Raw genomic sequence first — 57,671 nt, forward strand, 5'->3', positions numbered from 1 at the left:
AATTCTATTTCATGCATAATAAGACCACCTATAACATTTTACTATATATGTTAGGCGGCTCGTTTTTGTTGCGATTTAACGAAATTTAGCCATTATGAGTAATTATTAAATACTTTAAAAGCAACCTTTTTTAAAATTAACAAGGCTGCTTTTTTATTATTTAATTTACTTTTTTTGTGATTCAATAATTTTATTTTAATTGTTGCAATAATTCATCTGTTAGTGCCAATTGTGTATAAAGTTCTTTGATTTTTACCTTTCAATATTCTTTTGTCTGTGAATCCGTTATTTTTTCTAGGAGCTCAGTTAGTTTTTTATATAATTCTTCCTGCTTTGCAAGGTTCTTAGTTCATGTTTCTTCTGCTTTGGCTCTTGCTTTTTGTGAAAATTCTTCAATTAACTTATCACCTTTTTCTTTGGAAAATTCCGTTATAAGTTCTTTTATTTTTTTAAGAAGTTCTTCATCAACATCTTTATGCATATTTTTTTCTTCTTCAAGTTTCGAAAATCTGCTATTAATTTTTTCATCAATTTCATGACCCAAAATATCAAGGAAGGAAATTTCTAAGTTATTTTGAATTACTTTTTCTCTAGTTAGTAGATATATTCTTTCAGGTCTAGTTATTCAATAATAATATAAAGATCTAATCTTTTCAAGTTTTTCTTGTCTCATTTCATAATAATAGGTACGTAACTCTTCAAATTTTTTTATAATGGCATTTTTATCATTTGATATATTATCATCTTCTTTCTTTCCTTCACCGAGCTTTTGGGGATTCACTATTGGAGTAGTAGTATTATTTCCTTGATCTGGTGTCTCATGTTTATCGGGTTGTTTTTCTTTTGGCTTATTTTCAGGGTTGCCTTGATCGCCAGGCTTGTCGGGGCCTGGTTCTTCAATATGTTCTGGTTTTTTGGGACCAGGGTTAGATGGGTTTGAACATGATAGAGCTATAACTGGTGTTGCCAAAACAGGCAAAAATCCTAAAAAAAGTAAATTGCTTTTTTTCATTTTTTTCCTTTCAATTTAGTATTTTTTTAATTATATAACCAAAAAAAAAAAAAAAAATAGCGCTTTTTTCATTAATTATGTGGATTCTCAATTATTTTGCTACATTGCAATTCTCAATTATTTTGCAACATCCTATAGTTTAAAATAATTATAGGAGGTAATGTGAAATATAAAAAAATAGAAATCCAGAATTTAACAGATTTTGAGAAAAAAAGAAAAGGTATTTATATCGATATGACTAATGAAAAAATAAAAATAAACCAAATCGCTATAGAACACGAAGTTAGCCGTTTTACAGTTTCTAAAATTAAAAAATCTATAAATTTTAGTGGAACATTTAATGTCTCACACAAAAATAAAGGAAATAAAAATAGACAAAAGTTTAGTGATGATCTTGTGGATTCTAAAATTAAAAAAATCAGAGATTTTAGTTCTTTTATTTTTGATCAACCTACTGATAGAACTAGAAATGTTACTATGGCAATTTATTATAGAACAAAGGGTTCAATAATGTCTTTAAAAACCCTTTACAGACGCACTTTTTAAAAAAAGGAACTATGCAATAGAGCACTCACATAAAGCAACTAGAAAAGAAGCTAAAAGAAACGTTAAAAAATATTTTAAATAACACGCCCCCCAGAAACAATATTTTATTATGCAATAAATAGTAGTGTTGAAAAGCCTTTTAAAACTGCTCAATTAAATTATCCCATATGCTTCTTAAAATAAAGAATATAAAACATTGAACAGAAATTAGTAAAATTGAAGACCAATTAATATATTACTTTAATTCTATATCTCCGAAATTAAAAAGAAATAGCGATAAAAATTATTTTAGAAAAATAACTGAAGGCGATCCTGGTTGGTATGTTGATTATCATTTTAAAAACAAAACTCATTCAGGCACAGACGAATATTATGCCCCAGTTGATACTAACGGCAATAGAGTTAATTTTTCAAAGAAAATAAAAGTTTTATTTTGTATGAACTCAAGTTGTGAATATTTTTTAAAAACTCCAGAAAACCGTTACAAAGCAAGCAATGATTTATCTAATTTTAACTCACAAAGGATTTTAATTAGGTAAAAATCTTGACATTTGAGACGATTTGGCTTATAAATTGAGTTTGATAGTCGTAACGCATAAGTCAGTAGTTTTGACATTTACGGACAAGTTTAATTACTTGATTAGAAATTTAGAAAAATTTAAATTAAATACATCAGGTTCAAAAGAAGAAACGAGTCACTTAAAAACAATGTTTAAAAACACAATTAAACAAGTGGATAATGACCTATTTGAATACTTTAAGTAGATTTTTAATTTTATTTTATTGTCCGCAAAAGTGGGTTTGAAAAAAATGGTTCGCCAACCAATCCAAATATAAATAAAGCTTAAAAAATAAATTTGATATCATAAGTTTAATAAACATTTTTAAACTATAAAAATGTTGCAATTTGATTAAGAATTAACAGCAATTTATAGAACTTAAAATTATGATACTTTATGGTTTTAAATTATTCGTAATTTATTAATTCTCTAATGAAAAAATTACACCAGTTAAACCAATGTAATTTTTTGACCATACTATCAAACATTATTGTTTTGTCTTCTTAATTCATCATCTACTATTTTTTCGATAACTTTTAATTCTTGCTTCATTTTTGTTTCATTAAATATATTAGACCCATAAGATTTTCCTGCATCGGCTTCTAGTTTTTTTCTTAAAGATTCATCTTTTATTAATCTAATTTTTTCTTGTAACGGTTTTAATTTTTCTTTCGCTAATTTGGTGCGATTTTTGGCTGATAAATATATCGCAAAAACAAAAATACCAAAGAAAGCTATAAGCAATAGAAATAATATTGATAAAAAAGGTGTGGTGAATACAAATATTTTTGAGAGAATATATTTGTTTTTTATCTTCATCGAATCAATTTTCTTTAATTCTAATGTTAATAAAATAGCCAAGATAAATGATCCAATATTAAACAAAATTGCAAATAGTAATATTGTTATTCCTGCTCCGTCTGGATATACTTTTGGTATCAATATTGATAAAAAAGAAAAATCTACATCTTTTACCACATAATAATATCCAGTCGAAACCAAGTACAATATATATGCTAATATGGCAAAAGGTAATGATAAACCAAAATAAAGTTTTATTTTATTATTCATATTTCTCCTATTAATTATGTTTATTTTTCAATGTATTTTTCTATATTTTGTAATGTTCTTTTATAAATATCATCATTCATATTAATCCTTTGTTATTTCTTTAAATTTTTTAACTAATTCGTCATTTCTTTTCTTGATATCATTTATTGTTCAATAATCATTTTCAAGTTGTGAGATTTGTATTGCAGATCTAAATTTTGTCGCCTTTTTATATATCTCTTTTTTAGACTTAAATCAATCATCAGAAGCTCTAATATTACGCCTTTTGTCTAAAGGAATTATGTTTCCAATTTGTTCATATAATTCTTTATTTTCTTTATCGAATTGTGCATGAGATTTAGGTAAAATATGTTCTATTTCTCATTTGGCTGGCAATATATCCATCTCTTCTTGATCGTTTTGTGAATATTCAAACATTTTTATAATCATGCTTATGATTTTTACATTTGGACTTTTGATTTTTTCCATCACATCATCTGAATCTTTTTTTTCTAATTTAGAAAAATCAAACTCATGGCCTTTTATTATGCTTTTATTTAGTAACAAAATGCCGTGTTTAATATCGTTTATTGAAGGAATTAATAAATATCTTGTGACAATTCTATTTCTTAATTTTATTAATAACTCAAGATATTCACTTGTATCATCATTATCAATTTTGTCTTTATTTTTTAAATAATATATTAAAGCTGGGTATTTACCAAAATCATTAGAGAAAGAAAAAATAATATCTAGTTGTTGTTTAATCTTCGAGTTTAAGTCTTTTTCTTCATTTAAGTTATTCACCATTTTTAGAAATGAAATAATATTTTTAATAGTTTCTATCATTTTGTTAAAAATATCATCAATGTTATTTTGTTCTAGATATTTTAATATGTATTTTCTTATTCCTGGGGTGGTACTGTCGATATCTCCTTCTTCTGCCCTTAAATAGAACATATAGTATGAAAAAATATCATTTAATGTCTTATTCATTGAAACACAATCAGATTCTAATTCTTTTCATTGTTCTATGAATTTATCTTTTTCATTTTTATCTTTTAATAGGTTATATATCTTAGCTTTAAAAATATCGGCATCAGAAAGAGGAACCCCTCTATTATTAAGAGTTTCAAAAACCGTCATAGCAGATTGTTGAGATTGCGAAGATACAGTTAAGATAAGGGTTTTTTCTAATATGGTATTAAAAAAGTTAAATATCCCCTCAATTTCATTTTTTGCTTTTTCTTCAATCAACTCTATTAATTTTGCATAGTTTTTCGAATAATTACTTTTACTTTTTTTGTTATATTCACCACTTTTGATGATATTCTTAAAATCTTCTAAATTACTTTGCATTACTGAAACATTTTGAATGGACATTGAATTTCTATCAATTATTTTTTTATAATCATTTGAAATATGTCAAATACATTCTTCAATTTCTTTTGCTAAATTTTTAGTATTTTCACTATTAGTGTTCTCACATTTTTTAAGAATTGCTCTTAAAAGTAGAAAAATGGTCGTTATACGTTGTTGTCCGTCGATAATTTCTCATTTTCCATCTTCGTTTTCAAAGAAAACAATTGAACCTAAAAAATACTGTTCTTTTGAATTTGGCTCTTTAAGTATAATTTTGTAAAATTCTCATAAATCACTGAATAATTTTTCGGTTTGTTCTTCTCCTCATGAATATGGTCTTTGATATTCAGGTATTAAAAAATTATGTTCTTTAGAAGCATTTTGAAATAAATTTCTAATTGTTATACTATCTATATTTATTTTGTTTTGTGTCATATATTTGCCTTCTCCATGAAAATACGCAAAAATACACCTAATAGTTAGGTGTTAATTTATTGTTAAATTATTTATTAAGAGTCTGCTCTCTCTCTCTCTCTCTCTCTCAATCTTATTAAAAGAGGCTTAGGGAAAGAAAATGCATTTAAAGTTCTCTTTGCATTATTCATGGTAATATAATTATAATAAATTTCTTTAGATATTGACATATCGAAAACGCGTTTTGATCATGTAAATTCTCAATTATTTTGCAACATTCTATAGTTTAAAATCACTATAGGAGGTAACGGGAAATATAAAAAAATAGAAATCCGGAATTTAACAGATTTTGAGAAAAAAAGAAAAGGTATTTATATCGATATAACTAATGAAAAAAATAAAAATAAACTAAATTGCCATAAAACACGAAGTTAGCCGTTTTACAGTTTCTAAAATTAAAAATCTATAAATTTTGACGGGACATTTAATGTCTAAAACAAAAATAAAGGAAATAAAAATAGACAAAAGTTTAGCGATGATCTTGTAGATTATGAAATTGAAAAAATTAGAGATTTTAGTTCTTTTATTTTTGATCAACCTAGAGATAGAACTAGAAATGTTACTATGGCAATTTATTATAGAACAAAAGGTTCAATAATGTCTTTAAAAACGCTTTACAGACGCACCTTAAAAAAGGGGTTATGAAACAGAGCGCTCGCACAAAAGGGCTAGAAAAGAAGGTAAAAGAAACGTTAAAAAATATTTTAAATAACACGGTTTTAGAAACAATATTTTATTATGCAATAAATAGCAGTGTTGAAAGGTCTTTTAAAACTGCTCAATTAAGTTATCTCATATGCTTTAAAATAAAGAATATAAAACATTGAACAGAAATTAGTAAAATTGAAGACCAATTAATAGATTACTTTAATTTTATATCTCCAAAATTAAAAAGAAATAGCAATAAAAACTGTTTTAGAAAAATAACTGAAGGCGATCCTGGTTGGTATGTTGATTATCATTTTAAAAACAAAACTCATTTTGGTGCAGTTAAGTACCTAAACGAATATTATGCTCCAGTTGATACTAACGGCAATAGAGTTAATTTTTCAAAGAAAATAAGAGTTTTATTTCGTATGAACTCAAGTGGTGAATATTTTTTTCAAAACTCCAGAAAACCGTTACAAAGCAAGCAGTGATTTATCTAACTTTTAACTCACAAGAGATTTTTTAATAGGTAAAAATCTTGACGTTTGAGACGATTTGGCTTGCAAATTGAGTTTGATAGTCGTAGCGCATAAGTCGGTCGTTTCAACATTTACGAACAAGTTTAATTACTTGATTAGAAATTTAGAAAAATTTAAATTAAATACATCAGGTTTAAAAGAAGAAATGAACCATTTAAAATCGATGTTTAAAAGTACAATTAACCAATCCAAATATGAATAAAGCTTAAAAAATAAATTTAAAAAATAAGGGCCGTAAGGTTAATTTAAAAATAGTTACTCAACTAAAATTTAAAAATATATTACTATTTAATTTTTTTCAAAATATATAGATTGACAAAAAAATAATAGCAAAGTGTCACACTTTGCTAATTTTCCTGATTACTGTTTTAAATTTTTAGGTCTTAAAAAATAAATTTGATATCATAAGTTTAATAAGGATTTTTAACTATAAAAATGTTGCAATTTGATTAAGAATTAACACTTATATTACTTTTATAAATTTAATTAGAACTTCTTTAGCAATGATTGACCTGTCATTTCCTTTGGTTTCTGAATATTTAAATATTCAAGAATTGTGGGTGCAACATCACAAAGCGCCCCATTTTTTAATTCAATATTTTTATCAGTTGAAACAAATAAAACCGGACTTGTTGTATGTTTTGTTGCAGGTTTATTATTTTCATCCTCAGTTATTTCGGCATTTCCATGATCGGCAGTTATGAATCATGTTACTTTATCACGATTAGCTATCACGAATTTAAGAATTCGTTCAAATTGTTCATCTAGAAACTCAATTGCTTTTATTGTTGCTTGTAAATTTCCAGTATGACCCACCATATCTGGATTAGCATAATTCATGATAACAAAGTCATAATCATTAATTTTTTCAAGCAATTCGTCAGTTATTTCTTTAGCTGACATATGAGGATAATCAGCAAAGCTTGCAGCTTTGATACTATTTACTAAAATTCTATCTTCATTTTTATAAATAACTTCTTTTCCACCATCCATAAAGAAGGTCACATGCGCATATTTTTGAGTCTCTGCTAATCTTAATTGTTTTAGATTATTGGTGGCTAACACTTCTCCAAGCGGGTTATCTACTTGCATTTCTTTAAATGCGACTAAGGAATTAATACCCTCGTATTTCATTAAAGAAGCAAAGAGATTTGGTTTTGTTTTGTTTTTAGGTTTATATTCATATAGTTTGCTATCTAAAATTAGATGACTAAGTTGTCTAGCACGATCTGGTCGAAAATTAAAGAAAAAAACATTATCATTTTCTTTTAAAAATAAGCCATTTTGGTTTTGTGCAGGGTAGAAAAACTCGTCATAAATTCCTTGATTATATTGTTCGTTTATATACTTATTAATATCTTTATACTTGATGGGCGATTTACCAAGAATCGCTTCAAGTGCCAATTCATTTCTTTCGAATATTTGGTCACGGTCCATAGCATAAAAGCGCCCTGAAATGCTTGAAATCGGATAATTGAAATCTTCCGATAATTTTTTAAGTATTATCAATGAATCATTAATTGATTGTGGCTTGACATCTCGACCATCACCAAAAATATGAATTGAAACTTTTTTAAGTCCCTTGTGGTTGGCAAGTTTTATAATTTCAAATAAATGGTTATCTAATGAATGTACACCGCCATTACTTAGCAAGCCCATTAAATGCAAAGTGGTATTGTTTGCTATTGAATTATCAATTAATTTATTTATTACTTCGTTTTTTTTAAAATCACCAGTCTCTATTGCTCTATTAATCAATGATAAACCAGTATATACAATTCTTCCTGCCCCGATGTTTAGATGGCCGACTTCTGAATTCCCAATTTGACCCTTCGGAAGGCCTACATATTCTCCGGATGCTTGCAAAACAGAATTAGGACACATTGCAAACAAATAATCAAATATTGGATGATAAGCCTGTGCAAAAGCATTTCCTTGTCTTTCATTTCTAAGGCCCAAACCATCAATTACTGTTAATATTACTTTTTTTTGATTTTCCATACATTACCTCTATAATAAAAAAATATATTTTTACTTATATAAATTTTATAATAAAACAAATGATGCTAAATCATTTCGATTGATTGAGGTGTTAAATTATAAAATATCTTAAAAAGATTGAGATTTGACTTTTTTTGGTCCATTTTTTCCTCTAATTATGTAAACTAAAGGCAAATGTAATATAATAAAAAATGTGTATCTATTGTGGACACACAAATCTTTATTTTTTAAACTTTTATCAAAAGGTAAAAAATTTTATTAAATGATAAATTAATAAACTAAATTAAGGATAAGTATATATATGACTCCAAAAACAAAAAAAGCCCTAATTATTAGTGGTATTGTAGGCGGTATTGTTTTAGTACCTACAGTAGTTACAATAATTCCATATGGCGCTCAAATTTCATGATTTAAAAGAGAAACTCAAAAGAATCAAAGATATGAGAAAGAATATGTAGAAGCTAAGAAAGCAGCTGTTGAAGATGAAGCAAATAAGGCTTTAAAAGCTAAAATCGATGCTAAGGATGCTCAAATTGCAGACTTAACACAAAAAAGCCAAAATGCTGATGAAGCAACTAAAGCAAAATTAGAACAAGAAATTAGAAATGCTGAAGCAGAACGTGCTCAACTTGACGATCAATATCAAGAAAATATTGAATCTAAAATTTTACCTATATTAGCAAAAATTGCTGAAGAAGGTGATTTGAGATACTATGAAGGTACCTTAAAAAATACAGCCGAATATGTAGTATTGTCATACAAAAAATTTCAAAGAGATTTAGCAAAACTTGCTTCTAGAGATGATTTAGATATAAATTATCCAAGCAAGGAAAATGCTCAAGAAATTATTAAGTTCTATCAAGATTGAATTAATACATTTTCGAAAATTAATTCAAGAAACCTAAATACTGCCTCAACAGCATGAGTAAGCGGATTAAAATATGAATGAGAAATAGCTAAAACAGTTTATGCATCAGAAAGCCGTTTACTTGGTGTTTGATTAGAATGAGGTCTATCTTCAGCATATCCTATCAATGCTTTTTATGACACAATTAGTTCAATTGATGAAGAGAGAGCTCCAAAGGTTCAAAAGAATCTTAAAGAAGGAATTGAATCTGATGTTGTTTTATCAAAAGTGGTTATCAAAAATAATGTAAGATCAATTTTATCTAATTTTTACCAAGGTCAATTGAAAGAATTTTTAGATGGATCTGCTAATGAAATAAAAGTTACTGACCTTATTGCACAAAATACAGAATTAGCTAAATCAAGCCCAAGATTAGTGGAATTCCACAAATTCTATGCTGATGAATATTACAAGGCTTCTAAATCAGGTTTGGGTGAAAATCTAGCTGAATTAAAACTATATAAAACAAATAAAATCGGTGAAAAAGAAAATCACGTTGAAGTATTTGTTGGCAATGATGTTAAAACAGTTTATGGTGTTGGTTTAACTGAAAAAGACCTAAATGCTAAGAATGTTGGTTTAAATTCTATCGTAGGGAAACCAGGTGTAACAAATGGAGATAAGGTTTATAGTGGTATCTTAAAATTCTCTACTACTACAGATGATACAGCCCAAGATGTGTTTAATTCAGGTTATGAAACAACGACAACAGCTGCTAAAAATATGAAATTGACAGCCGCTGCAGTTGCTAAATTAATTACTGGAAAAGACAAAGGTGTATGAGCTCCAACAATTAAGTATGATGCTGATGGTCTTGGACCAAATCCAGTTGAAGAAGTTAAATTAAACATTAGAGATGCTAATGGTGAAATCAATATTTCTGATTTCTACAAGTGATTAAACCAAGAACAATTCTTCTTTGGTCGTGAAGATGCTTCATATTACACAGAAGCTAAAAAACAAGATTTAGCAAAAGATCCTAAATTAGAGGATGCAAGACAAAATCTAAAAAGATTAGGATATGAGTTCTTAAAGACAAATAACACCAAATATGGTTCAATTACAAATGAACAATTCTACTATGGAGCACTAGAAGCATTCAAGGGTTACCATGAATTTAGAGATACTACAATTGATCATGGATATTCATATTTCCCTAAGAGTGTTCCAAGATATGGAATCACTTCATATGAATATAGAAGACGTGCCGAAGAGGGTGTTGGTGCATATAATGGTAATGCACAAGTTGAAAAAGATGGATTTGGTGCATTTACATTTAATGTTGATCCATACTACAGCTTACCAAAATGATCAGTAACTTCTTTTGCTAACCACGAAAGTGTTATGGGACACCACAACCAAATCTATTACGCTAAAAAGTTTTTAAAAACTATTGATGGATTAACTGTTGGAAATATCTTTGATTACACTTCATATGCAGAAGGTTGAGCTTTATTTATGGAATGATTCGGAATTGAATCAGGACTATACGGAACTCCTGACTTTGACAGCGAAGACTATTACGCTTTCCCAGTAAGTTTTAAACATTCAAATGGAATTACAAGCTTTGTTTCTTCAGCAATATCGCAAGATGAATCAGCTGTAACTGCTGCAGAAATTAAAGGAATGAAGGAATTACATGGTGGTGTATATTGAAGTTTAGTTGCATCAGAAGGCAAAAATAACTCAAGCGATGAAGAACACACTCTAAGAGCTGTTGAATTAGCTAATATGTTGCAATATTTTGGTGCTTTAAATGAAGCTCAATTACGTAACATGAGACGTGCTGTTGATCCTGCATACCATGGAAGAATTGAAGGAAAAGAAGATTTACCTGCCGGTGCATCAATTCAAGATGTTAGAAACTTCCTACATGCTAACTCAGCATTAGGAATTGGTGATATTACATCAGAATCAAAACGTTATCTAAACCTACCCGGACAAGCAACATCATATAATGCTGGTAAAGAAGCTATGTTGAAGCTATATGATAGAGTACGTCAATCAAAGGGACTTTCAAGAAAAGATTTTGTTACTGTCGAAGATAAGGCAAACATTAAAGAACTATTAAATCTAATGTTAGAAACAGGTGGATTGCCTCTTGAAACTTTAAAGGAAATTGTAGAATTACATTACAAACTATAAGAGATTTAATTATTCTTTTTTTAAAAAACATCTAGCTAGTCTAGATGTTTTTAATTTTCCTTTCTTGTAATGAAACTAAAACTCTGTATAGTATCAAAGATAAATATTTTTATGCTTTTTCATTTAAAATTAAGGTACCTGCAATTTTTGGCAGGAACTACTAAACATTGGATTTATATTTTTAAATTAGACATATAATAAAAGGATTTTAAATAATATATATGACTCAAAAAAACAAAAAAGCATTAATAATAACTTCGGTTGTTGGTACCTTAGTTGCAGCTCCTGTGATTTTTACTGTAATCCCTTTTGCTGCTCAAAATGCTTTATTTAGAAAAACAATTAATGAAAACAAGAAACTAGAAAGCGAATTAACAAATGCTGAGGCAAAGGCAGTTGAGGCAAATGTTGATACAAAAAATAATATTGAGGAAAAGAATACCAAACTAAAAGATTTAAACACAAAGTATAATGAATTGGATGATAAAAAGGGTGAACAAGCCACAAAAATTGCTAAAGAAATCAAAACCCTTGCTAGCGAAATTAGAAATCTTGAGTTAGAATACAAAGTAAACATTGATAATGCAATATTGCCTTATTTAGCTAAAATCGCCCAACATGGTGATGCTAAGTATTATGATAATAATTACAAACATACAGCTAGATATATTGTTCTTTCATATGATAAGTTTCAGAGAGAATTAGATGATTTGGCGGCAAATATTGATATATTCTATCCTGAAAAAGAAGATGTTGATAAGATTGTTAAATACTATCAAAAATGAATTGATTCATTTTCAAAAATTAACTCTAATAATCTCAATGTAACTACAACAGCCTGAGCAAGTGGATTGAAATATGATTGGGAAATCGCACAAACCGTCTATGCTTCACAAGGGCGACTAGCAGGTGCATTTTATGAAGGTGGACCAACATCAGCTTACCCAGTTAATTCATTTTATAAAACTATTTTAAGAATAACTGGCGATAGAGCCGAAAAGATGCAAAGAAACTTAAACGAAGGAATGCAAGCTAATATTGTTTTATCAAAAGTTGTTATTAAAAACAATGTTAATATCATTTTATCAAGACATTATTCAAAAGAATTGCTAGAATTTGCAAAAGGAACACAAGAATCAAAATCTGTTATTGAGATAATTGATTCTAATAAAACTCTTGATGAAAAAACTAAGGCATTCCATAAATTTTATGCAACTGAATATTACAAAGCATCAACTACTGGCTTAGGCGAAAATTTAGAAGAGCTTAAGGTGTTTAAATCAAATGTAGTTAACGAATTAGAAAATACTATTGAAATTTTTGATAATTCAAGTAAAAAAGTTGTTTCAATTTACGGGCTTGGTTTAACTGAAAAAGATCTTGATGCTAAAAATGTTGGTTTATCAAGTATTCCTGGTGATGAGAAAAATACAACTGGTAAAAAGATATATGATGGTATTTTAAAATTTGCTACAACTTCAAATGATTCTGCACAGGACGTATTTAATTCGGGTTATGAAACAACAAAGACGGCTGTTAAGAACATGGAATTAACTGCAAAAGCAGTCGCCAGATTAATTACCGGAAATGAGAACGAGCCATGAACCCCAACTATTAAGTATGATTCTGATGGTGTTGGCCCACAAGAGGTTAAGGATGTTGTACTTGAAATAAGAGATGCAAATGGAAATATTAATTTGCCCGAGTTTTATAAATGATTAAACCAAGAACAGTTCTTTTTTGGTCGCGAAAATTCCTCATATTACACGCAAGAAAAGAAGAATGAATTAGAAAAAGACCCAAAATTACAAGATGCTATTAAAAATTTAAAGAATTTAGGTTATGAATTCTTAAAAGGTCAAAATTCTAAATATGGTTCAATTACAAATGACCAGTTTTATTACGGAGCTTTAGAAGCTTTTAAAGGTTATAATCAATTTAGAGACACCACTATTAACGAAGGATATTCTTATTTCCCTAAACAAGTGCCGAGATATGGAATTACTACATATGAATATTCAACTCGTTTAAGTTCAGGTGTCGGTGCATATAACGGAAGAGCTAAGGTTGAAAAAGACGGATTTGGTGCATTTACATTTAATGCGGACCCTTATTTTGGCTTGCCAAAATGGTCAGTAACTTCATTTGCTAATCACGAAAGCGTTATGGGACATCACAATCAAATATACTATGCGCAAAAATTTCTAAAAACTGTTGATGGGCTAACGATAGGAGACATTTTTAACTATACTTCATACAAGGAAGGTTGAGCTTTATTTATGGAATGATTTGGAATCGAGGCAGGTTTATATGGAACGCCTGACTTTGAAAATGAAGATTATTACGCTCTACCTGTTAGCTTCAAATCAGCAAAAGGAATTACAAGTTTTGTTAAAGCGACAAGACCACAATATGTAACTAACGAAGAAATTAAAGGAATGAAGGAACTACATGGTGGCGTGTATTGAAATTTAGTTGTTTCAAAAAACAAAATTGATGATGATAAATTGCATACTTTGAAAGCCGTTGAATTAGCTAATATGTTGCAATATTTTGGCGCTTTAAATGAAGCTCAATTGCGTAACATGAGACGTGCTGTTGATACTGCATATCATGGAGATATTAAAGGTACTGATGATTTACCAGCTGGCGCTTCAATTAATGACATAAGAAAATTCCTACATGCTAACTCAGCATTAGGAATTGGTGATATTACATCAGAATCAAAACGTTATTTAAATCTACCCGGACAAGCAACATCGTATAATTCAGGTAAAGAAGCAATGTTGAAACTATATGACAGAGTTCGTAAGTCAAAAGGCCTTTCAAGGGAAGAATTTGTATCAAATAAGGAAAACATTAAGGAATTTTTGAATTTATTATTAGAGACCGGTGCATTACCTCTTGAAACCTTGAAAGAAATTGTCGAATTACATTACAATTTATAATTTTATCTGCAAAATTAAAACTAGCCTTTTTGGCTGGTTTTTTCTTATTAATTCTCAATCAAATCGCAACACTTTTATAGTTTAAAAATGTTTATTAAACCTATGATATCAAATTTATTTTTAAGACTTAAAAATTAAACCAGTAATCAGGAAAAACTGGTGATGTAGTAAATTTTGTGTAAATTTATCTCCTACTTACTTTTTGAGTAAGAGATTTGAGAATTGCAATATAGTATAAAATGATTGAGAATTTACATAATGGATATTTTTTTAAAAAAAATGAATATAAAAAAAATTAGTATATAATTATATCCATAGCAACCATAACGAAGGGGACCACCTGATTCCATTCCGAACTCAGCAGTTAAGACCTTCCGTGCCGAAAATACCATAAGGGAAGATAGGTCGTTGCTTTTTTTTATTTGCTTTTTTACTTTAAGCATTGTAGGTAACTAAAAACTGATATTTATAAATTTATGAAATAATAATCTTCATGTTTTAAAAAAAATATAAAAAAGTTATAACTAATTACTTTGGTAATTTCATTCTATTTACTATATAATATAGTTAATGATTGATTATATAAAATGTTATTTCCACATTTTAATGTAATAAAAAAGTCCTTAAAATAAGATAGATTTGAATATTTGCAATACAAATCAATCAGTTAACATGTAAATTTTAATTTAATTCGAGACTAATTTTAATTCTTAAAATAATAAATTTTTTTATAAAAAAGTTAATATTTTCAAATTTTGGAATTAGTTATTTTTAAATAAATTTAAACATAAAATAAATGAGGTGTTTTTATGAGGTTATTTAATTTATTGTTGAATGTGTTTTCGAGCGTTTTAATTCCAACAACCCCTGCCGTAATTAGTCGCCAGAGTGAGGACGTTCAAAATAAACAAGAGATTTTAGAAGCAAAAGATAGGACCACTGATATTCTTGATGATTCAATAATTCATAAGCCAACATCTGATGAAATCGAGAATTTGGCCGATTTAAATATTTTTTATTCTGCAATGACTTTAAAAACACAATATAACTTGTTGCATGCCTATAAAGTTTTGAAGAAATTGCTCAAAATTAATGATTCTGATGAAATTGATGAATTACCATATAAGAAATATAATGATGAATTAAATCTCGTTCCAGATAATGAACTTAAGAATGAAACATCACAATATCACCCTGCATATTTAGCGTTTTATTGAAAAATATTTATTCCATTATTTAAACAGATATCATTTGATTATGAGGAATTTTTAAACAAACAAATAAAAAATAAAAATATTAATAGTGATGAGGCGGCAAGGAATGAGCCAAAATTATTATCTATTTTTGATGAAATAGACCCTAAATATGATGATGTTTATTTTGTTAGAGTTGTTGCTCTTGAATTTGAAGCATTCGAGTTGTTGAATAAACATAAACATAATAAAAAACTTGAAGAGCAAATAGACAAATTATTAAAAGTGGAAGAAGGAACAAATCCATCTTCTCAGCAGTATGTCAATACCTTGAAAAAAATTATTCCAATTATTACCGAAATAAGAAACATCGCTGGAGAAAGTATAGCTAATAAGCTTTCAAAAGAAGTGGATAAGGAATTAATTAATGACAAGATTAGACTTGAAGCGTTAACAGCTGCCGTTAGAGCAAAAGGCTCAGATGAATATGAAAAAGATATTAAACAGCGAGCATTAAATGTTACAAAAAATACCCCAATGGAAGAATTAATTAAACTTAGAGATGATGCTGAAAAAGTGTATGATACATTAAAAAGTAAAGCAGAAGAATCATTCCAAAAACTAAAAGAAAAAATGAGATTTCGCGGGCAAATAGATAATGCATGAAACGTTAAAGTTTTACAAAAAGTATATGGCGAGATTGTTAAACAGCAAATTAGTGAGTTTAGAAAAGACACAGAAGCAGTTGTAAAAAAAACTATTGGTTCAGATATGCATGACGATTTTGAAAAGCGTTTATCAAATCAAAATTTAACTTTGGAACAATTGACTGTTATTTTTGAAGAAGCCAATAATGAATTTATTAATGAAAAAGAAAATGCTACTAAAATAGTAAATTCTATTCTTGATGAAAAAGCCAGAAGAGAAAATATTGAAAAAATAGAAAAATCAAACAATATTGCAGAATTGAAAAAAATTGCAGAGGAAGCTAAGGAAATTAGGGCAAACGAGGATTTGCTAAACGCAAGAAAAAATGCTAAAGAGGCAGTTGATAAAACAGTTGGTTCATCAAAGCATGATGAATATCAAATGAGATTAGAAACATCACAAGAGGAAATAGATAAACTTTTAGAATTAATAAAAGAAGCAAATCTTGAATATACTACTAAAAAAACAGAAGTTAACAAGATTTTAGAAAGCCTTGATGATAAAAAAGATTTTGTTGAAAAATTTAATAATGCTAACAATATAGAAAAGTTAGACAAATTGCAAAAGATTTTATTGGTCGAAAAGCAAGAACAAGATTTAGTTAATTTAACTAAAAGAGCACAAAAAGCAGTTGACCAACTTGAAGGTTCTAGTCAATATGATGAATTTAAAAAAATGCTCGCTAATGCTATAGGCGATATGGCCAAACTTCTTAGTGTTGCTGAGAAAGCAGAAGCCATTTATAATGCTGAAAAGCAAAAAGTATTAGATATATATAATAAATTATTGGATAAAAAGGATTACCAAGCAAGAATTGACAGCGCAAAAAACATTGGGGCACTAAAGCTTTTATTAAAAGAAATAACCCAAGAAAAAAAGTCGCAGGATAATGCTAAGATAAAAAAAGATGCTGTGGATGCTGTTAATAAGTTAGAAGGTTCTGATATAAAATCTCAATTTGATAAAGAATTAAAAGAAGGCCTTGATGATCCTGGAAAATTAAGTAATATCATTGAAAGAGCTAATAAAGAATTTAGCAAAGAGTTTGAAACAATTAATAAAGAATTAGACAAATTAAGTGACTCAAATGTAAAGAAGAAAGAGCTAGAAAAATTAGCTAAAAAAGCTAAAAATGTAAAAGAATTAAGAAGCATAAAATTACAAATTCAAAAGGCCATTCTTGAGCAAGAAAACAACAAGAAGGATGATCCAAAAAAAGATAATTCTAAAATGAATCAACCAAAAGAAGAAGAGAAAAATCCTAGTATTCCTAAAAAACCTGATATTTCTAAAAAAGATAGTAAATCTAAGGTTAATGTAGCTGCAATTGCAACCCCACTTGTGGTAATACCAACGTTGGCAGGCGCAAGCGTTGGCACTTGATATATGGTTAAACGCCATAGAAAGAATAAAAAAATGTAATTTTTAATATATATTAAAATATAGCAAGCATACTTAAATAAAAAGATAAAACTAGCTATACGGCTGGTTTTTAATATTATTTTGTTTTTAGCAAGTAGAGAAGAGTTTTGAATAATTAGATAAAGTTACGATATTATGCAAAGCTTTAAAAAACTAGAATAATATTAATTAAGCTAATTGTTAAAATAATGAAACATAGTTAGAACAAGAAACTTGCGGATTTTCATAAATAAGATATTTGGTTATTTATGAAATACAATTAAAAATATTATAGATATATTTTTTAATATTCTTTATTGACTATCTTGTTAAAACAATAGCAGAAAAATAGAAATATTTTGTATTCAAACCCTTATGCTTTAAAAATTATGCAAGATGATTTGATATATTGATTGGGAATATAAATTAAGTTACTTTTTTGCGGTAATAAACCTTTATAAGTAAAAAGCATATCTAGATATAATGAATTTTATTTTACATTAAAATTAATTTTTATTATAAAATAATGTGCAAACTTGTTTTGCAATTTCTAATTCAAAAAGCAAGTTTATCGATATAAAAATAACAATTTTAAAAAAATATTAAAAAATATTATAAAAAAATTTTTTTAATATATAATTATATTTACAGCAACCATAACGAAGGGGCCCACCTGATTCCATTCCGAACTCAGCAGTTAAGACCTTCCGTGCCGAAAATACCATAAGGGAAGATAGGTCGTTGCTTTTTTTATTTTATTTTTTTAAAAAATAGAAAGTAAAATTATATTATATGGTTAATAGAGAATTCGAGACCGAGGGAATAGTTCTAGAAATAATAAATCATGGTGATAACGATGCTATCATCCAAGCTTTGACACAATCGGGTGTTTGTTATTTTTTTGCCAAAGGAATACAAAATGTCGAATCCAAAAATAGAAGAAATTTATTATTATTAGGATTGTCAAATTTTGAATTAATAAGATCGAAATTTATTGGTAACATGCCTAGACTAAAAAGAGCAACACTAGTTTCGTTTTTTCCATTGCAAGAAACCTTGCAAGATATATTTAATAAAGTTCATTACTTTTTAAAGCGAGCAGGTAAGCAAAACAATAATTTTTTATATGCTAGATATAGGGTTTTTTTAGAAAATGTTGAAAAAAAACCAAACCATAGTTTTATTTATATCTTATTAGCTTTTTTAGATATGTTTGGTTATAGGCAAAATTTAAGCTCATGTGTAGAGTGTGGAGATAAAGAACATATTGTAGATTTTGAATTTTATAAGGGAGGTTTTTTATGCCGAGACCACTCACAAAAAAGTAAGGATATAAATTTATTAAGAGGTTTGTATTGGATTGAAGCTGATTTTGAATATTTTAAGAGTAATATTGATGAAATTGATGTTATACAAATAATAAATATGGTTATTTTTTTTATGAAAACGATGATATAAAAACCCCTATTCTTCAAGGGTTTTTTCAACTTTTTTAGGTTTTTCTTTTTTAATTTGTTTATTTTTTTTATTTGCTGAGTTTTTTCTTATTATTTTTTTTGGTTTTGAATTTTTATTTTCAGTTTCAACTTGATTTGATTTTTTAGTATTATTTTCTTTCTGCATCTTTTGTTTATTAATTTCAACTTGATCAACAAGAAGAATAGTAGGAATAATAACAACATTTCTTCTTTTACTTTTATAAAAGAAAGGGTCAAGTCTATCGATAATTAATTGTTTAATTCTAGGTATCGTTCAATCTTTTTCGTTTTTAATTGTGTATAAAACCGCCCCGTGTACAAGTCTTTTTGCGTCTTCTACTAATTGCAATGAGTTTTTAACAAAAAATGCTCCTCTTGATACGATTCTTGGCTTTCCAAGAATTATATTTTTTTCTTTATTAATAGCCATTATTACATGGACAAAACCATTTTGTCCCAATTCCATTCTTTCTTTCATGATTTGTGAATTTGTTTTTGATAGAATGTTTCCATCTATAAATACAGGACCAAAATATACTTTTTCATTTGATAAAGAAATCATATGGTTTTGTAAATAATAAACGTCCCCCAACTTAGCAATAATAATGTTATTTGGTTTGATTCCTGATTCAATTGCTGTATAGCCATGAACCACACTCATTCTAAATTCACCATGATATGGCATGAAATATTTTGGTTTTGTTAATTCAAATATCTTTCGATGTTCATCACGGTAGGCATGCCCTGAAGTGTGTAAGTAGCCATCAACACCATTTTCTCTTATAATTGCTCCTAGTTTATATAATCTATTAACTAATAACTCACATTTAGATCTATTTCCTGGTATTGGACTAGATGAAAAAATTATTGTGTCCTTAGGTTTGATTGATATATTTGGGTGTTTATCATATGACATCTTGGCTAGTCCCGCCATTTCTTCACCTTGGGAACCGGTTGTCAAAATTAGTAATTCATTGTCATTATATTTTGAAAGACTTTTTTTATCTATAAAGACTTCATCAGGCGCATTTATATAACCTAATCTTCTACCGATATCAATGTTATCGATCATTGATCTACCAAAAGCAATAACTTTTTTGCCTAATGAAGCACCAAGCTCAATGATTGCTTTTATTCTTGTAAGATTTGATGCAAATGCCGTAATGATGATTTTCTTTTCAGCTTCTAACATATATTTTTTTATGTCTTTTAATATATCGCTTTCTGATGGAGAATGGTTAGGGCGCATGGCGTTAGTTGAATCCGAAAATAAGACATCTAGCCCTTCTTCGCCAATCTTTTTTAGTTTTGAGAAATCGGTTAAATTGCCAATAGGTCGATAATCGAATCTAAAATCACCAGTCATCATTAATGATCCATTTGGAGTTTTGATTCTAACACCAAATGCGTCAGGAATTGAATGTTGAGCAGTTCATCAATCAACACTACAATCACCAAAATCAACCACAAGATCTCGGTTTATTTCAATAAACTGGATATTTACCTTAATTTTCATATCAGAAAACTTAAGTTTTAGATATTGAATAGCAATTCTTGGGGCATAAATTCTTTTTACATTTACTTGTTGAACTAAATATGGAACACCACCGATATGGTCTTCATGCCCGTGTGTTATGAAAAGCCCTTCAATTCTATCCTGGTTTTCAGCTAAATAAGTAAAATCTGGAATTGAACCGTTAATCCCGGTAACAAAACTATCGCAAAACTTAATTCCGGTATCAATAATAAAAATATGTTGGTCATATTCAATTATTAGTGTGCTTTTTCCAATTTCTTGCATTCCGCCTAAACCAAATATTTTTGTTGGTTTCATATTTTAACCCTCCAGATGAAATTATCTTGTGTACTTTATAAAAAAAGGAATTATTAAATAATACTTTATATAATTATATACATTATTAATATTTTTTAAAAATGGAGTAGAAAAAATGAAAAGTGAAGCAAAAATAAGTATAAGTTCATTTATTTTTAAGATTTTTGTTTTTATAGGTCTTATTATTTCTGGATACTTTATTTACACATCAGTGTCTAATTTTCTTGGTTCTGTTAATAACAAATTTGAGAGTTCGGATGTTAACCAGGCCTATAAAGGAATAAATGATTTTCTCAATGATATTATTAATCTACTCAAAGAAAATTTAAAATGATTTATTATTCTAGGTTTTTCCTTATTGGGTGCTATCTTAACTTGAATATTAGATGTTATTGTTCTTTCATTTGCTCCATGAAAAACTAATAAATTTGGGAAGACTATTTTGTTTTTATCAACAATTTTTCCTCTTTTTCCTATTTTTTGAATTATATCAATTATAGGGAATTTAGCAATTATGGCCAATAAGAATTCATATAAAAAGAGAGTAAAACAAAATGAATAAAAAAGAATTTGAAGAAAAAAAGAAATATGTAAAAAATGCATTCAAAGATGCTAAGAATGTTGTTAAGCGGGGAAATATGATAATGCTAGCCATAGGGTTATTATTAGGTACCTCGTTTGGCGCTGTAATATCTTCGCTAGCTAAGGATGTTATTCTTGCAGCTATTACCTCTGTTTTTAATGTTAACGAGGTAAAGGACATTAAAATCGGCAATATTCTTATTGGTCAATTTCTTGCGGCACTTATTCAGTTTCTTATTGTTACAGTGGTTATATTTGTAAGCTTATTTTTAGTATATTTGATTAGGAATATCATTCAGTATCACAAGGCAAAAAAATTACCAATAGTTGAAGAAGTTGAGGAGCCAAAACCATTAACTACAGAGGAACTAATTTTAGAAGAACTTAAAAAGATTAATGTTGAACTTGCAAAAAATAAGAAGAGTGATGAAGAGAAATTAGCGCAAGAATAAAACCTAAGAATTGAATTGCGATTTACTGATTTATAAAGTATAAGCTTAATAGCTTATATTTTTTGTTCTTTTTAAATTTCATTTATTTTTTACTTTAGGCTAAATAAAGCTATAACTATTTAAAAAAATAAAAAAATTGCTATAATTTTAGCGTGTTTTATATAACCAAAAAACACTTAAAAACTATAAAAAGTCTATCTAAAAATATTAAATATATAACCAAATAAACATAGGAGATTTTCATAATATGCCAATGAATTTAAAAGGTCGTAGTTTAGATACAGCTCTAAACTTCACAACCGATGAAATCAATTACCTTTTAGATCTTTCTTGAGAATTAAAGAAAGCTAAAATGCAAGGGCTACATACTAACAATCGTCCTTTAACAGGAAAAAACATTGTTATTATGTTCCAAAAAGACTCAACAAGAACACGTTGTGCATTCGAAGTTGCTGCCGCTGATTTAGGGGCAAGCTGTACATACATTGGACCTACAGGATCTAATTTTGGTAAAAAAGAATCAGTTGAAGATACAGCTATGGTTTTAGGCCAAATGTATGATGGTATTGAATTCCGTGGTTTTAAACAAACAGATGTTGAAGCACTTGCTAAATATTCAGGTGTTCCAGTTTGAAATGGTTTAACCGATGCTGAACACCCAACACAAATGTTAGCTGACTACTTAACATTTAAGGAATTCGTAGGTGATCTAAGAGGAAAGAAAATTGTTTTCGCAGGTGACATTAAAAACAATGTTGCTCGTTCATTAATGATTGGTGCTGCATTCTTTGGTGTTCATATTGTTTTATGTGGTCCTAAATCACAATGAGAAATTGTTAAAAGCGGGCCAAACCATAAAGATGTTTATGAAGCTGTTCAAAAACTTTTTGAACGTAACGGCGGATCAGTTTCATTTTCAGATAACAAGATTGAAGCTGCTATGAATGCTGATGCTATTTATACAGACGTTTGAGTATCATTAGGTGAACCATTTGAACTATTTGAATCACGTATTCAAGAACTTGGTGCATTTCAAGTTGATATGGCTATGATGAAAGCAGCAAAAGAAAGTGTTATTTTCTTGCACTGTTTACCTGCATTCCATGATGATAAAACTTTATTCTCATCAGAAATCAAAGAAAAACTTGGACAAAAATACCCAGTTGTTGCAACCGGAGCTATGGAAGTTACTGACGAAGTATTCCAATCAAAATACAATAAATCAATTCAACAAGCTGGAAACCGTATGCACACAATTAAGGCTGTTATTCTAGCTACAATAGGATATTAATTATGAGTAGAATCGTTATTGCCTTAGGTGGGAATGCGTTAGGAAATAATCCTGCAGAACAAAAAGAATTAGTTAAAATTCCTGCGAAAAAAATTGCTGAATTAGTTAAGGCCGGCCATGAAGTTATTGTTGGCCACGGAAATGGGCCACAAGTTGGTATGATTTTCAATGGTTTTGTTAGTGCTGCATCAGTTAATCCTAAATCACCATTAGTTCCTTTACCAGAAGCTGGCGCTATGTCACAAGGATACATTGGATACCATATGGTTAATGCAATTACCAATGCATTTAAGGAAGAAGGATTAGAAGAAAAAGAAGTATTATATCTATTGACTCAAACTTTAGTAGATCCAATGGATCCTGCATTCAAAAATCCTACAAAACCTATTGGTCCTTTCTTTATGACAAGAGAAGAAGCAGAAATGGCTAATCCTAATAGTGTTATTGTTGAAGATGCTGGACGTGGTTTTAGAAAGGTTGTCGCTTCGCCAAAACCAATTAACTTTGTTGGTATTAACCAAATGAAGAACGCTATTGAAGCTGGAGCTACTGTTATCGTTGGTGGTGGTGGTGGTATCCCTACTGTTAAGGATGAAAATGGTTTTATCAATGGAGTTGATGGAGTTATTGACAAGGATTTTGCTTTAGCAAAAATGGCTGCCTTAACAAATGCAGATTACTTTATTGTTTTAACTGCAGTTGACTACGTTAAAGTAAACTACGGAAAACCAGAACAAAAAGATCTAAAACACGCAACAAAAGCTGATCTTGAAAAATACATCGAAGAAAAACAATTTGCTCCTGGAAGTATGTTACCAAAGGTGCAAGCTGCTATTAAGTTTGTTGAAGAAGGCGGAAAGGCTGCATTCATCGGAGATTTAAAAGATTTAGAAGACATTATTGCCGAAAAAATTGGTACAAAAGTTACTTTAAATTAATTTTAAATTTATATATAAAAAAGTTGGGACGCAATCCCAACTATTTTATTTTGTTATTTTTTGATTGTACAATTCATACAAACAAATGGCGGTAGCAGCAGAAACATTTAATGACTGAACAGAATCAAAATCTTGTTGTATATAAATCACTTCATCTGCATGTTTTAGTAATGTTTTTGATACTCCGCTTTCTTCATTACCCATAATTAGGGCAACAGGAAAGCTAAAACTTGTATTTGATATTGTTTTGGCTTTTTTATCTAGTGCTGTTGCATATATTCAAAAACCATTATTTTTTAGGTTTTCAATAGCTTCAAACAAGCTAGCCACCTTGATGATTTTGATATTTTTAAATCCACCGGACGAGGTTTTTAAAACAGCCGGAGTTATGTCTACACTTCTGTTTTTAGGTATGATAATATGTCTTATTCCAAAAACATTAGCTGAACGAATTATTGCTCCGAAGTTTTGTGGATCTTGTATATGATCTAAAATTAAAATTGTCTTAGCCTTATCCTTATAAATTGAACCAAGATCATGATAATTAAAACTTTCAATTTCTGCAATGTAACCTTGATGATTACCATTGACTATCTTATTCATTTCACTTGCTGGTAGATAGGTTATATTTTTGGCTTTAATTTTATTATTTTGTAATCCCTTTAATAGAAATATCTTTTTAATAGGAAAATCATTTTCGATAGCCTCAAGGACTGAATTTTTTCCATATATAAAGTTCTTCATTATATTAATTTCTTATCCTTTAATATTTTTCTTAGATTATCGGCCTGTATATATTTTTTTTCATCTAATAATTTTTGTCATTGATTATAAAGAGCGAGGTCTTTGCTACTGATTTTTTTATTTGTAAAACTAAAACCAAGAATTTTCATTATTTCTAGGAATGTATTAAAGTTTTCTTCTATTTTTGAAAGTTGTATTATTTCCTTATTTGCTTGCGCAAAATTCAATTTTGCACACAATTTAATTATTTCATCAACTTTATTTTTATTAATTTTATAAGTATTGTTTTTTAATTGGACAGTATTATTAATGACAATAAACTTATTTATAAGTTTCTGCAATGAATCAAATAATTCATCGCTAACATTTATCGGCTTAGCATAATTGGTACTTAATATCATTAGCTTATAAGTATCCGGATGGTATTTTTTTAAAAAATCATGGGGAAAAATAAGATTTCCTATTGACTTAGACATTTTTTGATTCTTATAGTTTAGTGTTCCAAAATGAATTCAGTTGTGTGAAAGAGGCTTATTGTATATCGAATAATGTTGAATATTTTCGTTTTCATGGTGCGGAAAAATTAGATCAATACCTCCACCATGGATATCAATAGTTTCGCCTTTGAAATATTTTGATATGAAACAACTACATTCAGTATGTCAACCAGGACGTCCCGGGCCAAAAGGGCTTTCAAATTTTATGCCAATATTAGTTTCCTTTCATAAAGCAAAGTCTTGCTTATTTTTTTTATTTAATTCATTATTATCATCATCTGATATTAAATTTTCAATTTTTTGTTTGCTAACAGAACCATAGAATTCCTTAAATTTTAAGACATCAAAAAAAACGTTGCCGCCTACTTTATATGCTGCTTTTTTATCTATCATTTTTTGTATATATTCATACATATCATTTAATGAATCAGTAACTCTAACTATTTTATTTGGCATTTCAAGATTAAACAATTTGAATAAATCAAGATAATATTCTTCATATTTTTTTGCTATTTCTAGTTCACTTTTGTTTTCATCTATAGCCTTTTTAATAATTTTGTCATCTATATCAGTTATATTATTAAGATAAAATATTTCTTCTCCTAGAAATCTTTGGGCTCTTATAAGGATATCAAATGTAACACATGGTCTTATATTTCCAATATGAGGATAGTTATAAACTGTTGGACCACATAAATAATATTTTTTCATGAAAACATTATATATGATATATCCTTAAAATAAACAATTTATTATATAATAATAAATTATGGAAATTATGGAATCGGCAAAAGAAATTATTATATGTTCAATTAAAGAAGCATTGAACAAATTAAAGATAAATAAACCTGTAGTATTAACGGAGGCTAAAAACTACGGAGATTATTCTACCAATATTGCACTAACATTGCAAAAAGAATTAGGCAAAAAGGCAATTGAAATTGCCCAAGAGATTGTTAAAAATATTGATTTAAATAAATTTAGTCAAATTAGTGAAATTAAAATAGCAGAGCCTGGATTTATTAATTTTTGAGTATCTAATTCAGTTTTTGCAGATACAGTTAATTTAATCAATAAACTTGGAAAAAATTTTGGAAGTCTTTCTAAGGAAGGAAAAGGAAAGATTAATGTAGAATTTGTATCTGCAAACCCTACTGGCTATCTACATATTGGTCATGCTAGAAATGCCGCAATTGGGGCTACACTATGCAACATTTTAGAAAAAGCCGGACACCAAGTTATTAGGGAATATTTGGTAAATGATTATGGTAACCAAATGAATAAATTAGCAGTATCAATTTATTCAAGATATCAACAAATATTTAATCCTTCATATGAACTACCAGAAGATGCTTATCGTGGTGGTGATGTTATAGAATTTGCACAAGCATTTTATGAAATGCATAACGAAGAATATAAGGGTGTAGAATATACACCTGAAATTGAATTATTATTTAGAGATTTTGGTAGAACATTTGCTCTAAAAAATATTGAAGAAGATCTAAAGAAATTTGGTGTGTGATTTGATATATATACTTCAGAAAAAGCGCAATATGAAAATGATTTGGTTTGACCTGCTATAAGAAGATTAAAAACCACCTACGTAAAAGATGGGGCAACATGATTAAAAACCACAAGTGGTGGCAAAGATGATAAGGATAGAGTTATTATTAAAAGAAACGGTGATTCAACCTATCTTTGTGCAGATATTGCTTATCATGAACAAAAATTTAGACAACTTGAAGACTCAGAAAAAGGAATTATTATTGATGTTTGAGGAGCAGATCACTCTGGTTATGTTGAACGTGTCAAGTTTGCGTTTGAAGATCTAGGATACCGTAGAGATCAATTAGAAATTATCTTATTCCAACTAATAAGAGTTATGAAAGACGGCAAGGAAATTAAAATGTCTAAACGTCTGGGAACGTCTTTGACATTAAGAGAATTAATGAATGAAGTTGGCAAGGATGCAATTAGATTTTTCTTGATTGAAAGATCATACAATTCAAAAATTGATTTTGATATTAAAAAAGTTACAAGTACAGATGAATCCAATTCGATGTATATTATTAAATATGCTCATGCTCGTTGTGCTCAATTATTGCAAAAATTTAATTATGTGAACCCTATAGCAACAAATCTAACTGATGAATTTTCACAAAAATTAGTAGCTCAATTGAAGGAATATCCAGACTTAATTAGTACAATGGCTAAAACATACAAGGTTAATTTATTGCCACCATATTTACTAAAATTGGCTAGAGCATTTAATTCATTTTATTCAAATGTTAAGGTTATTGGATCTCAAAACGAGGAAAGCTATGTGGCTTTAGTTAAAGCTATTAAAATAGTTTTATTTGATGCGATGAAGTTAATGGATTTAGAAACTCCTGAAAAAATGTAGCTTTTGTTCTAAAATATAATTATTTAACACCACTTGATTGGTGTTTTTATTGCTTCTAGAGGTCAAAAGAATAAATAAAAAATGGCGGGTAAGAGAGGATTTGAACCTCCGCGGGTGCTTTATACACCCCTACAGTCTTAGCAGGACCGCCTCTTCGACCACTTGAGTACTTACCCATACCTATTTTAAGCATTGTTAATTATATACTAATATAAGTTAATTTATGTGAAATAATAAGGAAGACAAGTAAATATTTATTATTTTATTCTTTTTGGAGGATAAATTTCCTTAATATTATCTGACCATATTCCTAATTTTTGGTTTCTTGCTTCCTTTTCATTATTCTTTAATCAAAAATAAAAGTTTTCATTTTTTGTGTAATATTTGCTTCTTTTATCAAGAGATATATAAGAAACTTTGCTAAAGCCGTTTTTTATGAGTTCTTTATTGATGCAAATTATTGAACCGTCGTTTTTATAAACTAAAATTATTGCGACAATTCGACCATAAGCATCAAAGAATTTCTTATTTTCATCCTTATTTTGGTCACTAATTGTTGTTTGGGGAATTACTCAAATTTTTTTTGCTTCAAGAAGATTTCTTGTTGTAAAGTTTTTTGCAATCTTACCATATTTAAATTGTAACCCAACTGTTGGTTCAAATTTTTGTCCTACTTTTTTCCATGTTTCTGGTGTATCGATACCAGAAAACCTGAATCTAAAAGTTTTATTATTTTTTATGTTTTTTAATTCAGCAGTATCACCATCATTTATCTTAAAAGCAGATACTTCGGTGGCATTGTTTTCTCTAAGATCATTAGATAGAAGGTATTCTTTGTTATTAACATAAATAGATTTACTAGTTAGGTATATTTCTTTGTCTTTACTATTTTCTGCACTTATATCTTTTTTATCTTGGCTATTCTCGTTGCTATCTATTTTGGAATCGTTATTAAAAATTTCATCAAGGTCACCATTATTTATTTTATTATCATTAATTTGGAAATCTTTAAATAAGAATTTTAATAACGATATTTCTTGTTCGCTTCATTGTGAAAGTTTTTTTGTATAAGTTTTTCTTATTTTTTTAGCTAAAATAATGAATTTTTTAATTATTGAGTCAAAGACTTCTGTATCAATAACCTTCTTAAAGGAAAGCAAAGATCTAATTTTTAAAAACGTTGTAGTTATTTGACTGTGTTCTTTCTTATTTAATAGGCTATGCTTATTGAAGATAGAAATTCAAATTTCATTTATTACTTTTAATTTATTTGCTAATTTATCAATATTTATTGGTAATGCTTGATTATTTATGGGGAATTTTTTTATGTCTTCTAGAATAATTATTAGTTGCTTTAAAAAGGTTTGATCTTTTTTTCTTGAATAGCTTTTTGAATCCTCGTTTGTAATGTCTGCAATCTCATTACATAACTTTAAATCTATGACATTTTTACTAATTGTATTTTTATATTCGGTTATTTTTCTTAATAGTTTCTGTGTATCGTTATTTTTTTCTATTGTGCATTGAACTAGCATATAGCTAGCTATCGGAAGGCTAGGAGCTATTAGACTTGATAATAAAAATCTTTTTATATTTTTTTTCATTAGTATTTGGTTAATATCTCCAATGCTTTATTGTAAATAGCCATATTACTATTTTTATAAAGTTTTCTCGGATTATAGTTTTTGTTTTCCATTATATTATTGTTTTTAAGAAAGTGTTCAAGTGCCTTTGCATTCTCTATTTGTAACTCAGTATTTATATTAATTTTTGCAATGCCATTTTGAATGCATTTTTTGATATCTGCATCACTAATTCCCGAACCGCCATGTAAGACAAGCGGCATTTGAAGAGCTTGATTTAGTTGATTTAGTAATTCGAAGTTTATACCTTTTCAATTTTTTGGATATTCACCATGAATATTGCCAATACCAATAGCAAGCATATCAATACCCACATTTTTAAACTCAATTGCTTCTTCAATTTTTGTATATACAATGTCACTGACGATACCATCCTCCGTTCCTCCTATTCTCCCAATTTCACACTCAAGTGAAATATTTTTTTTCTGGCATACTTTATAAAGTTTTTTTGTTATATTGAGATTTTCAAGAAATGGTAATTTACTTCCGTCAAACATTATAGATGAAAAATTTGCATCGATTGCTTTAATACAATCGTTATATGTTCCGTGATCTAAATGAAGACAAACGGGAATTGTTATTTTTAAATCCTGTATTAAAGAATTCACGACACTATAGCAAACATTGTAACCGCCAAAATATTCAGCAGCAGATGAACTCACTCCCAAAATAATCGGTTTATTTGCATTGTTAGCAGCAAGCAAAACTTGCTTAGTTCATTCTAAATTGTTAATATTAATATGGAACACAACATCTTTGTTTTTATATGCTTTTTTTAATAATTCTTTTGCATTAACTATCATAAACAAAATAAAAAACCAAACAAAATAAGTTTAGTTTTTATAGTCAGGTCTAATTGTTGTTCATGTTCCATCGGCATTGTGAAAGAATCTTCCATCTACAGTTAGTAAACGGTATAATTCCCCGCGTTTTTTTAGTAAAATTTCTTCATCAGTACTAGTATCAATACTTTCACTTCTTCATCTTTCTAATAGAATTTTTTGTATTGAATTAAATAAATTATAGAAATCTAAATTTTGTTTTTCATTTAGAATTTCTTCAGTAATATCAAGTAATGTTTTATATTCTTTTTCTTCTGTCATATAACCTCTTTATTTACAATAAGTATATATTTTACCTTGTATTAAATATATTATAATTATAAATACTTATTATTTAAATTTATTAGGAATTTTAAAAATATGAAATGTTAAAAAAACTCTATTTTTTCAACTAATAATAAGGTCTAAAAACTTAAAAATTCCGGCATTGTCAAGTCTCAAATCCCTTATTTTATTTTATTATTTTTTATTTTTTAGTTTAAATTAGTATAAAAACCCAAAAAATAAAAGTGTAGTATAATTAATATTGTATAAATAGAGCATTTATTTGCACTTTTTTATACGCTAAATAACATCACTTATTTGAAAGGGAAACAAATGTCTGTATTTGACAGTAAATTTAAAGGAATTCACGTTTATTCAGAAATCGGAGAATTAGAATCGGTTTTAGTTCACGAACCAGGGCGTGAAATTGACTACATTACACCAGCTAGACTAGATGAATTATTATTCTCAGCTATCTTAGAAAGTCATGATGCAAGAAAAGAACACAAACAATTTGTATCAGAATTAAAAGCTAACGACATCAATGTTGTTGAACTAACTGACCTAGTTGCAGAAACATATGATTTAGCATCACAAGAAGCTAAAGACAAATTAATTGAAGAATTTTTAGAAGACTCAGAACCTGTTCTTTCAGAAGAACACAAAATGGTTGTAAGAAACTTCTTAAAATCAAAAATGTCATCAAGAGAATTAGTTGAAATTATGATGGCTGGAATCACCAAGTATGATTTAGGTATTGAAGCAGATCACGAATTAATCGTTGACCCAATGCCAAACCTATACTTTACCCGTGACCCATTTGCATCAGTTGGTAATGGTGTAACAATTCACTACATGCGTTACAAAGTTAGACAACGTGAAACATTATTCTCAAGGTTTGTATTTTCAAATCACCCTAAACTTGTAAACACACCATGATACTACGACCCATCTCTAAAATTATCAATCGAAGGTGGAGACGTATTTATCTACAACAACGAAACCTTAGTAGTTGGTGTTTCAGAAAGAACCGATTTACAAACAATAACCTTGTTAGCTAAGAATATTGTTGCTAATAAAGAATGTGAATTCAAACGTATTGTTGCAATCAATGTTCCTAAATGAACAAACTTGATGCACTTAGACACATGACTAACAATGTTGGACAAGGATAAATTCCTATACTCGCCTATTGCTAATGATGTATTTAAATTCTGAGACTATGATTTAGTAAATGGTGGAGAAGAACCACAACCAATGGAAAATGGTTTACCACTAGAACAATTATTAGAATCAATTATTAACAAAAAACCTATCTTAATTCCAATTGCTGGTGAAGGTGCTTCACAAATGGAAATTGAAAGAGAAACTCACTTTGATGGTACAAACTATCTAGCAATTAGACCAGGTGTTGTTATTGGTTATTCACGTAACGAAAAGACAAACGCTGCCTTAGAAGCTGCTGGAATCAAGGTTCTTCCATTCCATGGTAACCAATTATCATTAGGTATGGGTAATGCACGTTGCATGTCAATGCCTTTATCACGTAAAGATGTTATGTAATAGTAACTATCTAAAATTATTGAATTTTATATATTAAAAATCCTCAGCAACAAGCTGGGGATATTTTTTTGATTTAAATTTTAGGGTTTAGCTTAATAGTTTTAAGCTTATCTACTTCAAGTTTTGTTATGAAATCATGCTTTATATCACCTGAAAATTCTTTTGGATCATATTCACTTTCGCCTCTAAACAAGATAATTTGGTTACCCCTGTTTTCAGAATTGTCACTTTCGACAATATGAATAAAATTAATTCCGATTAAATTAAATCTTGAATCTATTACCATCGAACCGCTTGAACCGCTATCAAGTGATTCGTTCTTTTCATTGTCAAGATATAGTGTTGTCATCTGTTGGAGAATATTTTTAGGCATTCCGTGTTCAGATACTTTTCCAAATGGTTTTTCATAGTCCATTCATTTATTGTCTATACTATTTCAATCTTTGTTTTCTTTTTCGTTATATCTTACCCATAAGCTATTAAAGTTATCTTTGTTATTTTTATCATTATCAACAACACGGTTTTTTGTTTCAATATAGCCACCTTGTGATCTGGCAGCATTTAATTTAATTGTTCCATTGACATCTGGAAAACCGAGCACAAAATGAGTTTGGATAGGGCTCTCGTGATTCTTTTGCTTATTTGTTTCATTACCAAAACCAATATATCAATCCTTTTCGGCTGGTGTTTCTAAAATTTCGTATAGGGTAGGAAATAGATCCCTTATATTATTTTTAGTGAATCTTAGTTTAAGAATTGCAAAATCAGCTCCGCCATTTTTAACTGTCCCAAGGCGGTTATTGACATCTGTGAGTTCATCAAAGAAATTTGTGACAGCCCGATTTGCTCTTAATCCTTTCGAGCTAAATCTTGGAGTGTAGTATATCCAATCTAAATACTGACTTTTTGTATCAGTACCCTGATGTGTGTTTAGCGATTTTTTAAAGTATTTTTGATAATCATTAATAATTTCACCATTATCCGCAGTTTCATAGTTATGCTTATTGAAATTAAAATTAGGGTCTAGTCTTCCAACAAAGTTATTAATATTTTTTTTATCTGTATTTTTGTTGTACACAATACTTTTGTCAAAGATATGAGTTAATGATGCAACGTGTGCATTGGTTGCAACTAAAAATTCATATTCTTCGCCGCCATTTTTATTGGTTGTTATTTTATTATCAATTCTATCTACAATTCATGCTGTCCCAGAAGTACTTGTATAGCGCTGCGAAGGACTTCCACCAAAGGGTGGTCGTACTGTATAAATACCTTTATAATTTAGTGAGAATGACCTATCATAGATGTATTGATAAAAATCATCATTTTTTCTTAGCAATGAATTGCTTGTGTTAAGTGTTAGATGTCTAAATTGTGCAGATTTAGTTTTAAATAATAATGTTATTTCGCCACTTAAATCATTATGTTTAGCCTTTATTTCTTCAATTTCTTGATTAAAGTCTATCATTTTTTTGATTGTATCTAAGTCGATATAATAAAGAAACTGACTTAGATTAGATGGAAGATAGCCAAAAGGGTTGTTTCTTATAATTCCCTTAATTTTATTAGCAGTATTCTCATCTTGTTTAATTTCGATAGAATTGTTTGGTATGGTATCAAAAGTGTCAAGGAACAAAGCTTTCATCATATGTTCTTTATTGTATCCATTAAAGAATTGACGTCATTTTTGTTCATCATTATCACCATATTCTCCATATATGCCAACTTCCTTAAGATAGTTTAAAAAACCAGGATCTAAGCGATTATTTGATAAATCTAAACCAGTGTTGTTATTAGCTGTTTTTAGATAGTTTTTAAATTCTTGAAGTTTCTTTTTATAATAAGGTGTTTGGGTGACAATAGCATTAGCATCATTGAATTTTTGTGTAGATTTATTGAATATTAAATCAAAACCTAAACTGTGCTTTGGTGAATCGGTTTTAGAATTATTAGTTGTTGAGTTTATATCGGTATTAAGTTTTTGAAGCTCATGGTTTCTAATAACCTTCTTAAATTTTTGGCTTAGATTATATAACTGTGTTTTAAATTCTTTTAGAGCATCATTTAATTCTTCGATGTTATTATTGTAATCTCTTTGGCGGTCGCGATATTTTATTAAGTTTGTATATGCTATTGCAAGCTTATGGCGTTCATCGACCAATTCAGGATCATTATCTGTTTTTTCAAAGAATTCATTTACTGTTGATATTTGTTTTTGAGCTTCGGCAAGTAATACTTGGCTATCATTTATTTTTTCATAGTTAGGAGCAGGTACATCTATGCCTGGTGATGGAGTTATATCTGGCACGTTTGGAGATGGTATTTGTGGTGCTTCATTTGAATTATTATTTTGCTTGTTTATTTCATTATTAATTTTTTGTGATAACTCGCCAAAAAGATCACGATAATCATTATTTGCGAAAGAAATTTTTTCTAGTTCATTTTTTAGTTTTTCTTGTTTATGAATGTCATGAATTGAAGATATATCATTATATAGTTTTGCTTTTGATTTATAAAAATCACTATTTTTTATATTTTTAGAAGTTTTAATTAAGGTTGATAATTTGTTTTTGATTGTTATTTCAATGTTAAGAGCATTTACATACGCAATTGCTTCTTGGTTATATTCATCAAAGATACTATTGGCATCATTACTAATTTGTTCTAGCTCATCTTCAGTTATATTGCCTTTTTTAATTTCATTTTGGTATTCATTATATTTAGGTAATCCATCAAGCTTTTCTATGTTTTTAGCAGTTTTGTCTAAAATTTTTTGAATTTCATTATCTAACTTTTTAATGATGTTGTCAATTTCTTTTGCATTAATATTTTGTTGGTTTAGTTGGTCTGACAACTCTTTTTTTAATGGATTTTTACTAGAAAGTCTTGAAATTAATTCTAATAATTTTTGCACATCCGGTTTCATTTGATGAGCAAGAATTTTTGCTTTAATATCTAATATTTTTTCTTCATTATCAGCACTACTTAATTCGGTTTTTAATTGCTTTTTTAAATTATCATCTTGAAAGGAATCAAGCAATATTTTTACATCAGATTTTAGCTTATTTAAGTAACTATTAACTTGATTTTTAATATCATTAAAATCGTCGACGTTTGCGTCTTTATTACTAAATTTTTGTTTTAATTCTTTGTATTTTTGCTTTGTTTTAGAAAGTTTATTAAGCAAAATTAACACTTCTTGTTTTAGAGTTGCTTTGTTTATTTCTAAATCTAGCAATTTCGAAATTTCTTCGATATTATTGTTCGTAGCTAATTTAGCTTTATTTGCTAGTTCTTCTTTATCATTGTTTGAAATATCAGATGCATTAATTTTTTCGATTAGGGCATTTATTTTATTTTTTAATAGTTGATCTTCAGTACTTATTTTTGATAGGAAATCAATAATATTTTTTTTAATTAGATTTATTTCTTCTAGTGTTTTAGCTTCACTTATTTGGATGATAAATTTTTCTTTTTTATCCTTACTTAAATCTTTTATCAAGGCATTTAGTTCTATTTTAGCTAATTCCAAACTTTTTGCTTTTTCTTGCAATATTAATTGTCTGTTAGTTTCTTCTAAAATATTTTTTAGGTTTGCAGCATTATTGTTATTTTGAAAACGATTGAGAAGATTATTTTTTATTTCGTTGTTTTTTAATTGATTAATTTTTGATAAAACAAATGCTCTATCTTCTTCTATCTGCTTTTTTATGTTTTTTAAAATAATTTGTAGAGTAGCATAATTTTTAGGCGAATATTGTCTAAATTTAGGATCATTAATTTGTTTTAAAAAATCTCTTTTGCTATCCTCATTCACTATGTTTGCAACTAAATTTTTAGCAGCCGTGATTAAGTCTTGTGTTTCTTGCTGCTGTTTATTGTTTTTTAAAAAAGTAGCATATCCTATTCCCACAGCAGTCCCTATAATACCTAGCATTGAAACAGTGGAAATACTTGCTATTAAAATCTTCTTCTTTTTGCTTTTTTGCATAAAAAACCTCAATATTAAATTTTTATCTTACGTAAAAGTGTTTTTATTATACCTAATTTTTACTTCTATTAAGCTAAAAAAGAAATGTATTTTAATACAAAAAAATTTTGAATTATCATAACAAAACGCCTTATTGTTGATCAAATTCAAATTTAAATTTCTATTTTTTTATATTTGTCAATCCTTTGGTATGTACTGAATCATTCATATAATTAATCCACCATATAAATTTCAGTCTTCTAACTTATTATTTTTTTACTAAAATTGTGTTAAAATTTGAAAGTACTTTTTATAAAAGTATCGATAGATTATGAAAAAACAAAATTAATTTATCAAACACTATTGTGAATTCAATCGCATGTGCCTTTTTTTGGTGTTGATTGTTAGAAACAATAGGGAGAAAAAAACAAACTTATTTTTATTTATTTCTTAAAAAAGGAGATTAAAAAAATGACAACAGAACAAAAACAAGTTGAACAAAAGCCAGTTGAACAAAAAACTGCAGTATCTAGCGAACCCGTTATTGTTTCAAGAGAAAAATTATTAGAAGCAGGAACATATTTTGGTCATAGAGTAAGCCGTTGAAATCCAAAGATGAAACAATACATTTATGGAAAAAGATCGGGTATACATATTATCGATATTGCTAAAACTCAAAAAACTTTAGAATATGCATACAAACTATTAAATAAAATGGCTCAAAAACCAATCTCATTTATTTGAGTTGGTACTAAAAAACAAGCTAAATCTGCTATTGAAGCAGCAGCAGCAAGAACTAATTCAGTTTATGTTACTGAACGTTGATTGGGCGGAACTTTAACAAATTCGCAAACAATTTTTAAGAGTGTTAAGGAACTTGACAGATTAGAAGCTTTGCAAAAAAATGGATATCAAGGATATACTAAAAAAGAAGGTCTTCTAAACGATAAGAAGATTGCTAAGTTGCAAAAGAACCTTGGTGGTATTAGAAAACTAGCTAATAAAGCGCAGATGCCACAAGTTATGATTGTTGCTTCACCTGTTGAAGATGAAATTGCTATTAGAGAAGCAAAGAGAAAAGGTTTAAAAGTTTTTGCAATTCATGATACAAATTCAAATCCAGATTTAGTAGATTTTGTTATTCCAGCAAACGACGACTCGGCAAAATCATTAACTTTAATTATTACAATTTTAGCTGATGCTATCGCTTCTGCTAGAGGTGGTTCTCAATTATTTGCTTATAAAACTAATGAGGAAATTGTTTTACCAGAAGATCCTAGAACAAGCGAAATGAGAGAAATGAGAGAAAGAAGATTTAATAAACCAGTAGAATCTTCGAAAACACCTGAGGAAAAATAAATTATCTCAAAGTATAAGAAAGGGTATATATGTCAATCGATTTAAATAAAATTAAAGAATTAAGAGAAAGAACGAATTTAGGATTTTTAGATGTTAAAAAAGCGCTTGAGGCTAATGACAATGATGTTGAAAAATCAATCGACTGATTACAAGAAAGAGGAATTTTAAAGGCTGCTAAAAAAGCTGGAAGAATCGCAGCCGAAGGTATCGTTAGAGCTGTTGTTAAAGATAACGTTGCAGTTATATTTGAACTTAATTCTGAAACAGATTTTGTTTCTAAAAATGAATTATTTATTGAATTAGCAAATAAAATCGGTGAATCATTGTTGGTAAATGATTTTACCAGTGATGAAGAATTGCAGGCAATTAAAATTGATGGTGTTTCAATCGAGGATCAAACTAGTTTATTAACAGCAAAAATTGGTGAAAAAATAACATTAAGAAGAGCGCTAAAATATGTTGCTAAGGAAGGCGAAATTGTGGCCGGCTATACTCATGCTAATAATAGAGTGGCAACGATTATTATGGGTAAGGGTATGAATGCTGAAGCATTAAGAAATGTATCGATGCATATCGCTGCCCTTAACCCATCTTATTTAACAGAACAATGTTTGTGTCCAGTTGAGTTAAAGGGTATTCATGATATGTTGGATGCATCACCTGCTCTAGCAAATAAGCCTGAAAAGATTCAACAATCTATTAAGGAAGGTTTACTAAGAAAACAATTAAACGAAAAAGGTGTTTTATTATATCAACCCTTCGTAATGGAAGATACTAAAACTGTTGGACAGTATCTAAATGATTCTCACTTGACTTTAGTTAGTGCTAAAAGATATGAGGTTGGTGAAGGAATAGAAAAGAAAACAGTTGACTTTGCCGCAGAAGTTGCCGAACAAATGGCTAAATAATAATTAAGATTAACTACCAAATTATGTGGTAGTTTTTTTATGCTAATTTAAAACTAGAAAGACAATCTATGATCAATTCTTTGAGTTCTTTTACAAACTTAGGTTTATCATCTTTAGATAAACACATTTTGGAGAACTTTAACACCTTATTTTTTATCTTTAGCATTACGCTTGAGAACTAATTAATTAAATACAGAAGTTAAAGAACTTTTTTGTTGCATGTCTAAGTTAGCTTAATATAATTTAGCCTAAATTTTAGGAATATTTAAATATTGTTTTGGTGATTCAAAAATAAATGAATTAATTAAGTTAGAATCATTTTATAAATTTATATTTATGTTAACAATGTAATGTAATTTGAGTATTTTTTGTAAAAAAAATATGGCTAGTTATGTAAAACTAACTATATTTTTTAATTGTCACTTTCCTTTATTAATATCTATTTTTGATTCTTTGATAATTCTTTTTATTTTTAGCAAGATATGAATTAACAATATCCTCTTCTTGAATATCAACCAATAAGCCTAAACCTAAATAAGCCTCATATGCCTTTAAGACCTTATCTTTGTCTTTGGTATTTAAAAGTTCGGTAAAAAGTTTGTATGTATATGCCAATTGAAGTGTAAAATTTTTGTGCTTAATGTAGGGGTTGATAATTGGACTTATACCTTTTGGATATGCAATACTAGTTATAAAATGAATTCCATCAGCAAACTCCTCTAGCATCTTTTCGCGATCTATAACTTTATTTTTTTTTCAATATTTGAAGGCCTTAACTTCGTTGGCAAATTCTCCCAATTCAACTAATAGAGCAATAACAATTTTTGTATCAAAAAAACGAAAATCCTTTTTTGAAATGGTTTCAGAAAAAGCCTTATCCAGGTCAATTTGCAACATAAAAATTTCTTTTAAATCCATAGCAATAATTATTATATTCCCAATCATAAAAATAAAAACTTTTTATTTATCAATTAGTTAATTTTACATTTTAAAATTAAAAAGAAATAATTATGATTTTTTATTTTTAACATTATTTTAAAAATATAATTTATAATTATTAATGCTTTTATGCTCCAGTGGCGGAATGGCAGACGCAGTTGACTCAAAATCAACCGGTTAAGAGCCGTGCTGGTTCAAGTCCAGTCTGGAGCACCATATAAATAATTTACCTTTCACAAATGTAGATACAGAATACTTATAATACAAATATAAGTATTTTTTTATTATAATTTATCTTAATAAATAAATAAAATACCAAAGGTGGTTTAATGAATAACAGAAAACAAGAATTAAGAAAGTTAAAACGGCTTGATTTACATTCAAGTTGATATTCGATATTAACCATTGCTGTCATTATCATTGTATGAGCCTTAATTATTTATATGGTTACCATATTTGAAAATAAATATTCAAGTGATAGTACTTTTAAAATATTTAACGATATTACTGTCAGTATTATTGCTGGTTTAATTTCGGGAATATTATCAATATTGCTAGCTTTTATTTTTCTTGATTTAATTAAAAGAGCTAAGATAAAGGATTATTATTCATATTACTGTTATCTAAAGTCGATGGCTAATAAATCAAAATTTGTTTTTTTAAAGGACCCTAGAATTCCCTTTGCCTTGTATTCCAAGAAAGAACAAGAATTGACTAAAAATGATATTATTTTGATTACCGCTGAAATATTGGGATATTCACATGAATCGCCTCATTTTAAGAATTTGGAAAAAGAAATAGAAACAGACTTTGCTATGCATTCATTTATGACTCCTGACTTTATAAAGCAAAAAAAGATTGCAATTTTGAGAATACTTATGTTTGATATTTTGATTCCATTGGCTATAATGAGTATTTTGATTGCTTCTGTTATTATCTTTTATAATAGACATCATGAAGAAAAAAACATCCCATTATCAGCAATATCAAGAATGCTAATTATAATTATTTCTAATGTTTTTTCGCTAGCCATTTCGACAACTATATATGAATTTTATATTTTAAAACAAGTCAAAAATTATCAAACCTTTAATGATTTTTATCTGCTATCGTTTAATAATTTTGGGTATAAATTCTTAAATTCATCGATTGTTAGAAATTATTAAATAATCATATATTTTACAAATTGTTATTAAAAAAAGTTTAACTAGCTTTTCAGTTAGTTAAACTTTTTTAAGCTTCTGAAATCTATACTTAAAATCTTTAAAAAAATAATTAGAGCTAAATAATTATAAATAATATAGTTTTATATCTAGTCTTTATAATATAATTTAAAAAACATATTTAGGAGTATATTTTATGAAAAAAATATTAGTTATAAATGCAGGATCTAGTTCTATTAAATGAACATTGTTTAACGAGAAATTGGTTGTTGAGGCTAAGGGAATTGCTCAACGCATTAAGTTGAAACAAGGTATTCTTACATTGAAATATAAGGAAATTAATAAAGATTTTGAAATACCTCTTCCTACGTTTTTAGAAGCTGTCAAACAATTGGTAAAACAGTGAAAAGAATTCAATATCATAAAGGATTTTAATGATATTGAAAAAGTAGCATTTCGTATTGTGAATGGTGGTCCAAAATTGCAAAAAACAACCCTTATCGATGAAGAAAAAATCGAAATTTTAAAGCAATCAATAGATTTGGCACCAGTTCACAACCCTGGCGCAATTGAAGCAATTGAAGCATTCAAAACTTTATTACCTTCTGCAAAAATGTCAATGCATTTTGATACTACATTTCATCAAACCATGCCTAGGATCTCGTATTCATATCCTATAAATAAGGATTTAGCAAAGGAATTAAATATTAGAAAGTATGGATTTCATGGATTAAATCATAATTATATTACTTTAAAGTGCCAAGAAATTTTAAATAAAAAAGACGTTAACATAGTTAGTTTACATATCGGAAATGGTGCAAGTTTATGTGCTGTGCAAAATAGTCAGTCAATTGATACGAGTATGGGTTTTACACCGCTCGCTGGTATTATGATGGGTACTAGATCAGGAGATTTTGATCCATCGATTATCCCATTCATTTTAAAGCACAAGGATATAAGTGTTGAAGAACTATTTAAATTATTCAATGAGCAGTCTGGTATGTTGGGCGTTTCTGGTATTTCATCTGATCTAAGGGATATTCAAAAGGCCAAGGTAACTAATTCAGATGCGCAATTTGCTCTTGATTTATATACTCAAAGAATTGCCGATTATTTAATTACCTATTTAAATAGAATTACAGAAAAAGTTGATGCTATAGTATTTACTGCAGGCGTTGGCGAAAATGACGACTATATAAGAAGTGAAGTTATAAATAAAATAAATATTGTTAATCTTTCACTAGATAATAAGAAGAATCAATGCCGAGAATTTAGTGATTATAAGATTATTTCTGATGCATCAAGCGCTATTCCTATTTATGTAATTCGTGCCGAGGAAGAACAATTCATTGCAAATGAAGCAATAAATTTATAGTTTGATTTAAAGTAGCCTTATAAAGCTACTTTTTTTCTAGGTATTGCAATGATTTTGAAACAATAAGCAATCATGATTAATTAATATATAATTAATAAAGATATTAAATTTTAATTAAAGGAGTTAATGTTGCTTCGATTATTTAGATACATGGACCATAAGTATAAAATTTTATCAATTATAACCATTTTGCTAACATTACTTCAAGTTATCTGTTTTTTATTTGTGCCGATTTTCATTGGAAATTTATCTAATTTAATCGCACAAAATTCATTTTTACAATTGCATAAAGACCAAACAAGTATATTAGATTATTCTAAAATCAATATTCTTAGATTGTTTACAATTGAAGGAACACTCTCTTATTCTATAAAGTGGTTTACCTCATATTTTGCTCTTGTGTTATTAATTGGAACAATAGTAACCTTATTAGGGTCTATGCTTGCTTCATATATTTCGACAGGTGCTGCAAAACATATTCGAAAGTCGTTATGACAGCATTTAACAATTCTTTCGGAAAAAGATATTGAGTTTTTTAGTCATTCAAAAATTTTAACAAGATTTACTATCGATATATCTAGGATACAAATTGGAATTTCCTCTGGTTTAAGATTAAGCATTATCGGCCCTTGCAATTTAATTTTTGGGTTAGTTTTTGCTTTGCTAACTGATCTGAATCTTTCAATTACATTAGGCGCTTTTGTTCCTGCATTATTTGTTATTATGGCAATAGCAGGAATGTCTTCTATGAGATTATTTCCAAAGGAACAAAAAGCATATGATGAAATTAATAATGAAGCAAGAGAAAGTATTTTAGGTGTAAGAGTTATTAAATCATATAATCTTGAAAATGTTCAATTAGATAAGTTTCAAAATAGTAATAAAAACTGGTCGAACGTAGCTAAAAAATCTTGAATTATTTATCATATTACTTTTTCATTTATTAATTTGTTTGCAAATATTGTGACTTCATGTATATTATTAGCCACTGGCTTTATTATTAGATCAAGAATTAACCAAGGTTCTTATGGTGTGATAACTGATCTGAAAGTTTTTAAGGATTTTAGCGATGTATTATCCTTATATAAAACAAAGATATCTAATGCTACAACATTTATAAATTATGTAATGTTTATTACTATTGGGGTAGTTATGTCTTCATTTGCAGTCTTTTTAATTTCTCGTGGAAATGTTTCATCAAAAAGAGTTATTGAAATCTTAAAAAAAGAAGCAGATATAGATTTTATAAAATCTAATAAAGTTATTACTAAAGGTGAAATTGAATTAAAAAATGTTTCATTTAAGTATCATGAAGAATCTGAAAACTTTGTTATAAAAGATATTAATTTAAAAATAAATCCAGGTGAAAAAATCGGGATAATAGGGCCGACCGGATCAGGCAAGACAACGCTTGCTAGATTACTTAGCCATGAATTTAAAACTATCCACGGAAGCATTAGCATTGATGGCAATGATATTAATGAAATTGATACAACTTCTTTGCGAAAAAATATTTCATTTGTTTATCAAAAACCAATTTTGCTTTCTGGAACTATTAAGTCTAATTTATTAATGGCAAATAACAAAGCTACACAAGAAGATTTAGAATATTTTGCAAAATTAGCATTTGCTTATGATTTTATAAATGCATACAATGATGGATTTGAGCATGAGGTTCTTAAAAATGGATCAAATTTGTCAGGAGGACAAAAACAGAGAATTTCAATAGCTCAAGGCCTTTTAAAGCAACCAAAGATTTTGATATTAGATGATGCAACATCTGCTCTTGATACTAAAACTGAGAAAATGGTTAAGGATAATATTGATATGCATTTTTCTTCAAGAAAAATTGTAACTATTATTATTACACAAAAAATATCATCAATTATTGATGCTGACCGAATACTGGTAATGGAAAATGGTTTGATAAGCGATATCGGGACACATAAAGAGTTATTAAAAACTTCAAAGCTATACCTAGAAATAGCAAAAACACAGTTAGGAGGTTTAGATGTATAATTTGGATCCTCTTAAGGTGGATGATAAGCAACAAAGTTTAACAAAAACCCAAAAAAAGAATATTCAAAAGCAAAGAAGAAAAATAAAAAGAGACGCTTTCAAAAGATTAATTTGGTATTTGAATTATAGAAAAGGAAATCTTTTTTGGATAATTGTCTTTTCAGTTTTTTCGGCCTTATGTTTAACTACCGGTACTTTCTTTTTAGGATATTTTATTGATAATTTTTTATCTGCTTCATTTCTTGTTGGCGAAATAAAATCTTTAGTACCAGAATATGTTGATAATTTTAATATTTCAAGCTTTGTGTGACATTTTGTTTTACTTATATTAATATTTGTTTTTCAGCAAATTTTTTCGTTAATTTCAAATGTTTTATCAGTTAGAGCCTCAATTTTGTCATGTTTAATTATGCGAGAAGATGCTTATAAGGCAATTATGAAAATGCCTGTTTCATTTTTTGACTCAGTTAAGACTGGCGAATTAATGTCTATACTAACTAGTGATATTGATAATATAAATAATGGTATGACTGGAAGCCTTAATACTATTATTATAACTTTTACAACAATCATTTCATCCTTTGGATTTATGTTTTACTATTCTGCTTATTTAACTCTAATTACTCTATTTTTAATGCCTTTAATGCTTTGTTTTGTTTTTATTGTTTTAAAGAAGGCTAATCCACAATTTAGAAAGCAACAATCACGTGTTGCTTCATTAAATGGGTTCATTGAAGAAAACCTTGCTGCACATCATTTAATTAGATCACTTGATTTTACTAAACAAATTGAAGACGAGTTTATTATTAGAAATAATAAATTATATAGTTCATCTCTTAAGGCTAATCTGTATATTGGTTTAATGTGACCTCTTGGCAATGCTGTTATTAATATATTGCAATTAATTATCGTTGTAATCGCTTCTGCATTTACGGTTGCAAATATTGGTACAGGCTCTAATTCTAATTTTACGCCCGGGGTTATTATTACATTTGTTTTATACATAAGAGTTATGGCTAATAGTATTGTTCGTGTTTTTGAGAATCTTTCGTCTATTCAATTGGCGCTAGTTTCAGCAGTTAGAGTAATGAATTTGGCTACATTCAAACCACTTGTTGATGAAACCAAATTAAGGTCAATTAATTATACAAAAGGAAATGTTTCATTTATGAATGTTGATTTTTCCTATACAAATGATGTTAATAATCTTCAATTAAAAAATGCTTCATTTATGGCAAAAAAAGGCCAAGTATTTGCTATTGTTGGCCCTACTGGCGCTGGTAAAACTACGATTATAAATCTTTTAAGTAAGTTTTATTTACCGCTATCTGGTAACATTGAAATTGATGAAAATAATTCGCGCGATATTAAAGAACAAAGTTGAAGACAACAAATATCGATTGTTTTGCAAGATACATTTTTATTTAAAACCACAATTATGCAAAATCTTCGTTATGCTAATCCAAATGCTACTGATGATGAAATAAAGGAAGCTGCAAAAATTTCGCACGCAGATGAGTTTATAATGCGATTAGGAAATGGATATGAAGAAATTATTGAAGAAGGTGGTGCTAATTTATCGCAAGGTGAAAGACAATTAATTGCTATAACACGAGCAATCATTGCTAATCGAAATATTTTAATTCTTGATGAGGCAACTTCTAATATTGATACGAGAACCGAAAAAATAATTCAAAAAGCAATGATGAAATTAATGAAGGGTAAAACTTCGTTTATTATTGCTCATAGACTTTCGACTATTTTGAGCGCAGATAAAATTTTGGTTGTTAATAATGGCGAAATTGTTGAATCGGGTACCCATAAGGAATTATTAGCTAAAAAAGGTTTATATGAAAAAATGTATAATTCATCATTCAGGGAAGACTAGCACCTATTTGTTTGCTAACTAATAAAGCCATTTTTTCATGGAGCTAAATTAAAAAATCTGGTTTAAATCCAGATTTTTTTGTTAAAGCAATAATCTTTGTTATATCTTTTAAAAAAACCTAATTTTACTTTTTAAAAGTTTTACAATTTTCTAAAATTTTGTTAATTTCATCTTGACATATTTCTCTGATTTCGCCCAGATTCAAATTATTATCTAATTTTAGTGTGCCTATTGATATTCTTTTTAGGTAGGTTATTTTATAACCAAAAAAATTTAGCATTTCCTTAACTTGATGAAATTTACCTTCATAAATAGTTATATAGGCAGATTTAGAGTCTATAAAGATAAACTCATATCTTTCTACATGATAATTATTTGCAATGATAATTGGTTTGGGATAGTGATTTTTTATTTTGTCATCAAAAGGTTTATTAGTCTGAAAATAATATGTTTTAGGTATTTCGAATTTTGAGTTCATAATTTGGTGGCCTAAAAAACCATCATTACTTATTATTAATAATCCCTCTGTGTCTTTATCAAGTCTACCATATGAAAAAAATTTATTGGGATCAAGGTCAATAATTTCGAAAATTGTTTTACTTTTTTTATCAAAATTTGCCGTTATGTATCCTGATGGTTTGTTGAAAACAAAATATTGTTTTTCTTTATATTCAACTAGCTTACCATCAATCATAATTGTATCATTATTAATATCAACACAAATTGGCTTAAGGATTGATTTATTATTTATTAGAACCCTTTTAGCTTTTATTATTTTTTTGCATTCATTTCTTGAAATGTTGAGGTATCAAGAAATGATTTTTTCTATTCTTATTTTCATTATATTTCATCTTGTATTCTATTTAGAGCATTAATGTAAATTTCGAGCGATTTTTTTATTTCTTTGAATGTGAAGCATTCGTTTGGTCCATGCATTAAATGCATATATTTTGTTGAACCAAAGGCTACGCAATTATTAACTATACGTGCGTAGGTCCCTCCACCAATTGCTAATGGTAGCTCTTTGGTATTCATTGCTTCATTATATGTTTGCATTAGTAATTTTATTAATTTGCTTTCTGGTGACATAAACATAGAATTTTTAGTTCCAACTACTTCAAAATGTACATCTGAAAAATTGCATGAAAGGTATTTTTTTATAGAATTTGTAACCTCTTCAACAGAATGGGTTGCCGGGACTCGCAAATCAAAAGTTATGATATGTTTGTCAGAGGTTGTTTTGATAATACCAAGATTAGCACTAAGGCTACCCGAGAAATCATCATAGTCTGGAAAAATATTTTTTAATCTAAAATCACGAGTTTCTAAATTTTCACTAATAAATTTTATTAGATTATATCTTAACAATTGGGGATGTTTTTCTTTTAGTTCTAGGATTGATTTGATAATAGCATTATCACCTTTTTCTGGCGTTGAACCATGACCACCCTTCCCTAGTACACTGTGTAGCTTTCCGTTGTATATATATTCAGTTTTGTCTGGTATTTGATTTACAACATTTCCGGCATTTATTTCAAGATTATCAATTTTATTAAAAATAAAACTAACTTGATATATAAGTTTTTCGGCAAAAATAAGTGGTCATTCTCCGTCAGGAGTATATGAAACATATGGATGGCCGAAGTCTGCAAGATAAAATTTCATTGATTTCATAGTTGTCTCTTCGGAAATCCCAAAGATAATTCGAATAGACCATTCATCATTGACTAGACCATTGTCTTTGAGATATTTCATTGCATACATGTTGATGATTGCAGGACCCTTGTCATCAAGACTACCTCTACAAATTATTTCATTATCAGTGATTACTGGAACAAAGGCGCTAGTTTTTCATTGCTTTTCATCGCCAGCAGGAACAACATCCAAGTGAGCTAAAATACCTAGAATTTTTGCCCCATTACCAATTTGTGCATATCCATATCGATTGTGTGGATCTTTATATGTTTCAAAGCCAAAAGAATCAGCTAATTTTAGGGCATAGTTTAAAGCATTATCAGCGTTTATACCAAATGGGTATTTTCCTTCTTGCTCTATACTGATGGAAGGAATTTCGCATAAGTTTGCAATGTTTTTTATCATTTTATCAAACGCTTCTTTTTCTTGCTTAAATTGAATATATTTTTTCATTTTAAATCCTTAAAATAAGATTAATTTTTAACTAATTTTATAGCAATTCCTTTGTTTTGAAAGACGTAATTATCGTCATGTTCAAAATAGACCTTTATTAATTCAGGATAGTCAGTAAATGGGTTACGATTTCTTTGATGTTTATAAACACCATTGTTTCTATCGATATCAAATTGTGAAATTCCATCTAATTTATTTCATTTTAAATAAGTTTCTAAATATTTTTGTTTTATTTGATTTATGCCATTTTCTTCAAAAAATACTCTTTGTGCGGAGTGGTTGTTTGTAATATTTTTGTCTCTATAAGTTAACACAAAATAGAAGAAGACTCTTGCTATATCACCTTTAAATTCATCTATTACTTCAAAAACCTGCTCTCCATCTTCTTTTCCAATTCCTAACTTTGAACCATTGCTTGAAACTATTTTGCCATTTTGAGTTTCTCCATATGGTAAATTACCATGGATAGCATTGACTTTTTTATCTGATGGTCAAACATGGTGAGCATCATTTCTCATTGGCCCTTGTTTTGCAAATCAGGATTGTGCAATGATATGTTCACGATTCATACCTTGCCCCTCTTTATTTCCAATGTCACGATATTTGCCAAATTCAAAGTTGTATTTGTCTTTTCCCCCAATTATTTCCGTATATAGATCTAAAACTGTGCCATCTTTTTCATAATACTTATCAACGAATGCATCAACATAAGTATTGTGCAACTTTGCATAAGCAGCTCTACCGACACCCGTTTTGTCTCGGTTTTGTAGTTGAATCATAAAAAGTTTGTCTCTTAATTCTTGTCCACTTAACCCATTTAGTGATTCATAAAATTTATTCGAGTTATCATATTGGATGTGAAATCCATTATTTGTGGTTGGGGCAGCGCCATTTCTTGCCAAGGTGTTATTATCTTGTTCTTGTTGTCTATTATCTTTCTCTTTCTTATCGGGAGTAATAGGATTATTCTCGCTTCCTGCTTCTGATTTTTTATCATTTGGATTTGCTGAAGGACTTATTTCCCTTAGAGTTTCATTATTTAATATTTCAATTTCCTTAATTAATGAATCAAAGTTTTTAGAGTTTTCCTTGCTTTCTATAATCTCTAGCTTGTTTCATAGCTTATTTAATTTTTCATTATCTTTTATTTTAAGGATGTTTTTTAGAAGTTCTTCTTTTTTATTTAGATATTTTTTTTCATTTTCAGAAGTTTGCGTTTGCGTTGAACATGAGGACAAAATCAAAAATGTTGTTGGTAACGTTAGCGTTGTTAAATAAATCATTATGTTTTTTGAATAAGTTTTTTTCATATTAATAATTTCCTTAGAATAAATTGGTTAACATTTTAATTATAATACTATTTAATTTTTAGCGTTTTTATAATACTCTAATATGCCTTAAAAGAAGGTTAATACTCATGACATAGAAGTTGTGTTATTTTATATTAATAGCAATGTTCTTAACATTAAAAAAACACACCACAGTGTGCTTAAAAGGTTACAAAATATATTATTATTGTGATTTTGCTTCAGCTTTTCTTGCTTCTCTTCTTAGGTCGCGGGCTCTTTCTTTAGCTAATTTGTGAGCTCTTTTTTCAGCTTTAACCTTATTTGCTAATCTAACGTCTTTTCTCATCGCATTTCCTTTCAATATTTGCTAATTTTATTACTTTAGAAGGATAGTTAATATTATAACTATTTTTTCTTAATTTGCTCAACTTTTTGCTCGATCAAATCAAAATCAATATCATCCATTGCTTTTATTTTTTCTTCAAGCGATAATGATTTCTTTAAATGTTCCTTATTTGATATTTTATGATTAAGTTCTTTGAAGTCATTGGCCGCATCAAAAAGGTTAATTTGATCTTCTTCATCAAAGATTTGGTTATTAATCTTTAATGAATTAGTGTAATAATTTTTTTTAAATAGTGTTGTTTCAGTTGTTTCTTCGATGCTGCTATTTTTTGTTAAATTATCTTGAAATTTCAGTTTTAGAATTTCTTTTTGTTTACTATCATCTTCAATAAGTTTGTTTATTTTTATATGCTGAATTAAGTAACCCGAATTATTTAATTCATTGCTAAATTTATTTAATTTTTCGATCTTAATTTTATCACCTTGACTGCACTTAAAATCAAGTTTTTGTGTTTCATTATTTTCATTTGTTATTAGTAATTCAAGGTTTTTAGTATTTACTTCTAGACATTTTGGAATGCAATTGATATTTTTTAAACAGTTGAATAATTTGGTCCCACGGTTTGCGCGCCCTGTATATTTTATGTCCCTCATATTTCATTGTTTATACATTCCGCCTTCAGTTATCATTGTTACTACATTTAAAGGTAAACAAGTTGTAAAAGTAGACACAAAAATTTCTTCATTTGTTTGTAATTTAGGCAATAGTTTTATGCCTTGCGCTTTGAGGGCTAGATCAGTTGAAAAAACATTTTCATTTAATAAGAAATATGAACCATTATTAAGCAGTATAAAAATATCCTTCTCATCATTGCCAATTTTTGCATCGATTAATTCATCATCATTATTTTTAAAATTTATACAAATTCTCTTCTTGTTTAATACTTTTGAATTAAAGCTAGATATCTTTACTTTTTTAGCGAAACCATATTTTGTTATTAGTATAATGTTAGCATATGATTCATATGATGTTATTTCCATTACTCGAATAATTTTTTCATTGCTATCAAGATTCACTAATGAAGATATATGCACACCCAATTCTTTTCATGAATTATCTTTTAAAATATGTGCTTCAATGATGAAAAAATTTCCCTTGTTAGTAAAGAAAATTAATTTTGAAAGAGAATTAATTTCATCATAATATTTAATTGCATCTCCTTCTTTTAGTTTATATGTAGCAAAGTCGTTAGCATTATAAATTTTTGTACTAATTTTTTTGATATAGCCTTCTTGAGAAATAAAGAAATAAAAATTTTCATTTTTAGCAAGAAGTTTATGATCAATATCTTTATTTATGCCTTCTTCTTTAATTATGGTTTTTCTATCCTGTGCATATTCAATTTTTATTTCAGTTAGTTGTTTTATTAAGAAAATATTAAATTCGTAGTTATCACTAAGTAAGGTTTTACATTGTGTAATTAGAGCTTCAAGGTTAGCTTTTTCTTGCTGAAATTCAATTTGATCCATTCTTGAGAGTTTATATAGTCTTAGCTCAGCTATGGCGGTTGCCTGAATTTCACTAAAATTAAATGCCTTTATTAGTGAAAGAATTACACCTTTTTTGGAATTATCACTTTCCTTGATTAATTTGATAACTTCATCAGAAATTTCTGCTACTCTAATAAAACCTTCAACGATTTCATGGCGTAATTTATATCTTTGAAGATCGTATTTTATTCCATTGGTATTTATTTGTTTTGAATGCTCAAGAAATGCATATAATGCTTTGTAAAGTGATAATAGGCTGGGTGCATTTTTATATATAGCTAGCATATTGTAATCATAATTAACTCTTAGTTTAGTTTTGTTCATTAGATATATCATGATTGCCTCGGCATTTGCATTTTCTTCAAGTTCAATGTATATTGACAATCCATCGCGATCAGATTGATCTCTAATTTCTTTAATTCCAGAAATTACTTTTGAAGAAATGATTGTATCAATTTCAAAAACCATTTTCGACTTAACTACACCAAAGGGAATTTCAGTAATTTCTATGCCAACAATGTTTTCTTTTTTGTCATAAACATAATTATATTTTGAGGATAGTGCAATTTTTCCTCTTCCGGTCATAAAAGCATCGTGGATTCCTTTGGTCCCGTTAATTATGCCTCCGGTCGGAAAGTCAGGGCCTTTAACATAATTCATTAATTCGCTAGTGGTGATATTTGGGTTTTTAATCATAGCAATTAAGGCATCAATTAGTTCCCCTAAATTATGGGGTGGAATTTGCGTTGCAAAGCCTGATGCAATCCCCATTGCTCCATTTACTAGCAAATTAGGAAAAAGGGTCGGCAAGACAACAGGTTCATATTCTGAATCATCAAAGTTTGGAATCATTGGTACTACTTTGCGCTCCAAATCTTTTAGCATTAGTTCTGTTATTTTTTCTAATCTTGATTCTGTGTAACGCATAGCAGCAGCAGGGTCATCATCAATGGAACCCTTATTTCCATGCATTTGCACAAGCGGATAATTGCTTTTTCATTCCTGCGCCATTCTTACCATTGCTTCATAAACAGAACTATCGCCGTGTGGGTGATATTTACCTAAAACATCCCCAACAATCCGCGCCGATTTTTTGAATGCCTCCTTGTTTCTAAGTTTTAGATTTCACATTGAATAAAGGATACGACGTTGTACTGGTTTTAAGCCATCTCTGGCATCGGGTATTGCACGCTGTTGAATAACATATTTTGAAAAACGGGCAAAACTATCGCTCATAATGTCGACCATATTCTTATCAATAATATTTTCAATTACTTGGTCATAATTATTTTTATTTTTCTTGTCCATAAGTCGTGCCTCATTTATTTTTTATTAATTTCAAATTCATCAATACTTGAAAAGTCGATGTTATTATTGATTCAATTTTTTCTTGCCTCCGAATCATCACTCATAAAGGTAGTTATATACCTTTCTATTAATGCTTGCTGATCGATGCCTACCTTAATGATTGAACGAGTTGCAGGATTCATCGTTGTTTCTCAAAGTTGGTCAGCATTCATTTCTCCAAGCCCTTTATATCTTTGGATTTCGTAGTTTGTATATTGCGACGTTATTTCTCTTAGTTGTTCTTCGTCTCAAGCGTAGAAATATTTGTTATTTGAGTTTTTAATTGTTATTTTATATAATGGGGGCAAAGCGATATATACCATTCCTAATTCAATTAGTTTTTTCATATATCTTCAGAAAAATGTTAATAAAAGCATTTGGATATGGGCTCCATCAACATCCGCATCAGTCATAATAATAATTTTTCCATATTGTGAATTCTTGGCATCGAATTCGCTACCAATTCCAGCTCCAATCGTGTTAATAATTGTTGCAAGTTCTTTATTTGCAAGGACATCAACTAATTTGGCTTTATCAGTATTCATTACAACCCCACGTAAGGGAAGAATGGCTTGAGTCATTCGATTTCTGCCCATTTTAGCTGACCCTCCGGCTGAATCACCTTCGACTAAAAAAAGCTCTTTGATTGTTTTGTTCTTTGTTTGTGCAGGAGTTAATTTGTTTGAAAGAATTTTTTTTGAATCGAGTTTATTCTTTACCTTTCTAGCTTCATTTCTAGCATTTCTTGCCGCAATTCTTCCGTCATATGTTCGCTTAATTTTCTCGATGATTTTGTCAGCTTCTTGCTTGTTTTCATTTAAAAAAAATGTAAATTTTTCACTAAAGAAATCTTCAACAGATTCCCTTGCTTCAGGCGTTCCTAATTTATCCTTAGTTTGCCCAACAAATTCAAGAATACTTTCAGGAATTTTTAGTGATACTACAGCAATTATTCCCTCTCTAACATCTAATCCATCAAAATTAATTTTTGTTTTAGAACCTGAATTTTTTGCATACCATTCATTAATTGTTTTGGTTAATGCAGATTTAAATGCTGTTTCATGAGTTCCTCCATCCCTAGTTTTAACATTATTGACAAAGGAATATATTGATTCACTATAGTTTTCAGTATACGCTAACGATATTTCAACCTCAATATTGTTTTTTGATTTTCCTGACGCAAAGAAAATTCTACTGATAAATTTTCGGCCCTCACCAACAAAGTTGATATATTCTTTAATTCCTTCATTGGTTTGAAAAACAACATTTTCGTTAGTATTTTCATTGATATAGTTGATTTTCAAATTTGATATTAAGAAACTGGCCTCTCTTAATTTTTCTTTAACTGTTTCAGATGAAAATTTCGCTTTTTTAAATATTGAATAATTAGGTCAAAATTGAACCCTAGTTCCACGTTTTGTAGTTGGTCCTATAATTGTTGTTTTAGTTGTAATTTTTTCTTGTTCAAAAGATGTGAAGTATTCTTTTTTGTCACGATAAACGCTAACTTCAACCTTAGAACTAAGGGCATTTACTACTGAGGACCCAACGCCATGAAGTCCTCCACTAGTTTTGTATGCCCCATCGCCAAATTTACCGCCAGCATGTAATTCGGTAAATACTAGTTCAACACCACTTTTTCCTGTCTCATGTTTATTGATTGGAACACCTCTTCCGTTGTCTTCAACAATAACAGACCCATCACTTTTTAATATTACCTTAATATTATTAGCATATCCGGCTAATGCTTCATCAATAGCATTATCAAAAATTTCTCAAATTAGATGATGTAATCCGTTTGAATCAGTAGAACCAACATACATTCCAGGTCTTTTAATAACTGCCTCTAAACCCTTTAAAACTTTTAAATCTTTTGCTTCGTAATTAGTTGTACTCATGATAATTAATTATATATTTTTTGAATATTTAAATAAAAATTAAAAAATATAAAGACACAAATGAGTGTTTTATAGACGTTGGTTTTTATTGTTTTCTTCCAGTTCTTGGTTAATCATATGAATATCTGCATTCATAATTTTTTCACCCAAAAAGATAATAGCAATTTTGTTAATTATTTTATTTTTAGTTATTTTATATATTTTTGCAAATGTGATTTTAATGATATATCTAATTAAGAAAAAACAGGTAAGTCAGCTAATAAATAGTATGATAGTGATGCTAATTAAAACTATAAAATTATTTGATTGCATTAGAAAATGTTTTCCATTATTTAAAATAAGATAAACAATTCATGCTGTAATGAGAATGATAGGAATAATAATTGCATAAATGCATAAAGCAAGAAAGAAAATGTAATTTCTTTTAAGTTTTGGATATTTTTTTAGTTTACAAAAAAAATTATTTTTATTTGTCATTTCTTAAATTAAATGTTTTTATTTCAACTTCGTTAATTATTTCATTCTCAAGTTTCTCAAGATTTTCAAGTTCTTCTTCTAATCTTTTTGTTTCCTCTCTTGTGGGTTTGGTGACCGGGAATCTTGGGGCAAAAAGTTCGCATGTTTCGCAAGCTTTTTGGATCGATATTTCCATTGTGTTAATGGCTTTGGCAATTGTGATTGTTTCATTTTTATCGAAGCTTAATAATGGTCTAAAAATAGGCAAATCACAAACCTCTGATATTGCGTGGATTGATTCTAATGTTTGCGAAGCAACTTGTGCTAAATTTTCACCATTCGAAATTGCTTTTATATTATATTTTTTGGCTATTTTTTGTGCAATACGATAAAAACTGCGGCGCATTAGTGTTATTTTATATTTTTGATTTGATACAAGACCTATATAATTCATTAATTTTGTGTAATTAATTTGAAAAAGAGTAGAAGATCCTTGAAATTTGGTTAATGTTTTGATAATTTGTTCGATTTTCATAGTCGTTTTTTCATCGGTATGAGGGGGTGTAATGAAGTTTAAAAATTCAATCTTTAATCCCCTTTTTTGCAATAAATGTGCAGCAACAGGAGAATCGATTCCACCACTTATTAAATGTAAAACACGTCCTGATGAACACACTGGCATTCCACCAAGGGCATAAATGTAATCGCTAAAAATATATGTAAATTTGTCTCTTATTTCAATATATATGGATAAATCAGGATTGCTAAGGTTTACAACTTTATTTTTAAAATTATTTAACATAAAACCGCCAAAGTGCATATTGATTTCCGATGAAGTTAAATGATAATTTTTATTATGTCTTCTGGCATTTATAGCAAAAGAGTTGAATGATTTTTTCGAGGCTAGTTCAAATACTTTTTTTTCAATATCTTCAATATTGGTTGATGTCTTGTAAACTATTGAATAAGATGAAATTCCAAAAATAAATTTTAGGGATTTTAAATTTTGCTCTGAATACTTACAAAAAGCTCTGTCGTATTCCATTCTTAACTCATTTTTAGGTATATATAGTTCAATATTTTTTCTTAATTGATTAATGAAATCCTTTTTATTTTCACCTTTTAGCGTTAATTCTCCGTATCTAATTAATATTTCCATTTCTTGATTAGCACACATTTTATTTCTCCTTTGACTTATTAATTAATTTTAGCGATTTATTAATTATTTCATCATATTTATTCTGATATATTAAGTTAATTAATTCAATATTTTTTTCTTGAAATTTATTTTTTGTTAGCAAGTTAAAATTATTGATTAGATGCCTTGCAACCAAATATTTTATGTTAATCACAATAATTTTTTTTTGAATGACTTGATTTATTAAGTTTAGTTCATATTCGTCATTTATATTTTGTTTTTCTAGCAATGATTCAAATTTATTTTTATAATAAGTTATTTCCTCATTTAATGGTATTTTAAAGTCATGTAATCCAAATGTCTCAATTAACATATTGGCCATTTTATCCTTGAAAGCGGTCTTATCTTTTTTGTTTCAATTATTTTTAAATTGTCTTTGAAAAAACGGGATTTTACACATTTTTTTTAGAATATTATTTAGATTATTTAATCTTTCAAAATATGAAATATTGGTTGAATTTTTTTTATTTTTTGATTTAAAATACGCCAGATTTTGGTAATAAAATTCATAAAAATTATTTATTAATAATTTATATTTTGCGTTTTGGCGATCTGATTTAAGATTTTTTCAATTTTGTATATCAAAAAGATCAATTATTTTGCTTATATGCCCAGAATTTGATTTTAATATTTCAAAACTATCTATTTCTTTTTTGATTTCAATATATTTGTAAATTATTTTTTTTGAAAGGTTTTCAAGTTTTGTTTTGAATGTTACAATTCAATCAAAAAAATTAGTTTTATGAATTTTAAATTTAATTTCTTCAATCATACTTCTAGTTTCATTAATGAAAGAATTTAACATTTGCCAATTAAAAAAAAATTGGTGAAAAGATGAATACTTGATGACAAGGTCCTCAATAAATTTAAATGGAATTTCAATATTATTTTCAATATATGAGTATAGTGTTAAACCATTTTTTATAAAGAATAAAAAATCATTTAATATTTTTTTGATATTTTTTGAATTAGTTAAAAAATGATTATTCCAACCTTTATATAGTTGAAGCTTACTACTGTATTCAACAATATTTTTTATTTCATTGTATTTTTTATTAAATTCAATTGAAAAATCTTGAAAGAAAAGGTTGTTTTTATTGTTATCAATACATTTATTTATATTTAAGAAGACGGATTTTAAATTATTTGAAAAGATGAGAAATTTTGAGATATTTTGACTTTCAAGAAAAATAAAATCTTTGTTTTCTTTTATTGTTTCTTTTATTGTTTTTCATTCAACAATTGCTTTATTAAAAATTTTTTTAAATTCAGGACTTTTTGATTTTTTTTCTTGTATGTTTCTTATGTTATTAATCATATGCAATTCATTAAGAAAAAAAGTTATCTTAGATAGTGAAAATTCAATAATATTTATTACATTAGCAGTTATTTTTTCTTGGTATGTGCATTTATTGTTTTTATCTGTAAATTCATGAAATTGATTATTAATTTTTTTAATTTTTTTTAAATTTTGGTTTATGTATTCAATCTTTTTTTGAAGTTTCTTGATTTTAAATTCCTTTTTTAAAGATCGAATAATGAAGGCGATAATAATAGGTATTATCCAAATTACATTTAACAAAAAATACAAATAATTGTGTACCATAGTAAGTAAAATTATATTTTATATATCTTATTTATTGTTCACAATATATCTAAGTCTAGTTTTATTTGAAAAAAATGTAAAAAAATAATATAATTTTCCTTATATGAGAAAGCAAAAGAAAGTGTCACTATCTTGTCAGGAATGCTTGCATAAAAATTATTCTGTTAATAAAAGTAATGAAAAAAG

42 protein-coding genes, 2 tRNA genes and 2 rRNA genes (1 of these 46 running past the window's edge) are annotated in these 57,671 nt (G+C 28.1%); 24 read left to right on the forward strand and 22 right to left on the reverse strand.

Features of this window, described 5'->3' with window-relative positions; all coding sequences use genetic code 4:
* Positions 1 to 190: 190 nt before the first annotated feature.
* Positions 191 to 1,012 (reverse strand): hypothetical protein, encoded by an 822-nt coding sequence (locus ACWXVM_RS01100; protein WP_455993876.1) that lies wholly within the window; start codon positions 1,010 to 1,012, stop codon positions 191 to 193.
* A gap of 162 nt (positions 1,013 to 1,174) precedes the next feature.
* On the opposite strand from ACWXVM_RS01100, the gene ACWXVM_RS01105 reads away from it, so the two are divergent.
* The 3 genes from ACWXVM_RS01105 (at position 1,175) to ACWXVM_RS01115 (ending at position 2,323) form a co-directional block, all read left to right on the forward strand.
* A complete protein-coding gene (locus ACWXVM_RS01105) occupies positions 1,175 to 1,558 on the forward strand; it encodes a hypothetical protein (protein WP_455993878.1) in 384 nt (127 codons plus the stop codon).
* 167 nt (positions 1,559 to 1,725) lie between these two features.
* Positions 1,726 to 2,097 (forward strand): hypothetical protein, encoded by a 372-nt coding sequence (locus tag ACWXVM_RS01110; protein WP_455993880.1) that lies wholly within the window; start codon positions 1,726 to 1,728, stop codon positions 2,095 to 2,097.
* A gap of 40 nt (positions 2,098 to 2,137) precedes the next feature.
* Complete coding sequence (locus ACWXVM_RS01115; protein WP_455993882.1) at positions 2,138 to 2,323, forward strand: hypothetical protein; 186 nt, start codon at positions 2,138 to 2,140, stop codon at positions 2,321 to 2,323.
* 272 nt (positions 2,324 to 2,595) lie between these two features.
* On the opposite strand, the gene ACWXVM_RS01120 is transcribed toward ACWXVM_RS01115, so the two are convergent.
* Both ACWXVM_RS01120 and ACWXVM_RS01125 read right to left on the reverse strand, forming a co-directional pair.
* On the reverse strand, positions 2,596 to 3,189 hold the full coding sequence (locus ACWXVM_RS01120) for a hypothetical protein (protein WP_455993884.1): 594 nt from the start codon (positions 3,187 to 3,189) through the stop codon (positions 2,596 to 2,598).
* Positions 3,190 to 3,270: 81 nt separating this feature from the next.
* Positions 3,271 to 4,965, reverse strand: a complete 1,695-nt coding sequence (locus ACWXVM_RS01125) for a DUF262 domain-containing protein (protein WP_455993886.1) — start codon at positions 4,963 to 4,965, stop codon at positions 3,271 to 3,273.
* A 680-nt stretch (positions 4,966 to 5,645) separates the two neighbouring features.
* Between ACWXVM_RS01125 and ACWXVM_RS01130 the strand changes: the two genes are divergently transcribed.
* Positions 5,646 to 6,152, forward strand: coding sequence for a hypothetical protein (locus ACWXVM_RS01130; protein WP_455993888.1), 507 nt, complete (start codon positions 5,646 to 5,648; stop codon positions 6,150 to 6,152).
* Between the two features lie 525 nt (positions 6,153 to 6,677).
* Here the strand turns inward: ACWXVM_RS01130 and gpmI are convergent.
* Complete coding sequence (gene gpmI / locus ACWXVM_RS01135) at positions 6,678 to 8,192, reverse strand: 2,3-bisphosphoglycerate-independent phosphoglycerate mutase (protein WP_444704986.1); 1,515 nt, start codon at positions 8,190 to 8,192, stop codon at positions 6,678 to 6,680.
* 301 nt (positions 8,193 to 8,493) lie between these two features.
* On the opposite strand from gpmI, the gene ACWXVM_RS01140 reads away from it, so the two are divergent.
* From ACWXVM_RS01140 to recO, 6 genes are all read left to right on the forward strand, one after another.
* Positions 8,494 to 11,244 carry a DUF885 family protein gene (locus tag ACWXVM_RS01140; RefSeq protein WP_455993890.1) on the forward strand — a complete coding sequence of 917 codons (2,751 nt, stop codon included), beginning with the start codon at positions 8,494 to 8,496 and terminating at the stop codon, positions 11,242 to 11,244.
* 221 nt (positions 11,245 to 11,465) lie between these two features.
* The gene (locus ACWXVM_RS01145; protein WP_455993892.1) at positions 11,466 to 14,192 is read left to right on the forward strand and encodes a DUF885 family protein; all 2,727 of its coding nucleotides are present in this window, start codon (positions 11,466 to 11,468) and stop codon (positions 14,190 to 14,192) included.
* 313 nt (positions 14,193 to 14,505) lie between these two features.
* Positions 14,506 to 14,609 (forward strand): 5S ribosomal RNA (rrf, locus tag ACWXVM_RS01150).
* A 392-nt stretch (positions 14,610 to 15,001) separates the two neighbouring features.
* Entirely contained in the window at positions 15,002 to 17,515 is a 2,514-nt protein-coding gene (locus ACWXVM_RS01155) for a hypothetical protein (RefSeq protein WP_455993894.1), read from the forward strand.
* Between the two features lie 625 nt (positions 17,516 to 18,140).
* Positions 18,141 to 18,244: ribosomal RNA gene (rrf, locus tag ACWXVM_RS01160) — 5S ribosomal RNA — on the forward strand.
* Between the two features lie 42 nt (positions 18,245 to 18,286).
* On the forward strand, positions 18,287 to 18,952 hold the full coding sequence (recO, locus tag ACWXVM_RS01165) for a DNA repair protein RecO (protein WP_455993896.1): 666 nt from the start codon (positions 18,287 to 18,289) through the stop codon (positions 18,950 to 18,952).
* Between the two features lie 6 nt (positions 18,953 to 18,958).
* Here recO and ACWXVM_RS01170 read toward each other — a convergent pair whose 3' ends face one another.
* Positions 18,959 to 20,806: a ribonuclease J gene (locus ACWXVM_RS01170; RefSeq protein WP_455993898.1), complete on the reverse strand. Its 1,848-nt coding sequence runs from the start codon at positions 20,804 to 20,806 to the stop codon at positions 18,959 to 18,961.
* A 115-nt stretch (positions 20,807 to 20,921) separates the two neighbouring features.
* Between ACWXVM_RS01170 and ACWXVM_RS01175 the strand changes: the two genes are divergently transcribed.
* The 4 genes from ACWXVM_RS01175 to arcC all read left to right on the forward strand — a co-directional run bounded on the left by ACWXVM_RS01175 (position 20,922) and on the right by arcC (position 24,069).
* On the forward strand, positions 20,922 to 21,368 hold the full coding sequence (locus tag ACWXVM_RS01175) for a hypothetical protein (RefSeq protein ID WP_455993900.1): 447 nt from the start codon (positions 20,922 to 20,924) through the stop codon (positions 21,366 to 21,368).
* Positions 21,361 to 21,840: an MscL family protein gene (locus tag ACWXVM_RS01180; RefSeq protein ID WP_438340619.1), complete on the forward strand. Its 480-nt coding sequence runs from the start codon at positions 21,361 to 21,363 to the stop codon at positions 21,838 to 21,840. Before ACWXVM_RS01175 ends, ACWXVM_RS01180 begins: the two co-directional genes overlap by 8 nt.
* 247 nt (positions 21,841 to 22,087) lie before the next feature.
* A complete protein-coding gene (gene argF, locus ACWXVM_RS01185) occupies positions 22,088 to 23,131 on the forward strand; it encodes an ornithine carbamoyltransferase (RefSeq protein ID WP_455966463.1) in 1,044 nt (347 codons plus the stop codon).
* A gap of 2 nt (positions 23,132 to 23,133) precedes the next feature.
* A complete protein-coding gene (arcC, locus tag ACWXVM_RS01190) occupies positions 23,134 to 24,069 on the forward strand; it encodes a carbamate kinase (RefSeq protein ID WP_438340621.1) in 936 nt (311 codons plus the stop codon).
* A gap of 45 nt (positions 24,070 to 24,114) precedes the next feature.
* On the opposite strand, the gene rlmB is transcribed toward arcC, so the two are convergent.
* Entirely contained in the window at positions 24,115 to 24,813 is a 699-nt protein-coding gene (gene rlmB / locus ACWXVM_RS01195) for a 23S rRNA (guanosine(2251)-2'-O)-methyltransferase RlmB (RefSeq protein WP_455993902.1), read from the reverse strand.
* Positions 24,813 to 26,021 carry a class I tRNA ligase family protein gene (locus ACWXVM_RS01200; protein WP_455993904.1) on the reverse strand — a complete coding sequence of 403 codons (1,209 nt, stop codon included), beginning with the start codon at positions 26,019 to 26,021 and terminating at the stop codon, positions 24,813 to 24,815. Before ACWXVM_RS01200 ends, rlmB begins: the two co-directional genes overlap by 1 nt.
* Before the next feature lie 58 nt (positions 26,022 to 26,079).
* Here ACWXVM_RS01200 and argS point away from each other — a divergent pair, with 58 nt between their 5' ends.
* Entirely contained in the window at positions 26,080 to 27,714 is a 1,635-nt protein-coding gene (argS, locus tag ACWXVM_RS01205) for an arginine--tRNA ligase (protein WP_444704995.1), read from the forward strand.
* Between the two features lie 82 nt (positions 27,715 to 27,796).
* Here the strand turns inward: argS and ACWXVM_RS01210 are convergent.
* From ACWXVM_RS01210 to rpoE, 4 genes are all read right to left on the reverse strand, one after another.
* A tRNA-Ser gene (locus ACWXVM_RS01210) sits at positions 27,797 to 27,890 on the reverse strand.
* Positions 27,891 to 27,971: 81 nt separating this feature from the next.
* Positions 27,972 to 29,318 (reverse strand): thermonuclease family protein, encoded by a 1,347-nt coding sequence (locus tag ACWXVM_RS01215; RefSeq protein ID WP_455993906.1) that lies wholly within the window; start codon positions 29,316 to 29,318, stop codon positions 27,972 to 27,974.
* Positions 29,318 to 30,160 (reverse strand): class II fructose-bisphosphate aldolase, encoded by an 843-nt coding sequence (locus ACWXVM_RS01220; protein ID WP_455993908.1) that lies wholly within the window; start codon positions 30,158 to 30,160, stop codon positions 29,318 to 29,320. Before ACWXVM_RS01220 ends, ACWXVM_RS01215 begins: the two co-directional genes overlap by 1 nt.
* A gap of 30 nt (positions 30,161 to 30,190) precedes the next feature.
* On the reverse strand, positions 30,191 to 30,460 hold the full coding sequence (gene rpoE / locus ACWXVM_RS01225) for a DNA-directed RNA polymerase subunit delta (RefSeq protein WP_438340627.1): 270 nt from the start codon (positions 30,458 to 30,460) through the stop codon (positions 30,191 to 30,193).
* A gap of 336 nt (positions 30,461 to 30,796) precedes the next feature.
* Here rpoE and arcA point away from each other — a divergent pair, with 336 nt between their 5' ends.
* Positions 30,797 to 32,026, forward strand: coding sequence for an arginine deiminase (gene arcA, locus ACWXVM_RS01230; RefSeq protein ID WP_455993909.1), 1,230 nt, complete (start codon positions 30,797 to 30,799; stop codon positions 32,024 to 32,026).
* A gap of 73 nt (positions 32,027 to 32,099) precedes the next feature.
* Here arcA and ACWXVM_RS01235 read toward each other — a convergent pair whose 3' ends face one another.
* Complete coding sequence (locus ACWXVM_RS01235; protein WP_455993911.1) at positions 32,100 to 36,017, reverse strand: MAG2960 family serine endopeptidase lipoprotein; 3,918 nt, start codon at positions 36,015 to 36,017, stop codon at positions 32,100 to 32,102.
* A 450-nt stretch (positions 36,018 to 36,467) separates the two neighbouring features.
* Between ACWXVM_RS01235 and rpsB the strand changes: the two genes are divergently transcribed.
* A complete protein-coding gene (gene rpsB, locus ACWXVM_RS01240) occupies positions 36,468 to 37,355 on the forward strand; it encodes a 30S ribosomal protein S2 (protein WP_438340630.1) in 888 nt (295 codons plus the stop codon).
* 29 nt (positions 37,356 to 37,384) lie between these two features.
* Positions 37,385 to 38,263 (forward strand): translation elongation factor Ts, encoded by an 879-nt coding sequence (tsf, locus tag ACWXVM_RS01245; RefSeq protein ID WP_444705000.1) that lies wholly within the window; start codon positions 37,385 to 37,387, stop codon positions 38,261 to 38,263.
* A 432-nt stretch (positions 38,264 to 38,695) separates the two neighbouring features.
* Here the strand turns inward: tsf and ACWXVM_RS01250 are convergent, their stop codons facing one another.
* Positions 38,696 to 39,181 carry a dUTP diphosphatase gene (locus ACWXVM_RS01250; protein ID WP_455993913.1) on the reverse strand — a complete coding sequence of 162 codons (486 nt, stop codon included), beginning with the start codon at positions 39,179 to 39,181 and terminating at the stop codon, positions 38,696 to 38,698.
* 152 nt (positions 39,182 to 39,333) lie between these two features.
* Between ACWXVM_RS01250 and ACWXVM_RS01255 the strand changes: the two genes are divergently transcribed.
* From ACWXVM_RS01255 to ACWXVM_RS01275, 5 genes are all read left to right on the forward strand, one after another.
* Positions 39,334 to 39,418, forward strand: a tRNA-Leu gene (locus ACWXVM_RS01255).
* Between the two features lie 113 nt (positions 39,419 to 39,531).
* Positions 39,532 to 40,368: a hypothetical protein gene (locus ACWXVM_RS01260; RefSeq protein ID WP_438340638.1), complete on the forward strand. Its 837-nt coding sequence runs from the start codon at positions 39,532 to 39,534 to the stop codon at positions 40,366 to 40,368.
* Between the two features lie 193 nt (positions 40,369 to 40,561).
* Positions 40,562 to 41,740: an acetate/propionate family kinase gene (locus ACWXVM_RS01265; RefSeq protein ID WP_455993915.1), complete on the forward strand. Its 1,179-nt coding sequence runs from the start codon at positions 40,562 to 40,564 to the stop codon at positions 41,738 to 41,740.
* Between the two features lie 150 nt (positions 41,741 to 41,890).
* Positions 41,891 to 43,759 (forward strand): ABC transporter ATP-binding protein, encoded by a 1,869-nt coding sequence (locus ACWXVM_RS01270; protein ID WP_455993917.1) that lies wholly within the window; start codon positions 41,891 to 41,893, stop codon positions 43,757 to 43,759.
* Positions 43,752 to 45,647 (forward strand): ABC transporter ATP-binding protein, encoded by a 1,896-nt coding sequence (locus ACWXVM_RS01275; RefSeq protein ID WP_455993919.1) that lies wholly within the window; start codon positions 43,752 to 43,754, stop codon positions 45,645 to 45,647. Before ACWXVM_RS01270 ends, ACWXVM_RS01275 begins: the two co-directional genes overlap by 8 nt.
* Positions 45,648 to 45,771: 124 nt before the next feature.
* Here ACWXVM_RS01275 and ACWXVM_RS01280 read toward each other — a convergent pair whose 3' ends face one another.
* From ACWXVM_RS01280 to ACWXVM_RS01320, 9 genes are all read right to left on the reverse strand, one after another.
* Positions 45,772 to 46,488: a pseudouridine synthase gene (locus ACWXVM_RS01280; RefSeq protein WP_455993922.1), complete on the reverse strand. Its 717-nt coding sequence runs from the start codon at positions 46,486 to 46,488 to the stop codon at positions 45,772 to 45,774.
* The gene (locus tag ACWXVM_RS01285; RefSeq protein WP_455993924.1) at positions 46,488 to 47,795 is read right to left on the reverse strand and encodes a M20/M25/M40 family metallo-hydrolase; all 1,308 of its coding nucleotides are present in this window, start codon (positions 47,793 to 47,795) and stop codon (positions 46,488 to 46,490) included. The genes ACWXVM_RS01280 and ACWXVM_RS01285 overlap by 1 nt, the downstream gene beginning before the upstream one ends.
* A 20-nt stretch (positions 47,796 to 47,815) precedes the next feature.
* On the reverse strand, positions 47,816 to 49,105 hold the full coding sequence (locus ACWXVM_RS01290) for an endonuclease (RefSeq protein ID WP_438340644.1): 1,290 nt from the start codon (positions 49,103 to 49,105) through the stop codon (positions 47,816 to 47,818).
* Positions 49,106 to 49,307: 202 nt separating this feature from the next.
* The gene (locus ACWXVM_RS01295; RefSeq protein ID WP_438340645.1) at positions 49,308 to 49,430 is read right to left on the reverse strand and encodes a hypothetical protein; all 123 of its coding nucleotides are present in this window, start codon (positions 49,428 to 49,430) and stop codon (positions 49,308 to 49,310) included.
* Positions 49,431 to 49,489: 59 nt separating this feature from the next.
* Positions 49,490 to 52,288, reverse strand: coding sequence for a DNA topoisomerase (ATP-hydrolyzing) (locus ACWXVM_RS01300; RefSeq protein ID WP_455993926.1), 2,799 nt, complete (start codon positions 52,286 to 52,288; stop codon positions 49,490 to 49,492).
* A 14-nt stretch (positions 52,289 to 52,302) separates the two neighbouring features.
* On the reverse strand, positions 52,303 to 54,225 hold the full coding sequence (locus tag ACWXVM_RS01305) for a DNA gyrase/topoisomerase IV subunit B (RefSeq protein ID WP_455993928.1): 1,923 nt from the start codon (positions 54,223 to 54,225) through the stop codon (positions 52,303 to 52,305).
* 69 nt (positions 54,226 to 54,294) lie between these two features.
* Positions 54,295 to 54,702: a hypothetical protein gene (locus ACWXVM_RS01310; RefSeq protein WP_455993930.1), complete on the reverse strand. Its 408-nt coding sequence runs from the start codon at positions 54,700 to 54,702 to the stop codon at positions 54,295 to 54,297.
* Entirely contained in the window at positions 54,692 to 55,858 is a 1,167-nt protein-coding gene (gene thiI, locus ACWXVM_RS01315) for a tRNA uracil 4-sulfurtransferase ThiI (protein WP_455993932.1), read from the reverse strand. Before thiI ends, ACWXVM_RS01310 begins: the two co-directional genes overlap by 11 nt.
* Position 55,859: 1 nt before the next feature.
* Positions 55,860 to 57,485, reverse strand: coding sequence for a hypothetical protein (locus ACWXVM_RS01320; RefSeq protein WP_455993934.1), 1,626 nt, complete (start codon positions 57,483 to 57,485; stop codon positions 55,860 to 55,862).
* 103 nt (positions 57,486 to 57,588) lie between these two features.
* Here ACWXVM_RS01320 and rpmG point away from each other — a divergent pair, with 103 nt between their 5' ends.
* On the forward strand, positions 57,589 to 57,671 hold the 5' portion of the coding sequence (gene rpmG, locus ACWXVM_RS01325) for a 50S ribosomal protein L33 (RefSeq protein ID WP_438340651.1). It continues 64 nt past the right edge of the window; the window shows 83 of its 147 coding nt (coding positions 1–83); its start codon is at positions 57,589 to 57,591; the stop codon falls past the right edge of the window.

The organism is Mycoplasma sp. 2261 (assembly GCF_053851575.1).